The following is a 57,671-nucleotide window of genomic DNA, read 5'->3' on the forward strand; positions in this document are numbered from 1 at the left end:
CCCCGGCCTGGCCGCGGGCCTCCTGGCCCCCCCCCCGCGCCGGGTGGTGACGCGTACGGTCGGCCGAGCCGTCCGCCGCGTCACCTCGCTCGCCGGGGGTGAACAGCTCGGCGAACCGGGTTCCCGGCTGCGCGAGCTGTTCTCCGAACGACGGGACGTGGACCAGGTCCACGCCGACGCCGAGCACGCTCATCGCGTGCGCGGTCCGCCGTCCGCGACGTCACCCACCCCCCTGGCGACGTTCCCCGATCCCGGTGCGGGCGGTTCGACGACGGCGGGGGCGTTCCCAACCCCGACCGCGTACGTACCGTCCGCACCGAGACGTGCCCGCGGGTCGAGGAGGATCGAGGCCTCCCGCTCCCGCGCGTCGGAGTCACCGAGGCGGCGTCCGACCGGGCGCTGGTACGGGGCAGGGCCGCCATACATCGCCCGTACGAGCCGCAGGCGACCCGAGACCTCCCGCGCCCGCGACGCCCGCTCGTACTCCTCGCGCTCGTCGGCGTCGAGCGTCGCGAGGAACGCCTCCGGGTGCGCGATGGCGACCAGCGCCGCGACGTGGCCGAACCCGAGGCTCGTGACCAGCCCGGCCCGCATCGGCGCCGGCGCCGGCAGCGCGTCGCGGAGCCACACCAGGTGCGGGTTCTCGTCGAGCACGTCGTCGACGCAGTCGAGGCTCCGGTTCGGCGGCAGCACCTGGCTGCCGAGGACCTGGCAGAGCCCGATCGCCTGGAACGCCGCCGCGCCGCCCTTGGAGTGTCCGGTCAGCGCCTTCTGCGACAGGACGAAGAGCGGGTTGCCCTCGGAGCGCCCGAGCGACGCCGCGATCCGCTCGTGCAGCTCGGACTCGTTGGGATCGTTGGCTGCCGTGGAGGTGTCGTGCTTGGACACCACCGCCACGTCGTCCGCGGCGAGACCGAGCGTCGCGAGCCCGCGCGCCAGCGGCGACTGCGCGCCACCGCGGGCCGCGGCCAGCGCACCCAGGCCCGGTGCCGGGATCGACGTGTGGACGCCGTCAGCGAAGGAGCCCGCGTACGCGACCACACCGAGGACCGGCAGCCCCATCCGGAGCGCCACGTCGCCGCGGGCGAGCAGCACCGTGCCGCCCCCCTGCGACTCGACGAACCCGCCGCGTCGCCGGTCGTTGGCCCGGCTGACGTAGCGAGGGTCGATGCCCTTGGCGAGCATCACGCCGGAGTCGGCGGTCGCGGACATGTCGGCGAATCCGACGATGCCTTCCGTCGACAGGTCGTCGAAACCTCCCGCGACCACGAAGTCGGCCTTGCCGAGCCGGATCTTGTCAGCGCCCTCCTCCATCGAGACCGCCGCCGTGGCGCAGGCGGCGACGGGGTGGACCATCGACCCGTACCCACCGACGTACGACTGCATGACGTGCGCCGCGATGACGTTCGGCAGCGCCTCCTGGAGGATGTCGTTCTGCTTGGCCTCACCGAGCAGCGTGTCGACGTAGAGCGAGCGCATCGACGTCATGCCGCCCATGCCGGTGCCCTGGGTGCTCGCGACCGCCGCAGGGTGGACCCAGCCCATGAGCTCGGCAGGGCTGAACCCGCTGGAGAGGAACGCGTCCACGGTGCAGACGAGGTTCCAGACCGCGACCCGGTCCAACGACTCGAGCATCTCAGCCGGGACGCCCCACACGGTGGGGTCGAAGCCGGTCGGGATCTGGCCGCCGATCGTCCGGGTCAGCGCGAGACGCCGCGGGACGCGGATCTCGGTGCCCGCCCTGCGCGTCACCGTCCAGTCGCCGTCGGAGCCCGGTGCGATGACCGTACGGCCGGGGTCGGCGTCATACATCGCCCGCGCGGCGGCCTCGTTGCCGACCGAGAACGTGAGGTCCTCGTCGAGGTAGGCCCGAGCGAGCAGGGGCGTCGAGGCGTCGACGAGCGCGCCGTCGTCGGCGTAGCGACGGATGCCGCACCGCTCGACCACTTCGTCGTGGTAGCGCTCGTGGAGCTCGGGCTCGGTGACGGGCTCGCCCGACGCGACGTCGTACCAGCCGCCGTTGTCCCAGGCCACCAGGCCGGTGGACCAGGCGAGCTCGAGCACGCCCGCGGCCGACAGCTCCTCGGACACCTCGTACTCGAACCGCGTGCGCGCCGACCCGTACGGCCCCAGCTCGCCGGCGCCCACGATGACCACGAGGTCTTCGGGGCGGGCCGAGATGCTGGGCCAGGGCACGTCAGGACGCGCAGGCAGCTGCGCCGGTGACGGCGCGAGCGCCGCGATCCTCACGGAGTCGTCGGACTCCGTCGGCACACCGGTCGCACCGACCGCGTCGGCCGCGTCCCGGGCCAGCGCGCCGAGGTCGACGTCGGCCTCGCCCAGCCCGCCGGTCAGGTCGACGGTCACCGGCGCCGTACGCGCCTGAGCGCGGGCCTGCGGTGTCGCCCGCTCGAGCAGAGCCTCGGCCATCTCGTCGGTCGACCAGGTACGGACTCCCGCCTGCTCGACCGCCTCGACGAGCGGGTCGTTGGCCCCCATCAACCCGGTCCCGCGGACCCAGCCGATGATCGCGTGGACGAGCGAGACGCGGTCGCTCCAGGTGGCCTCGCTGGACCACTTCGCGGTGACGGCGTCGAGCGCGGCCTTCGCCTCGCCGTACGCCCCGTCGCCACCGAAGGTGCCCCTGTTCGGGGAGCCCGGCAGCACCACGTGCAGCGTGGACGCGAGGTCGTGGGCGCGGCCCGTGGTGGCGAGTGCGGCGATGAGCCGCTCGACCGACCAGAGCAGGATCCGCATGTCGACCTCGGAGCGGGAGCCGACCTCCGTGAGGTCACCGGCGACCCGCCCCGCGGCGAACGGGAAGAGCAGCGTCGGCGTCAGCGCAGCCTTGGCCACCGTGGTGGCGCCACCGGCGGACGTGGTCTGCTCCTCGCTCACCCACGACGCGAGCGCGTCGACGTCGGCGAAGGACGCGAGGTTGGCCGGGACGACCCAGAGGCGTGCCCCGGCGCGGGCGTGCGTGCGGTACAGCTCCTTGAACGCCCGCAGCTTGGACTGGTCGAGCCGGGACGTGGTCGCGACGACGGTGGCGCCGCCACCGAGCAGCCGACCGACGACCGATGCGGCGATCGACCCGGTGCTGGCGCCGGTGACGACGACGACGTCGTCGGCCCAGTCCCCGGGTGTGGTGTCGAGCGCTGCCTCCGCGACCATGGTCAGCCGCTCGGCGACGCCGGTGTCGTCGGTCTGTGAGGCCCACCACCGTGCCTGCGCTGCGACGTCCTCGCCGGCGCCGACGAAGGTCTCGACCGTGGCCGTGACGTCGTCACCCGCGGCGATCCGCGCGACGTCCTCGCGGGCGCTGGCCCACCGGTCGTCGAGCAGCACCGCGCGTCGCGCGTCGAAGGCGGGGGTCGTCAGACGGGCCCAGTCGCTGCCGAGCTCGGCCTCGACCTGCGCCAGCACCGCGGCGTCGGTCGCGTGGTCGCCGGCGTCAGCTACCGCGCCAGTGCTCGACAGTCCGAGCCTCCCGAGCAGGTGGCGAGCGGTGGAGGCGAGCACCCCGTCGGGCCCCGTGATCTCTGCCGTGATCTCACCGAGGGCAGCGGCGTCGACGGTGACGTCGGCGCCACCGGCGCTCGGCATCGCGACGGCGACACCATGCCGGGCGCCGACGGCCGCGACGGCGGCGTCCACCGCGCTGTCGAGCTCCGCGGCGCTGGTCGGCGCCCCGAGCTCGCCGAAGGCTCCGCCCCGTACGCTGCTGCCCTCGCGGGTCGCGAGGGCGAGCTCCGCGACCACGTGGCTGGCCCAGCCCGGTCCGAGCTGCCAGACGCCGGTGACGCGGTCGGTGATCGCCGACTGGCGCTTGCCCGTGGGGCCGAGGACCTTGGCGAGGTGGTCGCCGAGGGCGGTGGACAGCACCGGGCCGAACGGCTTGTACGCCCGGGCGAGGCCCTTGACCTGGCCCGACAGGGTCGGCAGGTCCGCGTCGGCGGCGCCGTCGATGGCGCCCAGCGAGAGCTCGCCGCCGAGGTCGACGAGCAGCTGGTTGCGCCGTGAGGACGCGCCGTCGCAGAGCGACTCGATCGAGTCGGCCGCACCGATCTGGTCGAGGCGCATCTTGGTCCACCAGGCCAGCAGCACCGTCGTCGCGTCGGCGGCGTCGAAGGACAGGTCGGCCGGTCGGTCGGCGCTCGGGGCCGGCGCTGCGACGGGGGAGGGCCCCGCGGCAGCACCGGCGGTCTGGGGGGCGCCGGCCGCGGCCGCCGACTCCTCGACGGTGTCCGACGGCTCCTCCGACACCGGTTCCGGGTCGGTGTCGGTCGCGAAGACGACGGCCTGCTCGCGCTCGATGTTGACGACCTCGACCGAGCGGTGCGGTGCGCTCGGGAGCTTGAGCGTCGCCGAGGCGAGATTCGCGACGGTCGGTGCGTTGGCGACCCCGACCTCCACGAAGCGCTCGACACCGAGGTCGCCGAACATGAGGTCCTGCGTCTCGATCCAGCGCACAGGGCTGGCGAACTGCCAGGCCAGGAGCTCGACGAGCAGGCGCCGTGCCAGGCGGCCCGGGTCGGCGGCCCATGCGTCGTAGTCGGCGAGGACCTCCTCCAGCGGCGCGGACGGCACGGTCGCGGCGACCTCGGCGACGAAGCGCTGGTCGAGCGTGAACGGCCGCGGGACCAGGTTCGGGACATAGCGACCGAGCAAGATCGACGGGTCGATCGTCTCGGGGAGCAGCTCCTCGAGACGGGCCCGGAAGTCCGGCACGCCACCGCGGAGCACGGTCGAGTGGAAGGGCACGTCGATGCCGGGCACGAGGATGAACGCCGCCTTGCCGCCGAACGCCGCGCGGCGTCGTGCGATCTCCTCTTCGAGGATCTCGAGGCCGCGGACGGTTCCGGCGATGGCGTACTGCGAGCCGCGGAGGTTGTAGTTCACGATCTCGAGGAACTCGCCGGACTCCTGCGACACACCCTCGACGAACGCCGCGACGTCGGAGTCCGCCAGCCCGATCTGGCTCGGGCGGATGGCGGCCAGGCGGTAGTCGCTCCGGCCCTCGGCGTCGCGGGGGACCAGCGCGTGCATCACCGATCCACGCTGGAACACGACCTCGATCACGGCCTCGAGGCTGATCACGCCCGAGACGGCCGACAGCGCGTTGTACTCACCGACCGAGTGGCCCGCCAGCACCGCGTCCTCGACGAACGCGCCGGCCTCACGGAGCTCGGCGATCTGCGCCGAGCCGAGGACGGCCATCGCGACCTGGGTGAACTGCGTGAGGAACAGGACGCCGTCGGGGTGCCGGTGCGTGACGCCGTCGGCGACGACCACGGTCGGGTTGTCCTGGACGACGGTCAGGATGGAGAAGCCCAGCGCCGTACGGGTGTGGGCGTCGGCGCGGTCCCAGATCTCCCGCGCGGCCTTGCTGCGCCGGTATCCCCCCATGCCCATGCCCGGGTGCTGGATGCCCTGGCCGGGGAACGCGTAGGCCGTGCGGGGCGCGGCGATGCGCGCGGTGGCTGCGAGCACGAGCTCGCCCTCGCTGCGGCCGGTGATCTCGAGGATCTCCGCGCCGGCGTCGAGACCGGTACGCACGGCCGTCAGGTCTACCGTCGCGCCCAGCCGGACGGGCGCCAGGAACCGTGTCGTCCAGCCGTCCACGCGGCGGTCACCGAGCATCTGCTGCGCGGTCGCCGACAGCCACATGCCGTGGACGATCGGATCGCCCAGGCCGGCCAGGCGGGCGGCGGCGACGCTGGTGTGGATCGGGTTGTGGTCACCGGTGACCGCGGCGAACGCCCGCATGTCGGTGGGGGCGACGACCAACCGCTTCGCCCGCGTACGACGCGGGGTGTCGGTCACGGCGCCGCGCGCCGCGCCACCGGCGACGACGGGGTCGCCCAGGTCGGCGGCGCCGGTGCGGCCGCGGATTGCGAAGCGCTCGCGCAGGGTCGCGAGCTCGTGGGAGTCCGTGCACACGTCCACGTCGATGGTCACGACGCGGCCGACGCCTGCGTCCTCGACCCCGACGAGGCGCGCCTCGACGCTCAGCGCGGCGCCGCCGTGCGGAAGGTCGTCAGCGAGCCGGATCGCGTGGTCGAGATGGACGAGGTCGAGCATGCCCTCCACGACGTCGACGTCGGAGCCCGGTGCGCGGGTGCCGGCGAGGACGGCGAAGACGGCAGGCCAGGCGAGGCCGACCAGCGCGTCGGGTGCGGGGCGACCGCTGCGAGCGACGGCTCCGCCGGTGACGGCGGCGTGGTCGGAGCCGAGGTCGCCCGACCAGCGCACGGTCGTACGGGCGACGCCGTCCCGCGCCTGCGGCAACGAGCCGCCCCCGGCGACCTCGACGAGGCAACGCATCGCCGCCACGGCGCTGTCGGCGGTGACGACCGGGGCACCGCCGTCGGCGGCGTCGGCGACCTGGATGCGGACCGACAGCGAGCGGGTGCCGCCGAGCGGCACCTCCAGCACGGCGTCGGGGCCGTCGGTGCGCAGGACCGCTCCGGTCTCGGCGTGCTCGGCACGCGAGGGGTCGACGATGACCCAGTCGACGCCGAGACGGTGGACAGGGTTGCGGACCGTACGGCCAGCCCAGCTCACGTCGGGCGCGGCCAGGACCAGCCCGAGCACGTCGTCGGCGGCGTCGACGCGGCGACGCCCGGCGACGCGCGACTCGAGCGCACCGGCGGTCAGGACGTCGTCGACCGTCTCGTCCTCGAAGCGGCGCAGCAGGTCGGCGACCGGCTCGTCGACACGGGTGATCCCGCCGACGGCGACGGGACCGGGGATGACGCAGACCGCGTCGGCGCCGTAGCGCGCGTCATGGGCCTGCCACAGGGAGTCCGACCGGTACCAGCGGCGTACGTCGGCGTCGAGGACGGGCACGAACGGCACCGGCTTCCCCGGACGGCGGCACACCTCGACGAAGAAGGGGACGTCGCCGGGGTGGAGCGTCACCTCGATGGCACGCGGGTAGGCGGTCAGCAGCGTGCCGATCGCGGCGTGCGGGTCACCGACCGACTCGGCGTCGGCGAACAGCGTCGGGATCTCGCCGTGGTCCTCGTCGGAGAGGCGTGCCTCCGCGCGCTGCACCATGGCGTGGAAGCGGTCGCGCAGCGTGACGTCGAGCCAGTTCTCGGCGCCGGCGCCGGTGATCTCGTTCTCGCCCGGCTCGGCACCGGCGAGCTCGGCGTAGCGTGCGAGCCACGCGGCGTACGTCATCGTCGTGACGTCACCGAAGTAGGGCTTGGCTGTCGCTGCGATCGCGGCGATGATCTCGTCGCGCCGGGCGGCCACGGCGTCGGCGTCTCCCGCGACCTCGTCGATGATGCGGCCTGCCCGCGAGGCGGCGTTGTCGATCTCGTGGATGTCGGCGCCGAGCTGGCTGCGCCCGGACGCCATGCCGGCAACGGCGCGGCCCGCACCGACCCAGTCCGGGGTGCCGGGTGTGTCGACGAGCAGCTGCTTGACCTGCGGGGAGGTGGTGGCCTCGCGGGCCGCCATCGCCGCGGTGCCGACGAGAATGCCGTCGAGCGGCATCGCCGGGTAGCCGTGGCGTCGCGCCCAGGCGCCGGTGAGGTAGGCCGACGCCGACTGCGGGGTGCCGATGCCGCCGCCGACACAGACGACGACGTTGTCCTGGGCCCTCAGCTGCGCATAGGTGGTGAGGAGCAGGTCGTCCAGGTCCTCCCACGAGTGGTGGCCGCCGGCCTTGCCGCCCTCGACGTGGACGACGACCGGGGTCGGCGCCGCCTCACGGGCGATCGCCAGCACCTCGCGGATCTGCTTGACGGTGCCGGGCTTGAAGACGACATAGGAGATGCCGGCCTCGCGGAGCTCGTCGACCAGCGCGACGGCCTCGGGGAGCTCGGGGATGCCGGCGCTGACGACGACCGCGTCGACGGCGGCACCGTTGGCCCGCGCGCGCTGGACGAGACGCTGCTGACCCAGCTGCATCTTCCAGAGGTAGGGGTCGAGATAGAGCGCGTTGAACGCGAAGGTACGGCCCGGGTCGAGGAGGCCCGTGAGCTCCTCGACGCGGTCGGTCAAGATGCCTTCGGTGACCTGCCCGCCGCCGGCGAGCTCGGCCCAGAATCCGGCGTTGGCGGCGGCCGCGACGATCGGAGCGTCCACGGTGGTCGGCGTCATACCTGCGAGCAGGATGGGAGAACGTCCGGTGAGACGCGTGAAGCGGGTCTCCAGCACGGTTCGGCCGTCGGGCAGCGTCACCGGCTTCGGGGCGTACGCCGACCAGGGGGTGGCTCGGCGCGGGGCAGCGCCGGGCGTGGTGAGGGTGCGCTGTCCGCGCCGGGTGGCGGGAGCGACGACGCCGACACCACGCGCCGTGGCCTCGTAGCCGGCGAGCATCGAGGCGAGGTCACCCGGACCGAGGTCGAGGATCCACTCCGCGCCGGTGTCGAGGGCAGACTCCAGGTCGCCGACCCAGTCGCCGGGGGCGATGACGGCGCGCGTGGCAACGTCACGGGACCAGTCGGGGTCGAGGCCGCAGGCGGTGGCCCACTCGGCGACGAGGTCGCCGGCCTCGGCCAGGCGGTGGTGGTGGAAGGCGGCGCGCGGCTCCAGCACCTCGAAGACGGGGGAGAACGGCGTGCCGCCGGTGAGCTTGCGGTCGCGGAGCGACGCCTGCGTCTGCGCCTCGCGCTCGAGGTGACGCTTGATCGTCACCAGGTCGTCGGCCGGGCCACTGAGGACGACCGTACGGCGGCCGTTGCGCAGGGCGACGTCGACGTCGACGTCGCTGACCTCCGCGAGCAGGCGCTCGACCTCGGCAGGGTCGACCCGCCGTACGGCGAGCATGGTGTCGCCGAGCAGGCCGCGGCGCTGGGCGGTGAGCTGGACGGCCGCGCCGACCAGACGGGCCAGGGCGAGGACCTCGGACGCGTCTCGTCCGGCCACAGCCTCGGCGGCGAGGACGCCCTGCGAGTGGCTCACGACCGCGGTGGGAGCGCTGGTCGCGGGGTCGAGACCCTGCAGGCGCAGCGCCTCGACGCCGGCGAGCTGGGCGAGGAGGATGCCGGGGACGGACACGGCGGGCTGGGCCAGCAGGTCGGTGTCCGGGGCGGGGGGTGCCTCGTCGCTGGCGGCCGACTCGGCGACCGCGAGCGCGTCGGCCCACTCCAGCGGGGTGAACGGCAGCGGGATGCGGGAGATCTCGGGGAGCACCGGCGTGAGCAGGCGCTCGGCGCCCGCGCAGGTCGCGTGCAGCTGCGGACCCAGCGCGTAGGTGCGCAGGAGGTCGCTCAGCGGCTCGAGCCACGGGCTTCCCTGACCTCCGAAAGCGAGGGCGTACGGGGTCGCGTCGTTGAGCGCGTCGACCAGCCGGGTGCGGTGGTCGTGCGTCGTCGTCCGGGTGGTCGGGGTGTCGATGATCGTCACGAGTCCCTCGAGCCTTCCTGGTGGTGCGCGGTCGGGGCAGCCCTCATCATGTCCCAAACATGAGGGAAGCCTCAACATTTACCTGAGGACCACCTCATGTTTTTCTCCGATCGGTCGGCCGCCGATCCCTGCTGCCCGTGGAGCAGGCGGAGGCTGCGACGGCCGGATATGAGGTGTGTCACACTTCGGCGCATGACGTCGTACGACTACGTGGTGGTGGGCGCGGGGAGCGCGGGTGCGGTCGTGGCCGCCCGGTTGACCGAGGACCCGTCGGTGACGGTGCTCCTCCTCGAGGCGGGCCCGCCGGCCGACGCCGACGAGATCCGGATCCCGGCGGCGTTCTCGACTCTCTTCAAGACCCGCTGGGACTGGAACTACACGACCACCGCCCAGAAGCAGCTGCACGGGCGGCGCGCCTACTGGCCGCGGATGAAGGCCCTCGGCGGCTGCTCCTCGATGAACGCGATGATCTACATCCGCGGCAATGCCCTGGACTACGACACGTGGCGCGACGCGTACGGCGCCGACGGCTGGGGCTACGAGGACGTCCTGCCCTACTTCGTGCGGGCCGAGGGCAACACCCGCCTCTCTGGGCCCTACCACGGGACCGACGGGCCGCTGCGGGTCGAGGACCGCGTCTTCACCCACGAGCTCACCGCGGCGTGGGTCGACTCGGCGGTCGACTCGGGCTTCGCGCGCAACGACGACTTCAACGGTGCCTCGCAAGAGGGCGCCGGGCTCTATCAGGTGACCTGCCGCAAGGGCCGTCGGTGGTCCGTCGTCGACGCCTATCTCCAGCCCGCGATGGACCGTCCCAACCTCACGGTCCTCACCGGAGCGCTGGCCACGCGCGTCGTCGTCGAGGACGGCAGGGCCACCGGGGTCGCGTACGCGGTCGCGGGGACGGAGCAGGTCGCACGGGCCGAGCGCGAGGTCGTCCTGTCGGGCGGCGCCGTCAACAGCCCACAGCTCCTCATGCTGTCGGGCATCGGCCCCGCGACACACCTGCGCGAGCACGGCATCGACGTGGTCGCCGACCTGCCGGGAGTCGGCGCGAACCTGCACGACCATCCGGCGGTCCCGCTGATCTGGACGACGCGCGGCAGCACCGATCTGGTGCAGTCCAGCACGCTCGCGAACCTCCTCCGGTGGAAGGCCACGGGCACCGGGCCGCTCGCCTCCAACCTCGGCGAGGCGGGCGCGTTCTTCTCCAGCCGCGACGGGCTCGCCGCACCCGACCTCCAGGTCCATGCCGCTCCGAGCGGGTTCTACGACAACGGGCTGCGCGAGCCGCAGGCGCAGATGTTCACGGCGGCGTCGACGCTGGTCAACGTGGCGAGCCGCGGCTCGCTGCGTCTGCGCTCGGCCGACCCCACGTGGCATCCCGAGATCGACGCGGCGTACTACGACGACCAGACCGACCTCGACGCCCAGCTCGCGGGTGTGCGGCGGGTGCTGGACACCGTCTCGTCAGGCCCGCTCGCCCGGTTCCTGGTCGACCTCTGGATGCCGAAGGCGCGAGGCGCGGTCCCGACCGACACCGAGCTCGTCGAGCACATCCGGACCATGAGCCAGACGCTCTTCCATCCCGTCGGCACCTGCGCGATGGGCAGCGGCGAGTCCTCCGTCGTCGATCCCGAGCTGCGGGTGCGTGGGGTCGACGGGCTCAGGGTCGCCGACGCCTCGGTGATGCCGATGGTCCCGCGCGGCAACACCAACGCGCCGGCGATCATGGTCGGCGAGAAGGCGGCCGACCTGATGCGTGGGCGGACGCTCCCGCCGGCGCGGGTGGCCGCCGCGACGGCGGCGGTCTAGCCGGCGAAGAACTCAGACAGGACCGGCGCCAGGACGGCGGGATCGACGTCGTGCGTCTGGTCCGGGAGCGACCGGTAGGCGACAGCGCCGACGACGCACGCGACGATCCGCGACGGACAGCGGAGCAGCTCCGGACTGGCGGCGCCGTCGAGGACGAGCGTCGGGGTACGCACGCCCTCGAGCCGCGATCGTGGCACGGTCCCGTCACCGAGGAGGGCCAAGTCGTACGCCAGGGTGGGCGCCAGCGCCTCGTACTCGGCCCAGACCGGGGTGTGACGTACCAGCGTGACCATGTCCTGCGGCATGCCGGTGGTCGTCATGAGGCTGGCGACCGCATCACCGAACCGCGCCGACCCGCGAGACGTGTCGGCCAGGATCGCCTCGAGCTCGCTGCGTGCCCGGCGCACGTTGGCGGCCCCGACGACCTCGCCGGTGTAGGGCGGCTCGTAGACGGCGAGGCGTCGAACCGGCACACCGGCAGCCACCGCCTCGAGCCCGAGCACGGCACCGGAAGACATCCCGAAGAGGCAGGCATCCTCGCCCGCGGCACGGAGGACTGCGGCCACGTCCTCGATCTCGCGCTGCGGGGCGTACGGCGCGGTGTCGGTGCTGCGCCCGCGCCCGCGCCGGTCGAAGTCGTGAACCGTGAAGGCCTCGGCCAGTGCCTGCGCAAGAGGTCGGCCGGGGTCGGTGCGCGAGCAGGCGAGGGCACCGTCGACGAGCACGACCGCGGGGCCGGACCCACGCCGTGTGACAGCGAGCCGCGTGCCGTCGGCGGACGTCACGGTCGCGGGATGCCCTCTCATAGCCGTACGACCGGGCGGGCTGGGTGAACTCATCGCTAATGTCGGTCTACCGAACGAAGTAACGGACTGGTCACGATCCAGTTCGTGGAATAACGTTTCGCAATATGGAACTGCTTGGTTTAGTGCACACAACCGCCGCGGAGGTGGTTGGCTGAAGTCAGGTGTGGTCCGGTTATGGCACAGGGTTCCCGCGTGCTCGCGAGCATTACTCTTAATCTTTCTACGCGGCCTACGATTCGCGGCGGAACCCGACCGTGATCAAGGAGTCCCGCGACCCGCAGGCCGGGACGTCGGCGGGCGAAATCGAACGCGTCGCCACCTACGCCTACGACGCCATGGGACGCCTCACCTCTGAGCATCTCGTGGTGGCCAACGGCTCTCCCGGTGACGACCCGGTTCCCGCGACGACGTGCTCCTACAATCCGACGACGGGTGCGCTGCGCTCGATCTCGAATGGCGACTCCGTCATCTCCCTCAGTTATGACAGCTGGGGACGCGAAGTCTCGCGCACGGACTCGTCGGGCAATACAAGCGAGAAGGAATATGATCGGGCTGGGCACCTCGCGACGCTTGACGACGGCAAGGGAACCTACTCGTACACCTACGACGGCCCGGGAGAGCGGCGCGGACTCGTCACGGGGCTAGATGTCGACCTGCCCGGCGGCCAACCCGATCAGTTCAGCGTCGAGTACGGTCCCAGCGGGGCGCCGACCTCGATGATCCACCCCAACGGAATCATCGCGGAGTGGCAGTACGACACCGCAGGCAATGCCAACTCGCTCTCCTACCGCATCGGCGACGAGAGCCTCACCTTCAGCCAGACCTATGACATGGAGGGCCGGGTCCAGACAGCGTCCAGCGTCGCTTCGACTCAGACGCATAAGTACGATCGGGTCGACCGCCTCACGCAGGTGGAGGACTCCTTTGGTTTGGGCCCCTCGTCATCGCGGACGTGCCAGCGACGTGAGTACGCCTTCAGCCGCGACTCCAACCGCGAGAGCCTGACCACCAGCGGCGCCAACAGCGAGGGCAAATGTGACGGAAGCAGGCCCTTGGCCACCAGATCCACCTTCGACTCGGCAGATCGAATCTCGGGTGGGCGCCTACAGGTGTCCTACTACGCGAACGACATGGTAGCTGGCTCGAAGCAGACGGTGCCCCGCGCGAACGGCGAGGGCTCGCTTCTTAGCGAGTACGATTACGACCTCGACCCTCTGTCGCGAATCGGGTCTACTGTGTTGAAGTCAGATTCAGTCGTCACGCGGACTACCCGAAATCATTACGTTGACGACAGCAACTCGCCAGCGTGGAGTGAATACGTCGACCGTTCCGGCAACTCATCGGTCGCCTCTGAGGCACGGTTCATACGCTCACCGCTCGGGTATCAGGCTGGGCTGCAGGTCGATCGTGGAAACGCGCAGTTCTACATCGTCAACCTCCACGGCGACACTGTTGCTTCGTTCGATAATCCTGCGAGCGGTGCGGTTGCGACAATTGGCACTTGCCGTGAGTCAACTGAGTACGGAATTTCCCGCGCCAGCCTCCAGTCGCCTCAGGGAGGATCGGCGTGGCTTGGGGCCGCCCGGCCGGAGGTTGACAGTGGTGGCGGTCTGTATGCCATGGGAATGCGCCTATACAACCCGCACACCGGGAGGTTCCTATCGCCGGATCCTGTGCGAGGCGGTAACGATAATTCCTATACTTATCCTCCGGATCCAGTAAACTCCTTCGATCTCAGCGGAGAATACAGGACAACCAAGTGGTTCAACCCGTACTGGACGCGGGGCGGTTTCGGGATCGAGGCGGGGTTTTTTGTTCAGTTGACCAGAAAGGAAGCCCTCGGGACCGCAGCGGGGGTCAGTATAACCTGGGGCATCTATCGAGCAATCCACGCAGTCCTCGAAGGTCCTAAGCATCGAGCATTCTCCAGGACCAATATGGAGAAGTTCAGGCGGACAACAATGAGAGCTTTCGGAGGATTTGCGGCGCTAGCTGCCAGCGAGTTCGTTGGCTGGTACATAGGAGTTATGGCCTGGAATAAGAAAGGCCCCTTCTTTGGGCTCACGGTTAGCGCGGATGTAAGATGGGGTAGGCTTACTGTATACATTTTGCCTCTTATGCTCTTCGTTTCATGCTGAAATTCGCCCGCTATGCAAAAGGGCTCGGCTACATCGTGTTCAGCACCGGCACGTTCTTCATGGTTTGTGGCCAATGGGTTGCTGCTGCGGCTGTATGGGGGTTGGGATGTGTGCTCGTAGTATGGGGCTTCATCGCGGAGGATTCGCCGCCGCGCGATTTGGGCGACTGAGGGGCGACGAGTGTGGTAAATCTCATTCGTTGCTGGCAGGCATAATGCGTAGCAAGAGGAGGTCTAGGGCTGCTCACGCGCAGGTAGTCACTCAATTCTCGCCGCGGAGTTCAATGAAGTTGATACGGTTTTTCGTCCAGTGCATCTTTCTCATCCCAGTCTCGATCGTTCTGTTTTTCAGTCCATATCCGGTAATCGGGCTGGTCCCGCTGATGGTGCTTATCTCCATCGCGTTGTTGATTATTCAGGAGCATCGACGCAGCGGAGACAGCACATCGCGACGCGGTGGATGGGAGTTCGGCCTGGCGTTAATGCCCATCATTGGCACGGCTCCCGCCCTTTAGGTTGCATTCGCGATAACCGGCGAATCGGCGTATAGGTCAATAGCGCTTATCTGCGCAATTGCACTCACGGCGCCGGGTTTACTCGCCATCCTCCTGGGGCATCGAGTGGCCGCGGACGACACCCGGTGAGGTCTTCTCACCGGGTTAGTCGTGCGCGGCGGCGTTGGATGGGCGCTTGCCACGATTGCGTCCTCTACCCCGGGATCTGGAGCGGAAGCGACCGACCCGGGTGGCGGTCGCGATCCGCGTCTCCGAGCGATACGCCGACACCTTGGCCGACGGCTTGCGGGACGCGGGCGCGGGCGTGTCATTGCGGCGGTCCGGCCGCGGTGTCCCGCAGTAGGCCACGGGTCGTGAACCTGTCCGAGCTGGACGCAATCGTTATGCGCGATCGACCCCGACCCCCTGCTGTGCAGAGGACAATGGCCTGAACGGAACGACGTCTCGTTGCCGCAGCACACTCAGACAAGGGTGGGATTGATGAGCATGGGGCCAGCGTCATGAGTGCAGAATCTGCACAGGCTCCCTTCTTCTTCGAGGCATACAGCCAGGCCTGGGCCCGGCGTATCGAATCAGGCGACCCGTCTCTTGACCTCCTCCGGTCGGAGGTCGACAGTGTGGTCGTTGGCGAGCTCGATTCGGACCTGTGGGAGGTCTACTCCTCCTTCTGGGAGCGGCGTGTGCCGCCGTCGAAACTGGGTAGAGAGTTCTCACGGATGGGGCTTCGGACCCTTGCCGAGGTTGTCCGGGCGACCTTCAGTCTGCTGCGATCGGCGCCACGTGAGCCTCGCTGGATGAAGGAACCCTCAAACGTCGAGATGCTCCGGGGTGCGCCGGAGTTTTGGAGGCTGCCGTTGAGCGAGGTGCCGATCTCGGTCGAGGAGACGGATCGTGAGTGGGTAGTGCGCGCTTGTGAAGCGACCGAGCTCGATGAGGGTGAGGTGGTGTACGACTTCGACGTCTGGCTCGACCCGTCAGACGTGGACTCGAATCTGTGGACCGTGATGTTGGGGAGGCGACGCGTGGGTTCCACGAGAGTTCCCCACGATCGAAAAGATCTGCTCCAGCGGCTCGCGGCGAAGCGGGTATTCGTCGACGGCGGCCTTCAGGTCGACGTCACCCAGGATCCGCCCTCCCTCCGCCTCGGTGTCGCTCTTCCGCCGACAGGGGCGGACCTTCACGAGGACTGACCTCCCAGGAGGCCCGGTCCGCCCTGTGATCCGTCGCTACCGGACAGTAGGCTTCGAGACACAGTCTGTGCCGCACGTCACACCCGGAGGACCCGGCGGCGACCACCAGCCCGACGCCGAAGCGCCCGTACACGCAAGAGCGCCGACAAGAGGGCGGGCGGGGAGACGGAGGCTCCGACGCCGCACACGTTCGACTCGCTGAACCCGGCGACAGGCGACGTGGTCGGGACCTACCCGATCACCACGCCTGACGAGGTGGCCGCGGCCGTCGAACGCGCCCGGGTCGCCACCCGGTGGTGGACCGAACGATCCGCGACGGACAGCGGAGCAGCTCCGGACTGGCAGCGCCGTCGAGCACCAGCGTCGGTGTACGTACGCCCTCGAGCCGCGCTCGTGGCACGGTCCCGTCACCGAGCAGGGCGAAGTCGTACGCCAGGGTGGGCGCCAGCGCCTCGTACTCGGCCCAGACCGGGGTGTGGCGTACCAGCGTGACCATGTCCTGCGGCATGCCGGTGGTCGTCATGAGGCTGGCGACCGCATCGCCGAACCGCGCCGACCCGCGTGACGTGTCGGCAGGCCCGGTGAACTCATCGACAGCGTCGACAGCGTCGGCGATGCTGGACGCGTGGAGTACGTGTCCAAGGTGCCCGGTCCGCCGTTGGACGGGCTGATCGAGGACCTCTACTACCTGGAGGGCGCCCCGCCGTACGCCCGGCTGACCCTGCCGGCGTCGCCGGCGGCGTTGCTCGTCGTCAACCTTGGGCCGCCGTTCCACATCCGTGCCAGCACCGACGTCGAGCCGTCCGAGCACGCCGACGGCTGCATAGTCACCCCGTCCACCCGCGCGTTGGGGTTCAGCTACCCGGCCTGGACTCGGTCCGTGGGCGTGCACGTCAAGCCGTGGGGGCTCGCGCCGTTCGTGCCGATGCCCGCAGTTGAGCTGTGTGACCGGCCGGTGACGGTGGAGCAGGTGTGGGGCCGGCCTGCCGTCGCTGAGCTGCGCGACCGGCTGGCCACGGCGGACGGGCCGCACGAGATGCTGGCGCTGCTCGAGGAGGAGCTCATCGGACGGCTGTGCGAGACCCCCGGCCTGGGGCTGGTCCGCCATACGAGCAGCATCATCATGGCGACCAGCGGCGCGGCGGCGATCGGCGACCTGCGGGTCGCGGCCGCTGTCAGCAGCACTCATCTGACACAGCGGTTCAAGGAGCTCGTCGGCGTCACGCCGAAGCGGCTGGCCCGCACCCAGCGCTTCGCCGCCACCCTGCTCGCGATCGACTTCGCCCAACCGATCAACTGGAGCGACGTCGCCAGTGGCGCAGGCTACTTCGACCAGGCCCACTTCGGCCACGATTTCCGGGCGTTCGCCGGGCTCACACCGACACGGTACGCCGAAGTCCGGCGACGGTTCCTGCGCGAACACCCCGACCACGTGCTGGACAGCTGGCCGCTGCCGGCCGATTGATTTCGTACAAGGACGACGGCTCACGACCCACTACTTTGGGGATCCCAAGGCGGAGGAGAGCCCCGTGAGCAAAGTGGTGATGTACGGCTCGGTGTCGGTGGACGGCTTCATCGCGGACGAGAAGGACGATCCCGGTCCGATCTTCGAGTGGTTGGTCAGCGGTGACGTCCCGTTGGACGAGAGCGGCGAGGTGAAGGTGTCGCCGGCGTCCTATGACTACACACGTCAGTACTGGGACCAGATCGGGGTGACGATCGCCGGCCGCCACGTCTTCGACCTGACGGACGGCTGGGACGGGCAGCCTCCGAGCGGGATCGACCACGTGGTCGTCGTGACGCACCGTCCACCGCCCGAGGGCTGGGACGCCGCGGCGCCGTTCCACTTCGTCGACGGGGTCGAGGCAGCGGTGGCCGCGGCGCAGGAGCTTGCGGGTGACCGCATCGTCGAGGTCGCCGCCGGTGACGTCGGTGGTCAGGCGCTGGCCGCGGGCCTGGTCGACGAGGTGCGCATGGACCTCGTGCCTGTCGTGCTCGGCTCCGGCAAGCGCTACTTCGGGTCGGTCCGTGCCCAGCACCTGCTGGAGGATCCTGACGTCGTGATCCAGGGCGACCGCGTGCTGCACCTACGCTTTCGGGTGCGCCGTTGACCGGTGGCCAGGTAATGGAAGAAGACGCGAGAGGCCGCGAACCCGCTGCCCTGATCTGCCTCGGGTACGGTTTGTGGTCATACGTGGCGCTGTGACCCTTATCTGGCTACTTTGACCAGGCTACGTTGCTCTTGTGATCGGGCTAGGTTACTCCATTCCTGCTCGAACGAGATGCGACACCCAGCGCGATATGTACGAGCACGCGGATGTGGAGTACTGGCGGGTGGAAGGCAGCCCGGGCGGGCCGCTCCCGCAGTCTATTGAGGAAGTCGAATTGGCCAGTGCACTCGCGACTCCAGGTCCTCAACGATTTCCTGTGAGTCAGAGCAGTTGATCGTCCCCACCGTTCTCGCAGGGCTGTCGCTCGTTCGTCGGCTCGACGGAAGGCGTCGGTGAAGCGGTGAGGGGCCCGCGCGCCTTTGGCTGAGTCAAGGCCGCGGAATGCGCTCTGAGTCCCGCATGACGGCGCTTGTTGGGCGAACTCATCTTCAATGGTCAGACTGACGGCAACTGTTCGGATTCGCACCCATTGTCGGGTTTTCGTTCAAAAAAGATCACGGAAGGATCACGATCCACGTCTTGGAATACGTTTCCTTGTGTGCACTGGACAGCCTTCGGCGACGTCGGCCAAGATTCAGTGGCGGGATGACAAGACTTGGGTGCGCAGCAGCGCTCGACCGACACTGTGGGTGGCTTCACCCTGATGGGTGCTCGTCTATACAGCCCGCTCACTGGCAGATTCTTGTCGCGCGACGGCGTCCAAGGCGGGAACGACAACGCTTACACATATCCCGTTGACCCGATCGGCAGCGTCGACCTTGATGGCTACATCGAACATCCAGGCGGTCGGCCCAGTCCCGGCGTCTACGTGCACAAGACAATCCGCGGGGGCAAATCTGCCGTGGCGGCTGTCCCGTCCAAGAGCTCCAAGCACAATGGCTATCCGGCTCCGTACAAGGCGCGGCCCAAGAAGGCCGCGCCGAAGCCTAAAAAGAGGTCCGCGAGGCAGCAGAGGGCCGGGATGGCGGTAGCGGGCTTCACCGGTGGGTGCACCCTGGGCGGGGCTGCAGGCTTTCTGATCGCTGGTCCGGCCGGTGCGGCGGTCGGTTGTGGAGCGGGGGCTGGCGCGCTCAACGGATGGATGGAAGGCGCCCGAAATTCGAAAAAGAAGACAAAGCGGGGGAAAGTGAAAGATGCGTCGAAGGAAGCAGCATGGGGGGCTGAAGGGACTCGGCGAGGGCTTGGGAGGATCCTGGTTGTGGGGAAAAACCCGCAGTTGATACCGATTGAAAGGTGCGGAGATGGCTACCTTGGTCCTCAGGAGAGGCTACGACTCAGGAGGGGCGCTTCGGAGGCTCAGTTTTCGGCTGGACAATGACGTCGTCGCTCGACTTCGCCCCAACCGCGAGGTTCGCATCGAAGTGCCCGCCGGCGAGCACACCCTCCAAGTTGCGATGGACTGGGCGACAAGTGAGCCTATGAGCGTTCTTATCGAGGAGGACGAAACCGTCTGCGTGCTCGGAGCCATTCAGTTCAGCATGATCCTGAAAGTGTTCTATCGTCCCCGCACCGCGCTGAAGTTGGTCGTCACTCGGCAAGCGCGACGATAGGCCCGCGGGGCCGCTGAGATCGGGATCGGGACGGACGGCTTGCGCTGCCGGCGCTCGGCGCGAACGCGCTGCTGTGGCGAACGCTCGGGGTCTTCGACTCGCTCAGTGTCGCTCTGTCGTGGGTGGGGCCATCGCCGGCGTCCTGGCAGAGCAGGTTCTCGGGACACTAATGCGGTCGGCCCCAGTGAACACGTGCTACCGCCCAGTAGGCTTCAAGACACAGCCTGTGCCGCACGTCACACCCGGAGGATCCGATGGCGACCATCAGCACCACGCCGAAGCGCACCCGCACCCGCAAGGACGCGGGTGCCGACGAGCAGGGAGCTCCGACGCCGCAGACGTTCGACTCGCTGAACCCTGCGACCGGCGACGTCGTCGGCACCTACCCGGTGATGACGCGCGAGGAGGTCGACGCGACCGTCGAGCGGGCGCGCATCGCCAGCCAGTGGTGGACCGAGATCGGCTTCGACGGCCGCAAGGAGGTGCTCGGCCGCTGGAACGGCGTCATCACGCGCCGCATCCACCAGCTCGCCGACGTCGTCCACGCCGAGACGGGCAAGCCGCATGGTGACGCCGTGCTCGAGATCGGTCTCGCCATCGACCACATCGCGTGGGCGGCGGGACACGCCAAGAAGGTGCTCGGGCGCCGCACCGTCTCGCCCGGCCTGCTCATGGTCAACCAGAAGGCGACGATCGAATACAAGCCTCGCGGTGTCGTCGGTGTCATCGGCCCGTGGAACTACCCGGTGTTCACGCCGATGGGCTCGCTGGCGTACGCGCTGGCCGCCGGCAACACGGTCGTGTTCAAGCCGTCGGAGTACACCCCCGGGGTCGGCACCTGGCTTGTCGACGCGTTCGCCGAGGTGGTGTCGGACTACCCGGTGCTCCAGCTCGTGACGGGCCTGGGAGAGACCGGCGCGGCGCTCGCGTCGGCGAAGGTCGACAAGGTGGCCTTCACCGGGTCGCCGGCGACCGGCCGCAAGGTCATGACGGCCGCCGCCGAGAACCTCACGCCGGTCGTCATCGAGGGCGGCGGCAAGGACGCGCTCATCGTGGACGAGGACGCCGACATCGCGGCGGCCGCCGACGCGGCGCTGTGGGGTGGGATGTCCAACGCAGGCCAGACGTGCATCGGCACCGAGCGGGTCTACGTCCACGAGAAGGTCTTCGACGCCTTCGTCTCCGAGATCACGGCCCAGGCCGCCAAGGTACGGGCCGGCTCGGACGCCGACGCCGAGTACGGGCCGATCACGATGCCGAGCCAGGTCCCGATCATCAAGCGGCACGTCGAGGATGCGGTCGCGCGTGGAGGCCGTGCCGTCGTCGGAGGGCCGGACGCCGTGGGCGAGCGGTTCGTCCAGCCCACGATCCTCGTCGACGTCCCCGAGGACGCCGACGCGGTGACCGAGGAGACGTTCGGCCCGACGCTCGTCGTCAACCCGGTGCCGTCGATGGACGAGGCCGTACGCCGCGCCAACGCGACGTCGTACGGCCTGGGTGGAGCCGTCTTCGGCAAGAAGCGTGCGGCCGAGATCGCCCACAAGATCCGTGCCGGGATGACCTCGGTCAACTCCGTCACCTCGTTCGCCGGCGTGCCGTCGCTGCCGTTCGGCGGTGTGGGGGAGTCGGGCTTCGGTCGGATCCACGGCGAGGACGGGCTCAAGGAGTTCGCCTACTCGCACGCGGTCACCGTGCCGCGGTTCAAGCCGGCGATGGTGCTCACCACCTTCGGCCGGACCCCGGGTCAGGAGAAGTCGTTCGTCTCGCTGCTCACCGCCCTGCACGGAGGCAAGGCGCTGCGGGTCACCAAGAAGTAGAGCGCGCCGGGCTCAGCCTGCGTCGAGCTGCTGAGCCTGGATCGCGGTGATGGCCACGGTGTTGACGATGTCGCGCACCGTGGCGCCGCGCGACAGGTCGTTGACCGGCTTGCGCAGGCCCTGCAGCACGGGGCCGATCGCGACCGCGCCCGCCGAGCGCTGCACCGCCTTGTAGGTGTTGTTGCCCGTGTTGAGGTCGGGGAACACGAAGACGGTCGCGCGTCCTGCGACGTCGGACTCGGGGAGCTTGGTCCGCGCCACCGCGAGGTCGATCGCGGCGTCGTACTGGATGGGCCCCTCGATGAGCAGCTCGGGGGCGCGCTCCTGCGCGAGCCCCGTGGCGTTGAGCACCTTCTCGACGTCGGCGCCGCTGCCGGAGGCGCCGGTCGAGTACGACAGCATCGCGACCCTCGGCTCGATGCCGAACGCCGCCGCCGTGCGCGCCGACGAGATCGCGATGTCCGCCAGCTGGACGGCGTCGGGGTCGACGACGACGGCGCAGTCGCCGTAGACGAGGACCTGGTTCTCGAGGCACATGAAGAACACCGAGGAGACCGTCGAGACGCCCGGGACCGTCTTGACGACCTCGAGGGCCGGCCGGATCGTGTGAGCGGTGGTGTGCGCCGCACCCGACACCATGCCGTCGGCGTGGCCGAGCTCCACCATCATCGTGCCGAAGTAGGACACGTCGGTGACCGTCGCCCGGGCGTCGTCGAGGTCGACACCGCGGTGCTTGCGGCGCCGGTAGTACTCCTGGGCGAAGTGCTCCAGGTCGTCGGAGGCGCTCGGGTCCACGATCGCGGCGGCCGAGAGGTCCACGCCGAGGCTCGCGGCTCGCGCGGTCAGCGCGATCGGGTCACCGAGCAGCGTGAGGTCGGCGACGCCGCGGCGCAGCAGGATGTCGGCAGCCCGCAGGATGCGCTCGTCGTCGCCCTCCGGCAGCACGATGTGCTTCCGGTCGGCGGTCGCGCGGTCCAGGATCTCGTGCTCGAACATCAGCGGCGTGACAGCGGTCGTCCGCGACACCTCGAGCCGGTCGAGGAGCGCGTCTCCGTCGACGTGCTCGGCGAAGAGCGCGAGTGCGGTCGTGATCTTGCGAGGTGACTCCCGGGTCAGCCGGCCGCGTCGCCCCGTCAGCGCCTGCGAGGTCGCGTGGGTGCCGAGGTCGGTGGCGATGATCGGCATCGTCGACCCGACTCCACGCAGCAACCTGTCGACCTGCTCGGGCAGCGCGATGCCGCCGTTGAGCACGATGCCCGCGATCTGGGGGAACTCGGTCGACGCGTGCGCCGTGAGCACGCCCAGCACGATCTCGGGACGGTCGCCGGGGGCGATGACGACGGCACTCTCGAAGAGCCGGTCGAGCACGTTCGGCAGCGTCATCGCGGCGACGACGAAGCCACTGGCCTCGCGTCCGAGCAGACGCTCGTCGCCGCGGACGAGGGTGCCGTCGCAGGCGGCCATGAGGTCGGCGACGGTCGGGGACGACAGGACGGGCTCGTCCGGCACGGCATAGACGAGGACGTCACGGTCGACCAGCGTCGCGCGGTCGGACAGGACCTCGGGGTCGGTCACCCGGTTGACGATCACGGCGAACAGCTCGGCGTGGTTCGCCTCCAGCTCGGCGACGGCGACGTCGGCGACGCTGCTGACGTCCGCACGGGTACGGTCGGCGCCGTTGAGCACGAGCAGGACCGGTGAGGCGAGGTTGGCGGCGACGCGTGCGTTGTAGACGAACTCCGTCGGGGCGGCGACGTCGGTGTAGTCGGTGCCCAGCACCACGACGGCGTCGCAGGACGCGGCGACCGCGGCGTGCCGGTCGATGATCCGCTCCATCGCGGCGACCGGATCGTTGTGCACCTCCTCGTACGTCACGCCGACGGCGTCCTCGTAGGAGGTGACGACCGCGCCGTGCGACTCGAGCAGGTCGAGCACGTAGTCGCGTCCGCCGGTCGCCGCGACGTCGCCGCGGACGATCGGACGAAACACGCCGACCCTCTGGACGCGTCGCGACAGCTGCTCGACGACCCCGAGCGCGACAGTCGACTTGCCGGTGAACCCCTCGACGGAGGCGATGTAGACGCTGTTTCCCACCTGCCCGAGCCTAGGCCGGGCGTGCCCCGGCTGCCCGCCCGGGATGGTCACAGGGTCAGCAGCATCGTGATGTCGTCGCGGTCGTCGTCGACCCCGACGCGGATCGCGTCAGGCACCCGGCCGACCTCCTTGTAGCCACAGCGTGCGTAGAAGTCCTCGAGGCCGAGCCCGCCTCGGCAGGCCAACCGGATCGCCTCGATCCCGGGCATGCTGCGCGCGACGCCGGCGAGCGAGAGCATCAGCGCGAAGCCGGCCCCGTGCCCCTGCGACTCCGGATGGACCATCACAGTCTTGGCCCACACCCAGTGCTGCATGAGGCGGTGGGTGTTGCGCTCGAGGAATCCGGCGGCTCGCACCTCGTCGCCGTCGAGCCCGACCACGAGGCGCGTCCGTCCTCGCCCGACCGACGCGAGGACGGTGTCGAGGCTCGGCTCGACGTCGTCCTCGGTCACCGGGGGGACGAATCCGACCGCTCCACCGGCGTTGGAGGAGTCGGTCCAGGTGCGCAGGAGTCCGGCGCGCAGGGACGGGGTGATGTCGGGGTCGGCGAGGAAGAAGAGAGCCACGGAGGAACGGTACGGAGCAGGGTGCCCGTCTCAGGCATCTGCCTCGGTGAGCGGGCCGACGTCGGTGACCTGCACCACGGCCTCGCCCGCCTCGTCCGACGCGTCGAGGTGCACGGTCGCGAAGATCGCCCAGTCGCGGTCGCCCTCGGGGTCCTCGAGGATCTGACGGACGTGCCAGACACGGGTCTCCGCGCCCTCGGGGTCGGTGTCGACCACGAGCATCGCGGGACCACGGGCGTCCGGCCCGGTGCCGAGCGTGTCGTACTCGGCGAAGTAGTCGTCGATCGCCTCGTGCCACAGGTCGGCGGTCCAGCCGGCCGCGGCGTCCAGCGCCCCGAGGTCGTTCCAGCGTCGCAGCGCCATGAGCTCGACGCGGCGGAACAGCGCGTTGCGGACGAGCACCCGGAACGCCCGGTCGTTGGACGTCACCGGCGGCGGCGGTGCGTCCGGGTCGTGGGCGATCGTCACGTCGACCGAGCCGCCCCCACCGGCGGCGAGAGCCGCCCACTCGTCGAGCAGGCTGGAGTCGGTCTGGCGGACGACCTCGCCGAGCCAGTCGGTGATGTCGCGGAGCACGTCGTCGCGGTACGTCTCCGGGACGGTGTGCACGAGCGTGCGGTACGCGTCGGCGAGATAGCGCAGGACCAGCCCTTCCGAGCGTGCGAGCTGGTAGCGGGAGACGTACTCGCTGAACGTCATCGAGGTCTCCCACATCTCGCGGACGACCGACTTCGGGCGCAGCTCGTGGTCGGCGACCCACGGATGACCCTTGCGATAGGTCTCGTAGGCGGCCTCGAGCTCCTCCCGCAGCGGCTGGGGGTGCTCGACCTCCTCGAGCAGCTCCATCCGCTCCTCGTACTCGATGCCCTCGGCCTTCATCCCCGCCACGGCCTCGCCGCGGGCGGCCTTGCGCTGGGCGTTGATGATCGGGCGCGGGTCGTCGAGGATCGCCTCCACGACGGACACCACGTCGAGCGCATAGGTGTCGGAGTCGGGGTCGAGGATCTCCAGCGCGGCCACCCCGAACGGAGCGAGCGGCTGGTTGAGCGCGAAGTTCTCCTGGAGGTCGACGGTCAGCCGGACCGTACGGCCGTCGGCGTCGGGCTCGGCGAGCCGCTCGACGACCCCGCCGGCGACGAGGGCGCGATAGATCCCGATCGCGTCGTTGATCATGCGACGCTGCTCGGCCCGGTCGGAGTGGTTGTCCTCGAGCAGGGCACGCATCGAGGCGAACGCGTCGCCGGGGCGTGCGACCACGTTGAGCACCATGGCGTGGCTGACCTTCATCCGCGAGGCGAGCGGCTCGGGCTCGCCCGTGGTCAGCTTGTCGAAGGTCCGCTCCGACCAGTTGACGAAGCCCTCCGGAGGCTTCTTGCGCTGGATCCGGCGCAGCTTCTTGGCGTCGTCACCGGCCTTGCGGACCATCTTGGCGTTCTCGACCTCGTGCTCGGGCGCCTGCACGACGACGCGGCCGAGCGTGTCGTAGCCGGCGCGGCCCGCACGCCCCGCGATCTGCTGGAACTCGCGCACCTGGAGGTGACGCTGGCGGACACCGTCGTACTTCGACAGGCCCGAGAACAAGACCGTCCTGATCGGGACGTTGATGCCGACGCCGAGGGTGTCGGTGCCGCACACGACCTTGAGCAGACCCTTCTGGGTGAGTCGCTCGACCAGCCGTCGATAGCGGGGCAGCATCCCGGCGTGGTGCACGCCGATGCCCATCCGCACCAGCCGCGAGAGCGTCTTGCCGAAGCCGGTCTGGAACCGGAACTCGCCGAGCTCCGCCGCGATGGCGTCCTTCTCGGCCCGCGTGGTCACGTTGATGCTCGACAGCGCCTGCGCACGCTCGATCGCCGACGCCTGCGTGAAGTGCACGACGTAGATCGGCGACTGGCCGGTCGCGAGGAGCTCCTCGACGGTCTCGTGGACGGGCGTGGTGACGTACTCGTAGACGAGCGGCACCGGGCGGTCGGTCCCTGCGACCAGAGCCGTCGGGCGCCCGGTGCGCCGGGTGAGGTCCTCCTCGAACCGGGTCGTGTCGCCGAGCGTCGCGGACATCAGGAGGAACTGCGCGTCGGCCAGCTCGAGCAGCGGCACCTGCCACGCCCAGCCCCGGTCGGGCTCGGCGTAGAAGTGGAACTCGTCCATCACGACCAGGCCGACGTCGGCGGCACGACCCTCCCGCAGGGCCTTGTTGGCGAGGATCTCCGCGGTCGCCGCGATGATCGGCGCCTGGCCGTTGACGGTGGCGTCGCCGGTCATCATCCCGACGTTGTCCGCGCCGAACATGTCGACGAGCGCGAAGAACTTCTCCGAGACCAGCGCCTTGATCGGCGCGGTGTAGAAGCTGCGCTCACCGCGGGCGAGGGCCGCGAACTGGGCGCCCGCCGCTACGAGGCTCTTGCCCGATCCGGTCGGTGTGGCGAGGATGACGTTCGCGCCGGAGGCGAGCTCGAGGAGGGCGTCCTCCTGAGCCGGATAGAGCGAGAGGCCCTCGCCCTCCGCCCACGTGACGAACGCGTCGAGGACGACGTCGGCGTCGTCGGACTCCTCGGGCGCAGGGAGATGGTCGAGGAGGCGCATGATGCCTCCATCCTCCCACGCGGCTCCACCCGCCCGGGGGTTCGCAGATGCACGTCTGGCGCGACGGGCGGTGCAAGAATCGGACTCATGGCCAGCGAACCCGTCTACCACCGCTACGTCGCTCTCGGCGACTCGTTCACCGAGGGCGTCGGCGACCCCGACAAGTCCCGGCCGAACGGTCTGCGCGGATGGGCCGACCGGGTCGCGGAGGTGCTCGCGACGAAGTCCGACTCCTTCGGCTACGCCAACCTCGCCGTGCGCGGCCGGCTCCTCAAGCCGATCATCGCCGAGCAGCTCGAGCCCGCCGTCCGGCTGTCGCCGGACCTCGTGACGATCTATGCCGGCGGCAACGACCTCCTGCGCCCCAAGGTCGACATCGACCTCCTCGGAGACCTGTACGACGCCGCCATCGGCCGGCTCGCGGTCACCGGCACCCGGGTGGTGGTGTTCACCGCGTACGACCTCGGCTATGCGCCAGTGCTCGGCAAGCTTCGGGGACGGGTCGCGATCTACAACGAGATCGTGCGGGAGATCGCCGACAAGCACCGCGCGACCCTCGTCGACTTCTGGCGGTTCAGGGAGTACCGCGACGACCGCTACTGGGACACCGACCGCCTCCACCTGTCGGCCCAGGGCCACCAGCAGATGGCGATCCACGTGCTGGACACCCTCGGCGTCTCCCACACGATCAAGAAGCCGCGGCTGACCACCGTGACCCCGCTGACCAAGAAGGCCAAGCGGGACGCCGACCTGCTGTGGGCCCGCGAGTTCGCCGTCCCGTGGGTGCAGCGCCGCATCAACGGCACCTCATCGGGCGACACCGTGAAGCCGAAGCGTCCGACGCTCGAGCGGATCTGAGGCAGCCGCGGGGCCGACCTCGGCGACCCGCCGCGCCGGTGATCTGCACGAGGTGCCGACTCGTCGTAGTTTCGCACCATGGATGTGAGGCGCGTCACTGCAACCTTGTCCGTCGCTGCGCTGGGCGTGAGCCTGCTCGTCGGCACCAGCCCGGCCCAGGCCCACCGCCGACCGGCACCGCCGGTGACACCGACGCCCACCTCGTACGGGACCGGTGGCGCGGTCTCGTCGGTGGACGCGACGGCCAGCAGAGTGGGACGCGACGTGCTCGCCCGCGGAGGCAACGCGGCTGACGCCGCTGTCGCCATGGCTGCGACGCTGGGGGTCACCGAGCCCTACAGCGCGGGCGTCGGGGGCGGTGGCTACTTCGTCTTCTACGACGCCAAGCGCCGCAAGGTGAGCACGATCGACGGGCGCGAGACCGCTCCGGCGGGCATCACGCCCGACGCGTTCATCAATCCCGCGACCGGGCAGCCGTACCGCTTCTCGCCCGAGCTGGTCTCGTCCGGTGTCGCCGTCGGCGTGCCGGGCACGGTGGCCACCTGGGACGCGGCCCTCGAGCGGTTCGGGACGCGATCCCTCGCCCGCGCGCTCGCCCCGGCGATCGACGTCGCCGCCAAGGGCTTCCCCGTCGACCAGACCTTCCGTAGCCAGACCCTCGACAACAAGGCGCGGTTCGCGGCGTTCCCGGACACCGCGAGGCTCTTCCTGCCCGGTGGTGACGCGCCGCAGGTCGGCACGACGTTCCGCAACCCCGACCTCGCGCGCACGTACGCCGAGATCGCCCGGCGCGGCCCTCGGGCGTTCTACCGCGGCGCGCTGGCCAGCGAGATCGCAGAGACGGTCCAGGCGCCGCCGAAGGACCCTGCCTCGACCCTGCCGGCCCCCGCCGGCTCGATGACCACGGCCGATCTCGCGACGTACCGGGTGCGGCACCAGGCCCCGAGCAAGGTCGGCTACCGGGGCCACCAGGTCTTCTCGATGGCACCGTCGAGCTCGGGCGGCACCACCGTCGGGGAGGCGCTCAACATCCTCGAGAACTACCGGCTCCGCGCCGGCTCGGGGACGGCGCAGAGCCTGCACCTCTATCTGGAGGCCAGCGCCCACGCGTTCGCCGACCGCAACGCCTACGTCGGTGACCCCGCGTTCGTCGACGTCCCCACCTCGACGCTCCTGAGCCAGCGGTTCGCCGACTCGAGGGCCTGCCGCATCGACCCGCAGCAGGCCGCGGTGCGACCTGTCGCGCCGGGAGCGCTCGACGGCCGCGGGTGCGGCGAGGCGGCACGTGCGGAGAAGCCCGACACCGAGAACGTGTCGACCACCCACCTGTCGGTCGTGGACCGCTGGGGCAACGCGGTGGCGTACACCCTCACGATCGAGCAGACCGGCGGATCGGGCATCACCGTGCCCGGCCGGGGGTTCCTGCTGAACAACGAGCTGACCGACTTCTCGACCGTCTACGACCCTGCCGACCCGAACAGGATCGAGCCCGGCAAGCGTCCGCGGTCCTCGATGGCGCCGACGATCGTGCTCGGCAAGGACGACAAGGTCAGGTACGTCCTCGGCTCACCGGGCGGCGCCACGATCATCACGACCGTGCTCCAGATCCTGATGAACCGCATCGACCTCGGCATGACGCTGCCCGAGGCGGTCGCCGCCCCGCGCGCCTCCAGCCGCAACGCGGCGACGACGCCGGCGGAGCCTGCGTTCATCGAGGCGTACGGCGCCGCGCTCGCGCCGTACGGCCAGCGGCTCGTGCCGTCGGGTGACGCCTTCACCTCCGCGGCCGAGATCGGGGCCGCGGCGACGATCGAGGTCGGGCGGCGCGGCAGCATGATCGCGGCGGCCGAGCCGGTGCGACGCGGTGGCGGCACCGGGCTGGTCGTTCGTCCTCAGCGTCGGTGGTGACGCGGGAGGCCGTGCCCGGTCAACGCCGGGCACGGCCCGCCCGCCGCTGTGGGCGGCACATGGGGTCGCACGCCGCTGTGGAGGAGTAGGGGAGCGTCCGTCGCGCCGCCTACCCTGGACAGGTGCTGACTCTCGACGACCTCGCTGACGAGGGACTCCTGCGTCTGCACATGGACGAGAGCACCATCGAGCGCGGCCGCGCCTACGCGCGAGGCGGCTATGTCATCGACCTCGACGTGGCCCGCAACCGTGACGGCTACCTGCTCCAGAGCAGCGTCTCCGGCAGCGGAGCGGCGAGCTACCAGACGGTCGTCTCGGCACGCCTCGCCCCTGGACAGCCGGTCGAGCTCTACACGGCGTGCTCGTGCCCCGTCGCCCACCGCTGCAAGCACGCCGTCGCGACCGTGCTCGTCGCCCGCGACCGCGAGGCGGGCTCGCGAGAGCTCACGGCTCCCGAGACGGGCGCGGTGGCCGGCCCGAGCTGGGAGCGGGTCCTCGACGACCTCGTCGCCGACCTCGACGACGACACCTCGCCTGCCGAGCGGCGGCCCGTTCGCCCCGGTCAGGAGCTCGCGCTCCGTCTCGAGGTGGGACCGCGACGGCAGACCGAGTGGCGCTTCGGACACTCCACGACCGACGCCGTACGCCCGCCGCTGCGGCTGCGCCCGGTGACGCGGGGGCGCCGCGGCAGCTGGGTCAAGACCGGCGTGGGGTGGCGCGATCTCGTGGTCGCCGACCCTCGGGACGGACGGTTCGTCCCCGAGCACCTCGACGTGCTGCGCGCGATCCACGGCACCCACCGCGCCCGGTTCTCCTACGGATTCGGCTCCGAGGACACGCTGGCGCTCGCCGGACTCGGGGCGTCGCTGTGGCGCCTGCTGCGCGAGGCCACCGAGGTCGGTCTCCCGCTGGTCGCCTCCGGGTTCGCCGACGTACGCCTCGCGTCCCAGCCTGCACGACTGACGATGGACGCCCACGCCGACGGGGCCGGCGGGGCCGTCCTCGCCGTCGGTGCCGAGGTGGGTGGTCTGTGGGTGCCCGCCGAGGACGTGACGCTGCTCGGGTCCCCGGAGCACGGCGCTGCGCTGTGGGAGGGGACCGGTGAGGACGCCACGGTGGTCCTCGCACCGCTCGACCGCGCACCGACGCCCGCGGTCAAGGAGCTCTTCGCGACCGGCCGGCAGGTCGTGGTGCCGCGCGACGGCATGGACGACCTCCTCCACACCTACCTCCCTCGCGTCCGGCGGCTGGTCGACGTGACCTCCCGCGACGACTCGGTCGCGGTCCCCGAGCCCCCCGCGCCGCACCTCGTCCTCGCGCTCACCTGGACAGGCGGTCACGAGGCGCACCTGTCGTGGTCGTGGCACTACCGCAACCCGACGACCGGGCAGACCGTCCGGGTCTTCGCGCTCGACGAGGAGCCCGCCCCGTACGGCATGCGCGACCCCGACCTCGAGCGCGTCGCCCTCGACCGGCTCGTCCTCGACGAGGACGCGGCGACGTTGCTGCTGCGCGCCGGCGCCGCCGGCCCCACGCCCTACCCTCAGCTCGTCCTCCGCGAGATGGACGCCGTCCGGTTCGCGCAGGACGTGCTGCCCGGCCTGCGCACCAACCCCGCGTTCGAGATCCAGGCCGACGGCCACCAGCCCGAGTTCCGGGAGGTCCTGGGCAAGCCCGAGATCCAGTTCACCACCGCCCCGGCACCCTCGGGCCGCACCGACTGGCTCGATCTCGAGGTCGCCGTCACGATCGGTGGCCGACAGGTGGGCCTCGCGACGGTGATCGAGGCGATCGCCACCGGCCAGGACAAGATCCTGCTGCACCAGACCGAGCGCAAGGGCACCTACCTGTACGTCAGCGTCGACCATCCCGAGCTCGACGCGCTTGCCCGGATGATCGAGGACGCGCGCGCGATGAGCGACCGACGGCGTGACGCCGCGACGATGAGCGTCGCCACGCAGGCCTTCGACCTGTGGGACGAGCTGGACGAGATCGGGGTCGTCGACGTGCAGGCCGCGCGCTGGGTCGCGATGGCGCGCCGCCTCGTGGGTTCCGAGGGTGTCCCCGACGTCGCGGCGCCGACGGGCCTCAAGGCGACGCTCCGCCCCTACCAGCAGCACGGGTTCTCCTGGCTCGCGTTCCTCGCCGAGCACGAGCTCGGCGGGATCCTGGCCGACGACATGGGCCTCGGCAAGACCCTGCAGACGCTCGCCCTGATCACGCACCGCCGCGAGGTCGACCCCCAGGCGCCTCCGTTCCTCGTCGTCGCGCCGACCAGCGTCGTCGGCACCTGGGCCAACGAGGCCGCGGCGTTCGCGCCCGACCTCGTCGTCCGTACCGTCGGCGAGTCCACCGCTCGCCGCAAGGAGTCGCTGCGCGAAGTCGTCGAAGGGGCCGACGTCGTCGTCACGTCCTACACGCTGCTGCGCCTCGAGGCCGACGACTACGCCGCCCTCGACTGGGCGGGGCGCATCCTCGACGAGGCGCAGGCGGTCAAGAACCACCGGGGCAAGACCTACCAGGCCGTCCGCCGCGTCGACGCCCCGTTCTCGCTCGCCATCACCGGCACCCCTGTCGAGAACGACCTCATGGAGCTGTGGTCGCTGCTGTCGCTGACCGCGCCCGGGCTGTTCCCGCACCCCGCTCAGTTCGCGAAGGACATCGCCAACCCCATCGAGAAGGGTGACGACGGTGAGCTGCTGGCGCTGCTGCGTCGTCGCATCCGCCCGATCCTGTTGAGACGCACCAAGGACCTGGTGGCGGCCGACCTGCCGCCCAAGCAGGAGCAGGTCTTGGAGGTGACGTTGTCGGCCCGGCACCGCAAGGTCTACGACACCCACCTGCAGCGTGAGCGCCAGCGCATCCTGGGGCTCCTCGAGGAGGCGGGCGACGACGAGGTGGCGCTGCGACGGCACCGGATGACGATCTTCGCCGCGCTCACCAAGCTTCGTCAACTGAGCCTCGACCCGGGGCTGGTCGACCCGAGCTATGACGTGATCGGCTCCGCCAAGGTGGAGCTCCTCGTCGAGCACGTGCTCGAGCTGGCGGCAGAGGGCCACCGCGCACTGGTGTTCAGCCAGTTCACGACCTTCCTCCGGCGGGTCCAGGCCAGGCTCGAACGCGAGGGGATCGCGACGTCCTACCTCGACGGAAGCACGCGCGACCGGGCCGGGGCGATCGACGGGTTCAAGGCAGGCGACCAGCCGGTCTTCCTGATCAGTCTCAAGGCCGGGGGAGTCGGCCTGACGCTGACCGAGGCCGACTACGTGTTCGTCCTCGACCCCTGGTGGAACCCTGCCGTCGAGGCCCAGGCCGTCGACCGTGTGCACCGGATCGGTCAGGAGTCGCCGGTGATGGTCTACCGGCTCGTGTCCGCGGGCACGATCGAGGAGAAGGTCGTCGAGCTGAAGTCCCGCAAGGCCGAGCTCGTCGCCAGCGTGCTCGACGAGGCGTCCTCGTCCTCCGGCGAGCTGAGCGCCGACGACCTCGCCGGACTGTTCTCCTAGGCGCTGGTGAGCGCGTCGCGCACCGGGACGAGCTTGGCCTGCGCCTCGGCGAGCTCAGCCTCCGGGTCGGAGTCGGCGACGATCCCGCACCCCGCAAAGAGGCGCACCCGCGCGCCGTCGTACTCCGCCGAGCGCAGCGCGATGCCCCACTCGCCGTCGCCGTCGGCGTCGATCCACCCGACCGGCGCCGCGTAGCGGCCACGGTCGAGATGCTCGATCTCCGCGATCAGCTCGAGCGCGACCGAGCGCGGTGTCCCGCCCACCGCCGCCGAGGGGTGCAGCGCCTCGGCGAGGTCGAGGGCGCTCGCCGACTCGTGGTCGGCGACGACACCGGCGACGTCGGTCGCCAGGTGCATCACGTTGGGCAGGTGGAGCACGAACGGGGTCTCGGGGACGTTGGTCGACGAGCAGTACGGCTCGAGGGCGTCGGCGACCGATCGCACGGCGTACTCGTGCTCCTCCAGGTCCTTGCTGGAACGCGCGAGCGAGCCCGCCAGCGCGAGGTCGCGGGCGTCGTCACCGGTCCGGCGGATGGTGCCGGCGAGGACACGGGAGGTGACGAGACCTCGCTCACGGCGGACGAGCATCTCGGGCGTGGCACCGAAGAGATGGTCGACGTGGAAGGTCCAGCAGTTGGGGTAGGCCTCGGCCAGGCGACGCAGCGGCGCTCTGACGTCGAGCGGCGCGGCGAGGTCGGCGACCAGGTCGCGGGCGAGCACGACCTTGTCGAGTCGACCGGCCTCGATACGGCGGACCGCCTCGGCCACGATCGACTCCCACTGGGTGCCGGAGGTCGACCCGTCGGTGAAGACAGCGTCCTCGGGGGCGGAGGGGGTGTCGGTAGGGGCGACGTCGGCCGACGGAGCGAGCGCCTCCTCGCGGATGGTGGTCACCCAGGTGGTCCCGCCGCGTCGACCGACCACCACACGGGGGACGATCAGGACCGAGCTGCCGGGCTCACGGCCGCGGGTGCGTCCGGAGTCGTCGGCGAAAGCGAACGACCCGAAGGCCAACAGCCCGCTGCCGGGCACACCCACACGGTCTCGGACCACGGCGTGCGCGGAGACCTCGCGCCACCACTGACTGGCCTCGGCGAAGCGCTTGTCGCCGGCGGTCTCGATGCGGGCAGCCTCACCCCATCCCACGATGCCGTCGCCGTCGCGGACCCAGGCCAGCGCGCCGTCGGCGGGGAGCAGGTGAGTGAGGGGGACGTCCTCCAGCGCGGCGGGGTCGAGAGAGACCGTCTGCGCCACGAGCCGGAGGGGTCCACGCAGGGGGACGACGGTGTCGGTCACGTCAGCCAGGGTACGACCCGTTCCCCGGCGACCGCTGCGGCGCGTGACACAGTAGGCGCGTGAGCCGAGCCAGCCTGGACAAGCAGCCGCACGAGGTCGCCTCGATGTTCGACGCCGTCGCGCGACGCTACGACCTCACGAACGACGTGCTGTCGTTGGGGCAGGACCGCCACTGGCGCCGTCGGGTGCGAGACCTCGTCGCGGCGGGTCCCGGAGACCGGGTCCTCGACCTCGCGGCCGGCACGGGGACGTCGTCGGTGCCGTTCGCGAAGGACGGCGCGTACGTCGTGCCGTGCGACTTCAGCATCGGCATGCTCCGCGAGGGCAAGCGTCACCACGGCGAGCTTCCGTTCACCGCCGGTGACGGGATGCGGCTGCCGTTCGCCGACGACTCGTTCGACGCGGTCACGATCTCGTTCGGCCTGCGCAACGTCCACGAGCCGGCGGTCGCTCTCGAGGAGATGCTCCGGGTCACCCGGCCGGGTGGGCGCCTCGTGGTCTGCGAGTTCAGCCACCCGACGTTCGGCCCGTTCCGCAAGGTCTACCTCGAGTACCTCATGCGGGCGCTCCCGCCGGCCGCACGCGCTGTCTCGTCCAACCCCGACTCGTACGTCTACCTGGCGGAGTCGATCATGGCCTGGCCGGACCAGCTGGGCCTCGCCAAGGTCATCGCCGACAGCGGGTGGGGTCCCGTCCGCTGGGAGAACCTCTCCGCCGGCATCGTGGCGCTCCACACCGCCACCAAGGGCTGAGCCGCCCGTTACGCCCGCCCTGTGGCATTGAATTACGCAACGCCGGCGGGACGTAATCGCAGGTGGGGCAGCATGTCGCGCTGCGGCCCGTGACCCCGCCCACCCCCTGTCGAACCAGCCTCGAAGCCGTGGCATAGTGACGTGAAACACAAGATCTCACTCGACCGTGAGAGCGTGTGAACAGGCTCGTGAAGATTTTCACGAAGGGAGGATGCGGTGACCGAGTACACGCCGATCTTGGTGCTCGCCGTCATCTCGGGAGCGTTCGCGGTGTTCTCCGTGCTGATCGCGCCGATGACCGGGCCCAAGCGCTACAACCGCGCCAAGCTCGACTCGTACGAGTGCGGGATCGAGCCCACCCCCCAGGCGGTCGGCGGGGGCCGCATCCCGGTGAAGTACTTCATCACGGCGATGCTCTTCATCGTCTTCGACGTCGAGATCATCTTCCTCTACCCCTTCGCGGTGGAGTTCGACCTTCTCGGCTGGTTCGGCATCGTCGAGATGCTGCTGTTCATCGCGACGGTCTTCGTCGCGTACGTGTACGTCTGGCGCCGCGGCGGACTGGAGTGGGACTGACATGGGCCTGGAGGAGAAGCTCCCGAGCGGAGTGCTGCTGACGACCGTGGAGGGGCTTGCGGGCTACTTCCGCAAGGCGTCCTTCTGGCCGGCCACCTTCGGCCTGGCCTGCTGCGCGATCGAGATGATGGAGTTCGGTGCTCCCAAGTACGACTCGTCCCGCTTCGGCATGGAGGTCTTCCGGGCCTCGCCGCGCCAGGCCGACCTGATGATCGTCGCCGGCCGCGTGAGCCAGAAGATGGCGCCGGTCCTGCGGCAGATCTACGACCAGATGGCCAACCCGAAGTACGTGCTCGCGATGGGTGTGTGCGCGAGCTCGGGCGGGATGTTCAACAACTACGCGATCGTGCAGGGCGTCGATCACATCGTGCCCGTCGACATGTACCTTCCCGGCTGCCCGCCGCGGCCGGAGATGCTCATCGACTCGGTGATGAAGCTGCACACCAAGATCCAGGAGACCAAGCTCGGCCAGCACCGCCTCGACCAGATCGACTCGGACGAGAAGGTCGCTCTCGAGGCCGTGCCGGCCTCGGCGATGAAGGGCCTGCTGCGATGACCGGCGGGAGCACCCAGGACCCGAGCAGCACGACCGTCGGCGGTGAGGAGGTCGTCCCGTCGGAGGCCCGCACGCTCGAGGTCGTCGAGGTCCGCGAGGGCATGTTCGGCGTCCGCGGCTCCGGCGACACCTCTGGCTACGGCAGGCTGCAGCGCCCGGTCGCCATGCCGGGCACCGCGCGACGGCCGTACGGCGGCTGGTTCGACGAGGTCGCCGACCGGCTCGAGCAGCTCGCCGGCGAGGGTGCGGTCGAGTCCGTCGTGGTGGACCGCGACGAGCTGACCCTGCACGTGCGGCGCGAGAGCATCCTCGAGGTCGCCCGGCACCTGCGCGACGACGCGGCCCTGCGCTACGAGCTCTGCAGCGGGATCTCAGGCGTCCACTACCCGCACGAGATCGGCCGCGAGCTGCACGCGGTCTACCACCTGCTGTCGATGACCCACAACCGGCGCATCCGCCTCGAGGTCGCCGTGCCCGACGCCGACCCGCACGTCCCGTCGGTCGTGTCGGTCTACCCGACCGCCGACTGGCACGAGCGCGAGACGTACGACTTCTTCGGCATCATCTTCGACGGCCACCCCGCGCTCACCCGGATCCTCATGCCCGACGACTGGCCGGGTCACCCGCAGCGCAAGGAATACCCGCTCGGCGGCATCCCCGTCGAGTACAAGGGCGCCACCATCCCACCGCCAGACGAGCGGAGGTCTTACTCATGAGCACCACACAGACCGGTCCCGACCCGTACGCCCAGAGCCAGGACACGACGTCCGGGCGCGTCTTCACCGTCACCGGTCAGGACTGGGACACCGTGGTCGCGGGCGTCGATCCCGACGCCTCCGAGCGCATCGTCGTCAACATGGGCCCGCAGCACCCGTCGACCCACGGCGTGCTGCGCCTGATCCTCGAGATCGACGGCGAGGCGGTGACCGAGGCCCGGTGCGGCATCGGCTACCTGCACACCGGCATCGAGAAGAACATGGAGTACCGGACCTGGACGCAGGGCGTGACGTTCTGCACCCGGATGGACTACCTGTCCCCGATGTACAACGAGGCCGCCTACGTGATGGCCGTCGAGAAGCTCCTCGGCATCACCGACCAGGTCCCTGAGAAGTCCCAGGTCCTGCGCGTGATGATGATGGAGATCAACCGGATCTCCTCGCACCTCGTCGCGATCGCGACCGGGGGCATGGAGATCGGCGCCCTGACCGTGATGACGGTCGGGTTCCGTGAGCGCGAGCTCTGCCTCGACATCTTCGAGCTGTTCACCGGCCTGCGGATGAACCACGCCTACATCCGACCCGGCGGCGTCGCCGTCGACGTCCCCGAAGGCGGGCTCGACGCGGTCGACCGGTTCGTCGCGCTGATGCGCAAGCGGCTCCCGGAGCTCGCCGCACTCTGCAACCAGAACCCGATCTTCAAGGGCCGCCTCAAGGACGTGGGCTACCTCGACCTGGCCGGCTGCCTGGCGCTCGGCGTCACCGGACCGCCGCTGCGGTCGACCGGGTACGACTGGGACCTTCGCAAGAAGCAGCCCTACTCCGGCTACGAGACGTACGACTTCGACGTCATCACGCGCGACGAGCCTGACGCGTACGGACGCTTCCGCATCCGCATGGACGAGATGGACGAGTCCCTGCGGATCGTCGAGCAGTGCGTGACCCGCCTGCGCGGGCTGGAGGGTGCTCCGGTGATGGTCGGCGACCGCAAGATCGCCTGGCCGTCGCAGCTGTCTGTGGGTCCCGACGGCCAGGGCAACTCGGCCGACCACATCCGCCACATCATGGGTGAGTCGATGGAGGCGCTGATCCACCACTTCAAGCTGGTGACCGAGGGCTTCCGCGTCCCGGCCGGCCAGGTCTACACCAGCGTGGAGTCCCCCCGCGGCGAGCTCGCGTGCCACCTCGTCTCCGACGGCGGCACCCGTCCGTACCGTGCGCACTTCCGCGACCCGTCCTTCAGCAACCTGCAGGCGACCGCGGCGATGTCGGAGGGCGGCATGCTCTCCGACGTCATCGTCGCCGTCGCCAGCATCGACCCCGTGATGGGAGGAGTGGACCGGTGAGTGGTCTGGACTCCGCACGCGTGCGCGACGACCTTCAGGCGATCATGGCCCGCTACCCGCAGAAGCGTTCGGCCCTGCTGCCGATGCTCCACCTGGTGCAGTCCGTCGAGGGCCGGGTGACCGCCGAGGGGATCGAGCTGTGCGCCGAGCTCCTCGACGTCTCGACGGCGGAGGTCAACGGCGTCGCGACGTTCTACACGATGTACAAGCGGCGTGACGTCGGCGAGCACCACGTCGGGGTCTGCACCAACACGCTGTGCGCGGTGATGGGCGGCGACGCGATCTTCGCCCGGCTGCGCGAGCACCTCGGTGTCGGCAACGACGAGCGGACCGCCGACGGCAAGGTGACGCTCGAGCACATCGAGTGCAACGCGGCCTGCGACTACGCGCCGGTGATGACGGTCAACTGGGAGTTCTTCGACAACCAGACCCCCGACTCCGCGGTCGAGCTCGTCGACGACCTGCGCGCGGGCAGGACCCGCACGGCGACCCGGGGCGCGCAGATCACCAGCTGGCGCGAGGCCGAGCGTGTGCTCGCCGGGTTCCCCGACGGTCGCGCCCACGAGGGCCCTGCCGCGGGGGAGCCGTCCCTCGCGGGTCTGCGGCTGGCGAACGAGCACGGCTGGACAGCCCCCGACGGTGCGCGCCCGAGCGGCGACCAGCTGAGCGGCGAGCGACCGAGCGAGACCGGCACCACCGGCGACGACGCCGGTGCCGCCGTCAAGCAGACAGACACCCAGCGGGCTGAGTCCGAGACCAAGGTCGACGACAGCACCACCCCACCCGCACAGCGCGACGAGGCGGAGGAGACCGAATGAGCGTCGCACCCCTCACCCCGGTCCTCACCCGAGGGTGGGACCACGAGCGCGCGTGGACGCTGGACGCGTACGGCGAGTACGCCGCCCTGCGTACGGCCCTGCAGACCGAGCCGGACGCGCTCATCGAGACCGTGAAGGCCTCCGGCCTGCGCGGGCGCGGCGGCGCCGGCTTCCCGACGGGCATGAAGTGGAGCTTCATCCCGCAGGACCCGAGCAAGCCGGGCGGCGACAAGCCGCACTACCTCGTCGTCAACGCCGACGAGTCCGAGCCGGGCACCTGCAAGGACATCCCGCTCATGATGGCCAGCCCGCACACCCTGGTCGAGGGCGTTGCGATCACCTGCCACGCGATCCGGGCCAAGAAGGCGTTCATCTACGTCCGCGGCGAGGTGCTGCACGTGATCCGTCGCCTCCAGGCCGCGGTCGAGGAGGCATACGAGGCAGGGTTCCTGGGGGCGGACGTGTTCGGGTCGGGCATCGACCTCGACGTCGTCGTGCACGCCGGCGCCGGCGCGTACATCTGCGGTGAAGAGACCGCGCTCCTCGACTCCCTCGAGGGGCGCCGGGGCCAACCGCGGCTGCGACCGCCCTTCCCCGCGGTGGCCGGCCTCTACGCCGCGCCGACGGTGATCAACAACGTCGAGTCCATCGCCTCGGTGCCCTGCATCGTGGAGAACGGACCCGACTGGTTCGGCTCGATGGGCACCGAGAAGTCCAAGGGCATGACGCTCTACTCCCTCTCGGGCCACGTGAAGCGCCCCGGTCAGTACGAGGCGCCGCTCGGCATCACGCTGCGCGAGCTCCTCGACCTCTCCGGTGGCATGCGCGAGGGCTCGGAGCTGAAGTTCTGGACGCCCGGCGGCTCGTCCACACCGCTGTTGACCGCCGAGCACCTCGACGTCCCTCTCGACTACGAGGGCGTCGCCGGTGCCGGCTCCATGCTGGGCACCAAGGCGCTGCAGGTGTTCGACCAGACCACCTCGGTGGTCCGCTGCGTCCTGCGGTGGACCGAGTTCTACAAGCACGAGTCCTGCGGCAAGTGCACGCCGTGCCGTGAGGGCACCTGGTGGCTGGTCCAGACGCTCGAGCGCCTCGAGGCCGGCAAGGGCCAGGACGGCGACATCGAGCTCCTCCTCGACCAGTGCGACAACATCCTCGGACGTGCGTTCTGCGCGCTCGGCGACGGGGCGACGAGCCCGATCACGTCGGCGATCGAGCACTTCCGCGACGAGTTCGAGGCCGGGATGCACACCCCGGCATGGGACCTGTTCCCATACGAGGCCTCCACGGCCTGGCGGAAGGGAGCGTCGGCATGACCGTCACCCACAACAACGAGTCCGGCACCGAGGCTGCTCGTGCCGACGAGAACCTCGTGACGCTGACCATCGACGACGTCGAGGTCAGCGTCCCGGAGGGCACGCTGCTGATCCGCGCCGCCGAACTCATCGGTGTCGAGATCCCGCGCTTCTGCGACCACCCGCTGCTGGCGCCTGTGGGCGCGTGCCGCCAGTGCCTCGTCGACGTTCCTGACGCGGGCAACGGGCGCGGCTTCCCCAAGCCGCAGGCGTCGTGCACGCTCCCGGTGTCGCCGGGGATGGTCGTCAAGACGCAGGTCACGTCACCGGTTGCCGACAAGGCCCAGACGGGGATCTTGGAGTTCCTCCTGATCAACCACCCGCTCGACTGTCCGATGTGCGACAAGGGCGGCGAGTGCCCGCTGCAGAACCAGGCGATGAGCCACGGTCGCGGCGAGACACGCTTCAACGAGGTCAAGCGGACCTTCCCCAAGCCGCTCGCCATCTCGCCGCAGATCCTGCTCGACCGGGAGCGCTGCGTCCTGTGCGCCCGCTGCACGCGCTTCTCGGAGCAGATCGCGGGTGACCCGTTCATCGCGATGGCCGAGCGCGGGGCGCTCCAGCAGGTGGCGATCTACGAGAACGAGCCCTACTCGTCCTACTTCTCCGGCAACACGATCCAGATCTGTCCCGTCGGCGCCCTGACCAGCAGCGCCTACCGGTTCCGCTCGCGCCCGTTCGACCTCGTCTCGACGCCGTCGGTGGCCGAGCACGACGCGTGCGGCGCGGCGATCCGCGTCGACCACCGCCGCGGCAAGGTGATGCGTCGCCTGGCCGGCGACGACCCCGAGGTCAACGAGGAGTGGATCAGCGACAAGGACCGGTTCGCGTTCGCCTACGACCGCCAGCCGGACCGCCTCACCCGCCCGCTGGTCCGCGACCCCGAGACCGGGGCTCTGGAGCCGGCGTCCTGGCCGGCAGCGTTCCTCGCCGCTGCGCGAGGGCTCACCGACGCGGCCCGGACGGCCGGCGTCGGCGTCCTCACCGGCGGTCGCCTGACCGTCGAGGACGCGTACGCTTACTCCAAGCTGGCGCGGACGGTGCTCGGCACCAACGACATCGACTTCCGTGCCCGTCCGCACTCCGACGAGGAGGCGGCCTTCCTGGCGCACGCGGTGGCGGGCTCTGGCCTCGGCGTCACCTACCGGGACCTCGAGCACGCCGCCAAGGTGGTGCTCGTGGGTCTCGAGCCCGAGGACGAGGCGGCCACCATCTTCCTGAGGCTGCGCAAGGCGTGGCGGCAGAACGGCACCCAGGTCGTCGCGCTCGCGAGCCACGCCACGCGCGCGCTGGAGAAGGTCGGCGGTCAGCTGATCCGTACCGTCCCCGGTGACGAGGCGAAGGCGCTCGGCGAGGCCGGGCTCGACGCCGGCACGATCGTCCTCCTCGGTGAGCGGGTGGCGCGGGTCGAAGGCGCCTTCACCTCCGCCCTGACAGCGGCCACCGCACGCGGTGCCCGCCTCGCCTGGGTGCCGCGACGCGCGGGCGACCGCGGCGCCGTCGAGGCAGGATGCCTGCCCAACCTTCTCCCGGGTGGACGCCCGGTCGGTGACGCCGAGGCGCGCGCCGACCTCGCCGCGGCCTGGGGCGTCGGCTCCGTTCCCGGCGGAGTCGGCCGCAGCGGCGACGCGATCCTGGCGGCGGCACTGACCGGTGAGATCGGCGGCCTGCTGGTCGCCGGTGTCGAGGTCGACGACCTCGCCGACCCGCAGGCCGCCATCGACGCCATCGAGGCAGCCGGCTTCGTCGTCAGCCTCGAGGTGCGTGCCAGTGCGGTGACCGAGCGCGCCGACGTGGTGCTACCCGTGGCCGCCCCCGCCGAGAAGGCTGGGTCGTTCCTCACCTGGGAAGGACGCCCGCGCCGGTTCGGCGCCGTGTTCTCCCCTCCGCACGCGCTCTCCGACACGCGGGTGCTCGCCGGGATCGCCGAGGCCGCGGGACATGACCTCGGCTTCCGTACGGCCGAGGCCGCCGCCGCGGAGCTCGCGGAGCTGGGCGCCTGGGACGGAGCGCGCGCACCGAGGCCGGAGGTGCTGCCGGGCCGCGCACCGCGGACCGGCCCGAGCGAGGTCGTCCTCGACACCTGGCGCCGGTTGATCGACGACGGTCGTGGCCAGGACGGAGACCAGCACTACCAGGCGACGGCACGTCCCTCGGTGGTGTTGCTGTCGGCGGCCACCGCCCGTGCGACCGGCGTGCGTGCCGGTGACGAGGTCATCCTCCGTACCGATCGCGGCGCGGTCGCGGTCCCGGTCGACCTCGCCGACATCGCCGACGGGGTCGTCTGGACGCCGGCCAACTCCAACGGACTGTCGCTCCTGGGGATCCTCGGTGCGACGTACGGAGACGTCGTCACGATCGAGCGGTCCACGACCGACTCGCGTGCCGACGCCCTGTCCGGCCCGCCGCACCCGCACCAGACTCCGGCACCGGACGAGGGTGTGGAGCTGGACGCGACGACGGCGCCGGGTGACAGCGCCGCGCCGACCGATACCGACCTCGCCCGACCGGCGGAGGAGCAGCTGTGAGCGATCTCTTCGGCAACGAGCCGTGGTGGGTGGTCATCCTGAAGGCGCTCTGCGTCTTCGTCGTGCTGGTGGTCTTCACCCTCTTCAACATCTGGTTCGAGCGTCGCGTGGTGGCGCGCATGCAGCACCGTGTGGGGCCCAACGTCTGGGGTCCGTTCGGGCTGCTGCAGAGCCTCGCCGACGGCGTCAAGCTCGCGCTCAAGGAAGAGATCTTCCCCAAGCACGCCCACAAGGTCGTCTACTTCGTCGCGCCGGTGATCGCGACGATCCCGGCCTTCCTGGCGTGGGCCGTGATCCCGTTCGGGCCCGAGGTGACGATCCCGTTCACCGACACCCGGACGCCGCTGCAGCTGACCGACATGCCGGTGGCGGTGCTCTACATCCTCGCCGTCACGTCGATCGGCGTGTACGGCATCGTGCTGGGCGGCTGGGCGTCCGGCTCGACGTACGCACTCCTCGGTGGGGTCCGCTCCTCGGCGCAGATGATCTCGTACGAGGTCGCGATGGGTCTCTCGCTCGTCGCCGTGTTCATCTACGCCGGCTCGATGTCCACGTCGGAGATCGTCGCCGCGCAGGCGGCGGACGGGTGGTTCGCACTCCCGCTCCTGCCGTCGTTCATCATCTACATGATCGCGATGGTCGGTGAGACCAACCGCGCTCCGTTCGACCTCCCCGAGGCCGAGGGCGAGCTGGTCGGAGGTTTCCACACCGAGTACTCGTCGCTGAAGTTCGCGCTCTTTTTCCTCGCCGAGTACATCAACATGGTCACCGTCTCCGCGCTCGCGACGACGCTGTTCCTCGGTGGCTGGCGAGCACCGTGGGGCATCTCGCAGATCGACGGCGCCAACGAGGGCTACTGGCCGGTGCTGTGGTTCCTCGGCAAGACGCTGCTCTTCGTCTTCCTGTTCATCTGGCTGCGCGGGTCGCTGCCGCGGATGCGATACGACCAGTTCATGAAGTTCGGGTGGAAGGTCCTCATCCCGGTCTCGCTGGCCTGGATCGTCGTGGTCTGCGTCATGCGTCGCCTGATCACCGACGGCGACCTCGACCCGACGATGATCCTGATCATCGCCGGCGTGGTCGTGGCTGCGCTGCTGGTCGTGCAGTTCATCCCCGAGCGGCGCGCGCCCGAGGTCGCCGAGACCGAGCACGACGCGTTCGCCGGTGGATTCCCCGTACCCCCGATGCCGGGCCGGGAGCCGTCCCCCAGCGGGGCGTCGTCCAGCCGTACGGCTGAGAAGGAGGCCTGATCGCGATGGCGACGCTGAAGGAGCAGCTCTGGGACCCGATCGCCGGCTTCGGCGTGACGTTCCGGACGATGTTCAAGAAGCCGGTCACCGTGCAGTACCCGTTCGAGAAGCGGCCGACCGCGCCGCGCTTCCACGGCCGGCACCAGCTCAACCGGTGGCCGGACGGGCTCGAGAAGTGCATCGGGTGCGAGCTGTGCGCGTGGGCGTGTCCCGCCGACGCGATCCTCGTCGAGGGTGCCTCCAACACCGAGGACGAGCGCTTCTCGCCCGGTGAGCGCTACGGCCGCGTCTACCAGATCAACTATCTGCGCTGCATCCTCTGCGGGCTGTGCATCGAGGCGTGCCCGACGCGCGCCCTGACGATGACCAACGAGTACGAGCTGGCCGACACGAGCCGCGAGGCGCTGATCTACGAGAAGTCCGACCTCCTCGCCCCGCTGCTCCCGGGGATGGAGGCGCCGCCGCACGCGATGCGTCTGGGCGACACCGAGCGCGACTACTACCGCGGCGACGCGGCAGCGCGGGCGGCCGCCGACGGCACGGTGGCCGGCGGATCCTCATCGGGAGGCGAGAAGTGACCGCCTTCTGGTTGCTGGCACCGATTATGGTCGTGGCCGCACTCGGCGTCGTGCTGTCGCGCAAGGCGGTGCACTCGGCGCTGTGCCTCGCGGTCGTGATGATCTCGCTCGCGATGATGTACGCGATGCAGGACGCACCGTTCCTGTTCGTCGTGCAGATCATCGTCTACACCGGCGCGATCATGATGCTGTTCCTCTTCGTGCTGATGCTGGTCGGCGTCGACAAGACCGACTCCCTGGTCGAGACGATCCCCGGGCAGCGGCTGGCCGCGGCCGTGGTGGGCATCCTCTTCGGGTTCCTGGTCGTCACCGTCGTCGCCCAGACGACCGTCGGGCCCGTGATCGGGCTCGGTGACGCCAACGCCGACGGCAACGTGCACGGGCTGGCCCGGCTGCTCTTCAACCGGTACGTGTTCGTGTTCGAGGCGACGAGCGCGCTGCTCATCACCGCGGCGCTCGGCGCGATGGTGCTCGCGCACCGTGAGCGGCTCGAGCCCAAGCCGACGCAGCGCGAGCTGGCGCTCCAGCGGATGCAGCGCTACGCCGAGCACGGCGAGCACCCCGGCAACCTGCCCACTCCCGGCGTCTACGCCCGCCACAACGCCGTCGACGTGCCGGCCCTCCTGCCCGACGGCTCGCCGGCCGAGTCGTCGACGTCGAAGACGCTGCGCGACCGTGGTGTCGTGCGCGACGGGGCCTTCTCCGGTGACGTCGCGGTCACGCTCCGCAAGCTGGAGTCCGACGGTCCCGAGCGCGGAGTCATCGAGTCGGCACCGATCTCGGTGACCGGCCCGCGGGCACCGAAGGACGGCGCCGCGCACCCTGCGGACAACCGACCTGCCGAAGACCGACCTGCTGACGACCGACCTGCTGATGACGAGGTGACCGACCGGTGAACGTCGAACCCTTCATCGGTCTCTCGGCCCTGCTGTTCACCATCGGTGCCGTCGGGGTCCTGGTCCGCCGCAACGCGATCATCGTCTTCATGTGCGTGGAGCTGATGCTCAACGCGTGCAACCTCGCGTTCGTCACGTTCGCGCGGGCGAACGGCAATCTCGACGGTCAGATCGCGGCCTTCTTCGTGATGGTGGTCGCCGCGGCCGAGGTCGTCGTCGGCCTCGCGATCATCGTGTCGATCTACCGGACCCGTCGCTCGGCCTCGGTCGACGACGCCAGTCTGCTGAAGCTCTGAGGGGACGGGAATGACGAGTTTGTCCACCGTCGTGCTGGCTGCGAGCGAGCACGCGGACGTCGTGCCGGTCGCTGCCGACGGCGTTTTCTCCTGGTTGTGGCTGGTGGTCGCCATCCCGGCGGTCAGCGCCGCGATCCTGCTCATCGGCGACGGTGCGGGCGACCACGGTCCGCTCGACCGCTTCGGCCACCTGCTGGGCACCCTGGCCGCGATCGCCTCGTTCGTCGTCGGTCTCGTCGCCTTCATCGCGCTGCTCGGGCAGGACGTCGCCGAGCGGGCGATCACGCACGACCTGTGGACCTGGATGCAGGTCGGCGGGTTCGACGTGACGATGAGCGTCTACTACGACCAGCTGGCCGCGCTCTTCGTCCTGCTGATCACCGGCGTCGGGTCCTTGATCCACGTCTACTCGATCGGCTACATGGCCGACGACCCGCGTAAGCGCCGGTTCTTCGGCTTCCTCAACCTCTTCATCGCGGCGATGCTCGTGCTCGTCCTCGCGGGCGACTACCTCGTGCTCTTCCTGGGCTGGGAGGGCGTCGGCCTCGCCTCGTACCTGCTGATCGGCTTCTGGCAGGAGAAGCGCTCGGCCGCCGTCGCCGCCAAGAAGGCGTTCGTCGTCAACCGTGTCGGCGACCTCGGGCTCGCGCTCGGCATCATGCTGATGTTCGCGCAGTTCGGCACGACCAACATCCACGACGTCGGCCTCAACGTCGCGAACGCCTCCCAGGGTGTGGCGACCGCGCTCGGCCTCCTGCTGCTGCTGGGTGCCTGCGGCAAGTCGGCCCAGGTGCCGCTGCAGAGCTGGCTGCTCGACGCGATGGAGGGCCCGACCCCGGTCTCGGCCCTCATCCACGCCGCGACCATGGTCACGGCGGGCGTCTACCTCGTCGTGCGGTCGGCGGCGATCTACGACCTGTCGGAGGTCGCCCGTACGGCGGTGGTCGTCGTCGGCGCGGTGACGCTCCTGTACGGCGCGTGGATCGGCTGCGCGAAGGACGACATCAAGAAGGCGCTGGCCGGCTCCACGATGAGCCAGATCGGCTACATGATGCTGGCAGCGGGCCTCGGCCCGGCCGGATACGCGTTCGCGATCTTCCACCTGATCACGCACGGCTTCTTCAAGGCCAACATGTTCCTGGGAGCCGGGTCGGTCATGCACGGCATGAACGACGACGTCGACATGAGGCACTACGGCGCGCTGCGCACGATGATGCCCGTGACCTTCGTGACCTTCGCGATGGGCTACCTGGCGATCATCGGCTTCCCAGGGTTCTCCGGGTTCTTCTCCAAGGACAAGGTCATCGAGGCGGCGTTCGCCACCAACTTCTGGGCAGGCCTAGCGGCCCTGGTCGGCGCCGGCGTGACCGCGTTCTACATGACGCGCGTCATGATCATGACGTTCTTCGGTGAGAAGCGCTGGCGCGAGGGGGTGCACCCGCACGAGTCGCCGAAGATCATGACCGTCCCGCTGATCGTCCTCGCCGCCCTCTCGGTCGGCGGCGGCGCGCTGCTCTTCTCGAGCTGGATCGTCGACTGGCTGGCTCCGGTGACGGGGGAGGAGCACCACGAGCTCCCGGTCCCGCCGATCGTGATCACCGCGATCATCGTGCTGGTCGTCGCGGCCGGCATCGCGCTGGCATACGTGCTCTTCGGCCGGCGCGCGATCCCCGACACGGCGCCGCAGAAGGTCTCGGTCTTCACCCGCGCCGGCCGTGCCGACCTCTACGGGGACGCCGTCAACGAGGCGCTCTTCATGCGGCCCGGCCAGTACCTCACCCGGTCCCTCGTCTACGTGGACGGGAGCGGGATCGACGGTGCCGTCAACGGCACCGCCGAGCTCGTCGGTGACGGCGCGCGTGGTCTGCGCCGGCTCCAGACCGGCTTCGTCCGGACCTACGCCGCGGAGATCTTCGGCGGCGCCCTCGTCCTCGTCCTGGCCCTCCTGGCGGTGAACCTCGCGTGAGTGACATGTCCTTCCCCTGGCTGACGATCCTGATGGTCGTCCCTCTCGTCGGCGCGGCGGTGGTGGCGGCGCTCCCGCGCAGCCGTCCCGAGCTGGCGAAGTGGGCGGCGCTCGTCGTCTCCCTGGTCTCCCTGGCCGTCTCCCTCGGCGTCCTGTCGCAGTACGACCTCGACGGCGCCGGCTACCAGCTGGCCGAGCAGCACGAGTGGATCGCCGCGCTGGGCGTCCACTACGCGGTCGGCGTGGACGGGATCGGTCTGACGCTGATCCTGATGACCACGATCCTCGTGCCGATCGTCATCATCGCGGGCTGGAACGACGCCGACGGGGCTCGGTGGAGCGTCGGGACGTTCTTCGCCCTCATGCTCGCGCTCGAAGGGCTGGTCATCGGTGTCTTCGCCGCGACCGACGTGTTCCTCTTCTACGTCTTGTTCGAGGCCGCGCTCGTCCCTGCCTACTTCCTGATCGGTGGCTACGGCGGCGCCCGGCGGTCGTACGCCGCCCTGAAGTTCCTGATGTTCTCCCTCGCCGGCGGGCTGCTCATGCTCGCCTCGGTGATCGGGATGTGGGCCCTCTCCAACAGCCAGGGCGACCCGTCGTTCCTGCTGGCGGACATGAAGGACCTGTCGATCGGCACCGTCGAGGGCAGGTGGCTCTTCATGGGCTTCTTCATCGCCTTCGCGGTGAAGGCGCCCATGGTGCCGCTGCACACGTGGCTGCCCGACGCCGCCTCGGCGGCCACCCCGGGCACCTCGGTGCTGCTGGTGAGCGTGCTCGACAAGCTCGGCACGTTCGGCATGATCCGCTTCTGCCTCGGCCTCTTCCCCGAGGCCTCGGAGTGGGCGAGTCCTGTCGTGATCACGCTGGCGGTCGTCAGCATCCTGTACGGAGCCTTGCTCGCGATCGGGCAGGACCACCTGATGAGGCTGATCGCGTTCACGTCGGTGTCGCACTTCGGGTTCATCGTGCTCGGCATCTTCGCGCTGACGACCCAGTCGGCGTCGGGCGCGACGTTCTACATGTTCAACCACGGGCTCTCCACGGCGGCGCTGTTCCTGATCGCCGGGTTCCTCATCCAACGGCGAGGCTCGGCACGGATCTCCGACTTCGGCGGGGTGCAGAAGATCGCCCCGATCACCGCCGGGCTGTTCCTCATCGCCGGTCTCGCCTCGCTCTCGCTGCCGGGCCTGGCGACGTTCGTCGGGGAGTTCCTCGTGCTGGCGGGCACGTTCACCCGCTCGCCGACGGCCGCGGTGTTCGCGACGCTGGGCATCGTGCTCGCGGCGCTCTACATCCTGCTGATGTACCAGCGGACGATGACCGGGCCGCTGCGCGACGACAACCGCGGGGTGACCGACATGGTGCCGCGCGAGATCGTCGCGATCGCGCCGGTCGTCGTGCTGCTCATCGGCTTCGGCCTGTTCCCGCAGCCGATCCTCGACGTGATCAACCCGGCTGTCTCCGACACGCTGGACCACGTGCAGATCGGTGACCCCGAGCCGCAGACCCCGTCCTTCCCGACCGCCGAGGGGAGCTCCAAGTGAGTGCCGTGAGCATGCTGGCCGCCCTCCCGGGTGCCCGGTCGCCGATCGACGCACCCGACATCGATTACGGCACGATCTCGCCGTTGCTCATCGTGCTGGGCGTGGCCGTGGCGGGTGTCCTCGTGGAGGCGTTCGTCCCGCGTGCCTACCGCTTCGTCAGCCAGGTGGGCCTCGCCGCCGTCGGCGTCGTCGCCGCGTTCGGCGCGACCGTCTGGGTCGGGACCGACCTTGCTCCGGTCGAGGGTGACGTGACGGCACGGGGCGGTCCGACGGCGATGGGGGCGCTGAGCGTCGACGGGCCTGCCGTCGTCACCTGGGCGATGCTCCTGTTCTTCGGTCTGCTCGGCGTGCTGCTGTTCGCCGAGCGCCGCCTGGAGGGCGGCCTGAGCGTCTTCACGAGCCAGGCTGCGACCCCGCCGGGCAGTGTCGACGAACGCCGCGCGACGCGGTTGCGCATCGAGCACAGCGAGGTCTTCCCGCTCGCCATGTTCGCGCTCGCCGGGATGATGTTCTTCGCCTCGGCCAACGACCTCCTCGGCATGTTCGTCGCTCTGGAGGTCCTGAGCCTCCCGCTCTACCTGATGTGCGGGCTGGCGCGTCGTCGCCGGCTGCTCAGCCAGGAGGCGGCGATGAAGTACTTCCTCCTGGGGGCGTTCTCCTCGGCGTTCTTCCTGTACGGCATCGCGCTCGTCTACGGCTACGCCGGCTCGTTCGACCTGGCCGAGATCTCGACCGCCGTCTCCAACCGGATCGAGGGCCAGACGATCCTCCTCGCCGGGATGGCGCTGATCCTGGTCGGCCTGCTGTTCAAGGTCGCGGCCGTGCCGTTCCACGCGTGGACGCCCGACGTCTATCAGGGCGCGCCGACGCCGGTCACCGCCTTCATGGCGGCGGGCACGAAGGCGGCGGCGTTCATCGCGATGCTGCGGATCTTCTTCGTGGCGTTCGGCGGGGCCCGGTGGGACTGGGCTCCGACCGTGTGGGCGATCGCGATCGTCACGATGCTGTTCGGTGCCGTCGTCTCCATCGCCCAGACCGACGTCAAGCGGATGCTGGCCTACTCCTCGATCGCCCACGCGGGTTTCCTGCTCGTCGCGATGGCGGGCATGGTGAGCGGTGACGGTGTGACGAGCGTGTCGGCGGTGCTCTTCTACCTGATCGCGTACGGAGCGGCCGTGATCGGGGCGTTCGCCGTCGTGACGCTGGTCCGCGACGCTGGTGGCGAGACCACCCACCTCAGCCGCTGGGCTGGGCTCGGCAAGGAGTCTCCGGTGGTGGCCGTGGCCTTCACGATCTTCTTGCTGTCGTTCGCCGGGATCCCTTTGACGGGAGGCTTCATCGGCAAGTGGACCGTCTTCGCGGCGGCGTGGGAGGGTGGCGCCTGGCCGCTCGTGGTCGTCGGTGTCGTCGCCTCCGCCATCGCGCTGTTCTTCTACGTCCGGGTGGTCGTCCTGCTCTTCTTCGCGGCCCCGCAGGGGGACGGCCCGTCGGTCGCCGTGCCTAGCCCGCTGACCTGGTCGGTCGTAGGGATCGCGGTGGCTGTCACAATCGTGCTGGGGGTACTTCCCGATTCGCTGCTCGATCTCGTGCAGCAGGCCGGGGCGTTCGTCCGTTGACCTATCGCACGATCGAGGGAGCAGCAGCCGTGGCGGCACACGCCTGGGGCATCGCCGAGTCCGACTCCGAGCTCGAAGAACGCGTCCGCGTCCGGATGGACGAGGTCGAGAAGCAGCTGAGCGCTGCCGTCCACGACGACGACGGCTTCATCGGGGAGACGGCGAGCCACCTGCTCGCTGCGGGCGGCAAGCGGTTCCGGCCGCTCGTCGTCCTGCTCGCCGCCGAGTTCGGCGACGATCCCGAGTCGGACGAGGTCGTGCCGTCGGCTGTCGTCATCGAGCTGACCCACCTGGCGACGCTCTACCACGACGACGTGATGGACGAGGCGTCGCTGCGTCGCGGAGCGGTCTCGGCCAACGCCCGATGGGACAACTCGATTGCGATCCTCACCGGCGACTACCTCTTCGCCGTCGCCTCCCGTGTGGTCGCCGGGCTCGGGACCGACGCCGTGCGCATCCAGGCCGAGACGTTCCAGCGCCTGGTTCACGGCCAGATCCACGAGACGATCGGGCCGCGCAACGACGAGGACCCGCTCCAGCACTACCTCGACGTGGTCGCCGACAAGACCGGCTCGCTGATCGCCACCGCCGCGCGCTTCGGCGCGATGATGAGCGGTGCGGACCCGGGCGTCGTGTCGACGCTGACGGAGTTCGGCGAGCGGATCGGCTCGGCCTTCCAGCTCGCCGACGACGTGATCGACATCGCGAGCGAGACCGACGAGTCGGGCAAGACGCCGGGCACCGACCTTCGCGAGGGTGTTCCGACGCTGACGACCCTGCTCGTGCAGCAGGCGGCACGCCCCGAGGACGCGCGGCTGCTCGACCTCCTGAGTCGTCCGCTCGCCGACGACGCCGAGGTCGAGGAGGCGCTGGGGCTGCTCCGGACCAACCCCGCTCTCGACGACGCACGGCTCCTGGTCCGCCGCGAGGCCGACACCGCACGCGGCCTCCTCCTGCAGCTCGACGACAGCGAGGCGCGCACCGCACTGCTCGGTGTCTGCGACCGCGTCGTCACCCGGCTGGGCTGACCCCCGGACTGAGGCACCCTGACGGCGCATACTGGCACCAGGCGGTCGCCCGGAGGTCGGATGTGAGCAAGCAGAGGTCGTACGCACGCCTGTGGGCGTTCGTGGTGCTCTCGTGGCTGTGCGTCGGCGGGCTGGCCTACGCCTGGTGGACACTGGAGCACGACTCCGTCCGGAACCTCCCGTGGGCCTGTCTGCCCGTCCTGGTGGTCGCCGTCGCGGCCGCGGCGCAGTTCCAGCTCGAGATCAGGGGTCCGGCGAACCCGGCGCGGCTCTCGCTGATGACCTCGACGATCACCCCCCTGATCTACGGGTACGACGTCACCGTGGTCGCGGCCGCGGTGGCCCTCGCCCACGTCCCAGGGCTGCTCAACGGCGCATACCCCCGCCTGCGCACCTTCGCGCTGATGGCTCGATGGACCCTCGGTGCTGCCGTGGGCACCGTGGTCGCGGACGTCGTCGGCCTCCAGGCCGACCTCACCCCGCGGGTCGTCGGCGTGATCGTCCTCGCCGTCGCCGTGGTCACCGTGGTGAACACCCTGTGGGTCCTGGTCGAGGCGGCGATCACCGACCCGGTCAGCTGGCCCTACGTCGTCCGCAAGCCGGGCTTCCTCGCCGTCGCGGTGGTCGTGCACCTCGTCGTCAACACGTTGTTCGGTCTGCTGTTCGTGTTCGCCCTCGCGGGAAGCCCCATCGGGGTCCTGCTCATCCCGGTTCCGCTGGTTCTCATCTTCGCGGCGGCGAGGCTCTACTCCGGGGCGTACGCCGACCGGGCCCGCGTCGAGACCCTGAGCGAGACGATCCGCATCCTCTCCGAGCCCGTCGATCCCATGACGGCGCTGCGGCCCTTCCTCGCCGAGGTCCGTGAGCGCATGGGCGCACGCGCCGTGTCGCTCGTGGTGGTCGATGACGACGGCAGACCCGCCGCGTTCCGGTCACGGGCCGACGGGTCGTACGAGAGCGACGTGCCGGTCGGCCCTCTGGAGCGGCGCCTGCCCAGACGGGGGGAGCTGACGCAGGTGTCGGCCGGGGACAACTCGACGCTGGCGCGGCTGCTCAGGGAGGCCGGTCGGCGGTCATGCCTGTCCACGCCCATGCAGATCGGCCCGCGTGACATCGGGGTGATCGCGCTGTTCGACGTGCTCCGCCCGACAAGGGCGGTCGAGCGCGACCAGGTCTCGATGATGGTGACGCTGGCCCGGCAGACCGCACACACGCTCACGCGAGGCTGGGCGATCGCCAAGGTCGTCCAGAGCGAACGCTCGGTCGCGCAGATCCTCCAGAGCACCTCCGACGGCATCTTCACCCTCGACGCCGCCGGCGTCATCGCCACGTGGAACCCAGCGTGCGAGCGGATCACCGGTCTCTCGGCCGCGGAGGCGGTCGGACGGCGTGACGCACTCCAGCGCCTCCAGGCCCGGACGTCCGCCGGCCGGCCGGTCGACCTCGTGAACTGGCGCAGTCTGAGCGAGTTCCCGAGAGAGATGGTGGTCACGGCGACCGACGGCCGCGTGCAGCAGCTCGCGTGCTCCTTCACCCCGGCGGAGGACAGCCCCGGCGCGCCGCGTCTCGTCGTGGTCGCCCGCGACATCACGCCGGCGACGGAGTTCCACGAGCTCCGCGAGCAGTTCAGCCATCTCGTCGAGATGCAGGCGGCGCAGCGTCTGGTGGTCGACCACCTGCAGCAGGCCGTGGCCCCGGAGCCTCCCGGGATGGACGGGGTCGACATCGCCGTCGCCTATGTCGCCTCCGACCCCACGGCGCCGACCGGGGGTGACCTCTTCGACTGGCGCCGGCTGCCGACCGGCGAGCTCCACGTCGCCGTCGTCGACGTCCTCGGCCACGGTGTGACCGCCACCCGTGACGCACTCACGGTGATCCACACGCTCCGCTACGTCGCCGTGGAGGGCACTCCTCTGGAGGACCTGGTGCTCCGTGCGGACGAGCTGCTGGACGCGCAGGACTCGGAGCTGGTCGCCACGGTCGTCGTCGCCCGCCTCGACCCGAGCACCGGCGAGCTCCGCGTCGCCTCCGGTGGACACCCGCCCGCGTTCATCGTCGCCCCGGACGGAACGGTCCGACAGGTCGCCGGCAGCGGGGGAGCGATCGGCTGGCCAGGGGTCGGCAGCACCAGCGTCGCGGTCACCACGCTGGAGGAGGGGGAGTCGCTCATCCTCTACACCGACGGGCTGGTCGAGGCGCGGCGCGACATCATCGCCGGGATGGCGCAGCTCGAGCGCATCGCCTCCGAGGTGGCCGGGCTTCCGGCGCAGGAGCTCTCCGACGCGCTCGTCGACCGGTCGCTCGAGGGGGCAGAGAGGCACGACGATGCCCTCGCCCTCGTCGTCCGCCGGGCGACCAGGCCGGCGCTCCCGCGTCGCGCCCGCTGGGAGCTCGGCCCGCAGGGCGTGTCGATGATCGGCCGCGTCCGCCGTGAGATGCGCGAGTGGATGGGAGGACACGGCGTGATCAGCGAGGACGCGCTCCTCGTCGCCGACGAGCTCCTCGCCAACGCGATCACGGCGGCGCGCACCCGCGCCGTGCTGTCGGTGGAGATGGTCGACGGTGATCTCGTGATCGAGGCGACCGATGACGGGCAGGGCGACCCTCGTCTGAACGAGCACGGCAGAACGCCTCCGCCCGCCGGCCGCGAGCGCGGCCGCGGCCTCTACATCGTGCGGACGCTGAGCCGCGGCGTGGAGGCGACGAGCACCGCCGAGGGCTCCGTCGTCCGTGCCCGGGTGGCGACGCCGCGAGCGAGCGACCTGGTCCGCTGAGCGGCGGCACGTCGGCGCCGGGCTAGACCAGGTTCGACGCGGACTCGCGCAGCGTACGGCGGTGGTGGCGCGTGGCCTCGACGGTGATCAGGACCAGCGCGGCCCACACCAGGGCGAAGCCGACCCATCGGCCCGTCGTCATGGCCTCGTGGAACACGAACACTCCGACGGCGAACTGGAGGATCGGCGCGAGGTACTGCAGCAGGCCGAGCGCGGTCAGGGTGAGGCGCGTGGCGGCGCCGCCGAACAGCAGCAGCGGGACGGCGGTCACCAGGCCGGTCGAGGCGAGCAGGAGGGCGTGCCCGAGACCGTGGCTGCCGAAGGCAAGAGCGCCCGTCACAGCGAGATAGCCGAGGTACGCCGCCGCGACCGGTGCCAGCGCGAAGGTCTCCAGGGCGAGCCCCTCGACCGCGCCGATCGCGGCCTGCTTCTTCATCAGTCCGTACACCCCGAAGCTCAGAGCGAGGGTCAGGGCGATCACGGGGAGCCGGCCGTACTCCCAGGTGAGCTCGACGACGGCGGCGAGGGCGAGGGCGAGCGCGCACCACTGCACCGGACGCAGCCGCTCCCGGAGGAAGACCACACCGAGGGCGATGGTCACCAGCGGGTTGATGAAGTAGCCGAGGGACGCCTCCACCACGTGGTCGGAGTTCACCGCGTAGATGAACGTCCCCCAGTTGATCGCGACGACGACGGCGCCGGCGACGACGTACGCCATGCGGCGCGGGTCGCGCGTCACCGCCAGCGCTTGCGACCAGCGCCGCGTGACGAGGAGGAGGACGCCGACGGTGACCAGCGACCACACGACGCGGTGCGCCAGCACCTCCAGCGCCGATGCCGGCTCCAGCAGCGGCCAGTAGAGCGGGACGACCCCCCACAAGAGGTACGCACCGACTCCGTACGCGAGGCCTTCCGCGGTCTCGGAGCGCTGCGTCGTCGTCACTCCGGCAGGTTACGTTCCGATCGTCCAGGTGTCGTTGCCGGTCAGCAGCTGCTGCAGGTCACCCGGTCCCGACGACTCGACCGCGGTCTGCAGCTGCTGACGGGCGCGGTCGTCGTAGGTTGCGCGCTCGACCTGCCGGAAGATCCCGACCGGTGCTCGGTCGAGGTGGCCGCCGTCGGTGAGCCGGCTGATCGCGAACGCGAGGGTCGGGTCGTCGGCGTGGGCGTCGTGGACGAGCAGCTGGTCACGGTTGGCGTCGGTGACCTCGACCGCCGAGATGACGCCGGTGGCGGGATCGCGGACGAGCCCGTGCTCACCGTTCGGACCGTAGACGACCGGCTGGCCGTGGACCAGGGGGATGACCGCGTGGTCACGCGTCTCGGGGTCCTTGATCGTGTCGAACGCCCCGTCGTTGAAGATCGGGCAGTTCTGGTAGATCTCGACCAGCGACGTCCCGCGGTGCGCAGCGGCCTCGCGGAGCACGCCCGTCAGGTGGTTGCGGTCGGTGTCGATCGTCCGCGCCACGAACGTCGCCTCCGCGCCGAGCGCCAGGGAGATCGGGTTGAACGGGTTGTCGAGGGAGCCCATCGGCGTGGACTTGGTGACCTTGCCGATCTCCGACGTCGGGGAGTACTGGCCCTTCGTGAGGCCGTAGATCCGGTTGTTGAACAGCAGGATCGTCATGTTGACGTTGCGGCGCAGCGCGTGGATGAGGTGGTTGCCGCCGATCGACAGCGCGTCGCCGTCGCCGGTGACGACCCACACCGAGAGGTCGGAGCGGGCGGTCGCCAGCCCGGTGGCGATCGCGGGCGCCCGGCCGTGGATCGAGTGGAGGCCGTAGGTGTCGAGGTAGTACGGGAAGCGCGACGAGCAGCCGATGCCGGAGACGAAGACGATGTTCTCGCGCTTCAGTCCGAGGTCGGGGAGGAAGCCCTGGACGGCCTTGAGCACGGCGTAGTCGCCGCAGCCGGGGCACCAGCGCACCTCCTGGTCGGAGGTGAACTCCTTGCCGGTCTGCCGCGCCTCGGCAGCCGGCATCCCGGCGAGTCCGTCGCGGGCGAGGATCGGGGCGGGAAGGTCGATGCTCATCGGTGGTTCTCCAGGCGGTGGGTGTCGATGCTCTTGACGGCCTGCGCGATGACCTCCGCCAGCTCGTCGGAGCCGAACGGCATGCCGGTCACCTTGTCGTAGCCCCTGACGTCGACCAGGAACTCGGCGCGCAGGAGCAGCGCGAGCTGGCCGAGGTTCATCTCGGGCACGATCACGTGGTCGTAGGAGCGCAGGATCTCGCCGAGGTTGCGCGGGAACGGGTTGACGTGGCGGAGGTGGGTGTGGGCGACGTCGATGCCCTGAGCGCGCGCCGAGCGGACGCCGGCGCCGATGGGCCCGTACGTCGAGCCCCAGCCGAGGACGAGGACCCGCGCCTCGCCCGACGGGTCGTCGACGACGAGGTCCGGGATCGAGTCGGCGACGCGCGCCACCTTGGCCGCACGGTTGCGCACCATGCGGTCGTGGTTGGCGGGGTCGTAGGAGATGTTGCCGGTGCCGTCGGCCTTCTCGATGCCGCCGACACGGTGCTCGAGACCCGCGACACCCGGAGGCGCCCACGACGGGGCGTGGGTCTCGGGATCGCGGGCGTAGGGCAGGAACTCCTCGCCCTCGGGCGGCACGGTGGCGAAGGCCGGCTCGATCCGGGGGAGGGTGTCGACGTCGGGGATCATCCACGGCTCGGAGCCGTTGGCCAGGTAGCCGTCGGACAGCAGCATCACCGGCGTGCGGTAGGTCACGGCGATCCGTGCGGCCTCGAGCGCGGCGTCGAAGCAGTCGGCTGCCGACTGCGGCGCGATGACCGGGAGCGGCGCCTCGCCGTTGCGGCCGAACATCGCCTGCAGCAGGTCGGACTGCTCGGTCTTGGTCGGCAGACCGGTCGACGGTCCGCCCCGCTGGACGTCGACGATG

39 protein-coding genes and 1 pseudogene (1 of these 40 running past the window's edge) are annotated in these 57,671 nt (G+C 70.3%); 29 read left to right on the top strand and 11 right to left on the bottom strand.

The window, feature by feature from the left end; translation table 11 throughout:
* Both KV097_RS01365 and KV097_RS01370 read right to left on the bottom strand, forming a co-directional pair.
* Positions 1 to 193, bottom strand: a pseudogene (locus KV097_RS01365) (holo-ACP synthase); the annotation flags it as partial.
* Positions 190 to 9,363: a polyketide synthase gene (locus tag KV097_RS01370; RefSeq protein WP_308289300.1), complete on the bottom strand. Its 9,174-nt coding sequence runs from the start codon at positions 9,361 to 9,363 to the stop codon at positions 190 to 192. The gene KV097_RS01370 and the pseudogene KV097_RS01365, both read right to left, overlap by 4 nt.
* 192 nt (positions 9,364 to 9,555) lie before the next feature.
* Between KV097_RS01370 and KV097_RS01375 the strand changes: the two genes are divergently transcribed.
* Entirely contained in the window at positions 9,556 to 11,178 is a 1,623-nt protein-coding gene (locus tag KV097_RS01375; protein ID WP_220364909.1) for a GMC family oxidoreductase, read from the top strand.
* Here the strand turns inward: KV097_RS01375 and KV097_RS01380 are convergent.
* The gene (locus KV097_RS01380; RefSeq protein ID WP_220364910.1) at positions 11,175 to 11,963 is read right to left on the bottom strand and encodes an alpha/beta fold hydrolase; all 789 of its coding nucleotides are present in this window, start codon (positions 11,961 to 11,963) and stop codon (positions 11,175 to 11,177) included. The genes KV097_RS01375 and KV097_RS01380 overlap by 4 nt on opposite strands.
* Before the next feature lie 275 nt (positions 11,964 to 12,238).
* On the opposite strand from KV097_RS01380, the gene KV097_RS19600 reads away from it, so the two are divergent.
* The 3 genes from KV097_RS19600 to KV097_RS01395 all read left to right on the top strand — a co-directional run bounded on the left by KV097_RS19600 (position 12,239) and on the right by KV097_RS01395 (position 15,826).
* Entirely contained in the window at positions 12,239 to 14,122 is a 1,884-nt protein-coding gene (locus KV097_RS19600; RefSeq protein ID WP_220364911.1) for an RHS repeat-associated core domain-containing protein, read from the top strand.
* Positions 14,116 to 14,292, top strand: a complete 177-nt coding sequence (locus KV097_RS01390) for a hypothetical protein (protein ID WP_220342143.1) — start codon at positions 14,116 to 14,118, stop codon at positions 14,290 to 14,292. Before KV097_RS19600 ends, KV097_RS01390 begins: the two co-directional genes overlap by 7 nt.
* Positions 14,293 to 15,136: 844 nt before the next feature.
* Entirely contained in the window at positions 15,137 to 15,826 is a 690-nt protein-coding gene (locus KV097_RS01395) for a hypothetical protein (RefSeq protein ID WP_220364912.1), read from the top strand.
* A gap of 238 nt (positions 15,827 to 16,064) precedes the next feature.
* Here KV097_RS01395 and KV097_RS01400 read toward each other — a convergent pair whose 3' ends face one another.
* Entirely contained in the window at positions 16,065 to 16,349 is a 285-nt protein-coding gene (locus KV097_RS01400) for a hypothetical protein (RefSeq protein WP_220364913.1), read from the bottom strand.
* 102 nt (positions 16,350 to 16,451) lie between these two features.
* Between KV097_RS01400 and KV097_RS01405 the strand changes: the two genes are divergently transcribed.
* The 5 genes from KV097_RS01405 to KV097_RS01425 all read left to right on the top strand — a co-directional run bounded on the left by KV097_RS01405 (position 16,452) and on the right by KV097_RS01425 (position 21,364).
* Positions 16,452 to 17,291 carry a helix-turn-helix domain-containing protein gene (locus KV097_RS01405; protein ID WP_308289301.1) on the top strand — a complete coding sequence of 280 codons (840 nt, stop codon included), beginning with the start codon at positions 16,452 to 16,454 and terminating at the stop codon, positions 17,289 to 17,291.
* Positions 17,292 to 17,355: 64 nt separating this feature from the next.
* Positions 17,356 to 17,937 carry a dihydrofolate reductase family protein gene (locus tag KV097_RS01410; protein ID WP_220364914.1) on the top strand — a complete coding sequence of 194 codons (582 nt, stop codon included), beginning with the start codon at positions 17,356 to 17,358 and terminating at the stop codon, positions 17,935 to 17,937.
* Between the two features lie 685 nt (positions 17,938 to 18,622).
* Positions 18,623 to 19,315, top strand: coding sequence for a hypothetical protein (locus tag KV097_RS19865; RefSeq protein WP_374106973.1), 693 nt, complete (start codon positions 18,623 to 18,625; stop codon positions 19,313 to 19,315).
* Positions 19,239 to 19,547, top strand: coding sequence for a DUF4399 domain-containing protein (locus KV097_RS01420; protein ID WP_220342138.1), 309 nt, complete (start codon positions 19,239 to 19,241; stop codon positions 19,545 to 19,547). The genes KV097_RS19865 and KV097_RS01420 overlap by 77 nt, the downstream gene beginning before the upstream one ends.
* Before the next feature lie 254 nt (positions 19,548 to 19,801).
* Positions 19,802 to 21,364 (top strand): aldehyde dehydrogenase family protein, encoded by a 1,563-nt coding sequence (locus KV097_RS01425; protein WP_220342137.1) that lies wholly within the window; start codon positions 19,802 to 19,804, stop codon positions 21,362 to 21,364.
* Between the two features lie 12 nt (positions 21,365 to 21,376).
* Here KV097_RS01425 and pta read toward each other — a convergent pair whose 3' ends face one another.
* The 3 genes from pta to KV097_RS01440 are packed head-to-tail and all read right to left on the bottom strand — an operon-like array spanning position 21,377 to position 26,607.
* Positions 21,377 to 23,458 carry a phosphate acetyltransferase gene (gene pta, locus KV097_RS01430; RefSeq protein WP_220342136.1) on the bottom strand — a complete coding sequence of 694 codons (2,082 nt, stop codon included), beginning with the start codon at positions 23,456 to 23,458 and terminating at the stop codon, positions 21,377 to 21,379.
* A gap of 47 nt (positions 23,459 to 23,505) precedes the next feature.
* The gene (locus KV097_RS01435; RefSeq protein ID WP_220345359.1) at positions 23,506 to 24,024 is read right to left on the bottom strand and encodes a GNAT family N-acetyltransferase; all 519 of its coding nucleotides are present in this window, start codon (positions 24,022 to 24,024) and stop codon (positions 23,506 to 23,508) included.
* Positions 24,025 to 24,054: 30 nt separating this feature from the next.
* Positions 24,055 to 26,607 (bottom strand): RNA helicase, encoded by a 2,553-nt coding sequence (locus KV097_RS01440; protein ID WP_220364916.1) that lies wholly within the window; start codon positions 26,605 to 26,607, stop codon positions 24,055 to 24,057.
* A gap of 87 nt (positions 26,608 to 26,694) precedes the next feature.
* Between KV097_RS01440 and KV097_RS01445 the strand changes: the two genes are divergently transcribed.
* From KV097_RS01445 to KV097_RS01455, 3 genes are all read left to right on the top strand, one after another.
* Complete coding sequence (locus KV097_RS01445) at positions 26,695 to 27,465, top strand: SGNH/GDSL hydrolase family protein (protein WP_220364917.1); 771 nt, start codon at positions 26,695 to 26,697, stop codon at positions 27,463 to 27,465.
* A gap of 78 nt (positions 27,466 to 27,543) precedes the next feature.
* Entirely contained in the window at positions 27,544 to 29,373 is a 1,830-nt protein-coding gene (gene ggt, locus KV097_RS01450; protein WP_220364918.1) for a gamma-glutamyltransferase, read from the top strand.
* Between the two features lie 122 nt (positions 29,374 to 29,495).
* Complete coding sequence (locus KV097_RS01455; RefSeq protein ID WP_220364919.1) at positions 29,496 to 32,879, top strand: DEAD/DEAH box helicase; 3,384 nt, start codon at positions 29,496 to 29,498, stop codon at positions 32,877 to 32,879.
* Here the strand turns inward: KV097_RS01455 and KV097_RS01460 are convergent.
* A complete protein-coding gene (locus tag KV097_RS01460) occupies positions 32,876 to 34,174 on the bottom strand; it encodes an isochorismate synthase MenF (protein WP_374106971.1) in 1,299 nt (432 codons plus the stop codon). The two genes, KV097_RS01455 and KV097_RS01460, sit on opposite strands and share 4 nt — an antisense overlap.
* A gap of 59 nt (positions 34,175 to 34,233) precedes the next feature.
* Between KV097_RS01460 and KV097_RS01465 the strand changes: the two genes are divergently transcribed.
* The 17 genes from KV097_RS01465 to KV097_RS19605 all read left to right on the top strand — a co-directional run bounded on the left by KV097_RS01465 (position 34,234) and on the right by KV097_RS19605 (position 54,769).
* Entirely contained in the window at positions 34,234 to 34,926 is a 693-nt protein-coding gene (locus KV097_RS01465) for a demethylmenaquinone methyltransferase (RefSeq protein WP_220342130.1), read from the top strand.
* Between the two features lie 216 nt (positions 34,927 to 35,142).
* Positions 35,143 to 35,502 carry an NADH-quinone oxidoreductase subunit A gene (locus tag KV097_RS01470; protein WP_220342129.1) on the top strand — a complete coding sequence of 120 codons (360 nt, stop codon included), beginning with the start codon at positions 35,143 to 35,145 and terminating at the stop codon, positions 35,500 to 35,502.
* A gap of 1 nt (position 35,503) precedes the next feature.
* Positions 35,504 to 36,058, top strand: a complete 555-nt coding sequence (locus KV097_RS01475) for an NADH-quinone oxidoreductase subunit B family protein (protein WP_220342128.1) — start codon at positions 35,504 to 35,506, stop codon at positions 36,056 to 36,058.
* Positions 36,055 to 36,774, top strand: coding sequence for an NADH-quinone oxidoreductase subunit C (locus tag KV097_RS01480; RefSeq protein WP_220345355.1), 720 nt, complete (start codon positions 36,055 to 36,057; stop codon positions 36,772 to 36,774). Before KV097_RS01475 ends, KV097_RS01480 begins: the two co-directional genes overlap by 4 nt.
* Complete coding sequence (locus tag KV097_RS01485) at positions 36,771 to 38,120, top strand: NADH-quinone oxidoreductase subunit D (protein ID WP_220364920.1); 1,350 nt, start codon at positions 36,771 to 36,773, stop codon at positions 38,118 to 38,120. The genes KV097_RS01480 and KV097_RS01485 overlap by 4 nt, the downstream gene beginning before the upstream one ends.
* Before the next feature lie 44 nt (positions 38,121 to 38,164).
* On the top strand, positions 38,165 to 38,938 hold the full coding sequence (gene nuoE / locus KV097_RS01490) for an NADH-quinone oxidoreductase subunit NuoE (RefSeq protein WP_374106974.1): 774 nt from the start codon (positions 38,165 to 38,167) through the stop codon (positions 38,936 to 38,938).
* Positions 38,935 to 40,254, top strand: a complete 1,320-nt coding sequence (nuoF, locus tag KV097_RS01495; protein ID WP_220364921.1) for an NADH-quinone oxidoreductase subunit NuoF — start codon at positions 38,935 to 38,937, stop codon at positions 40,252 to 40,254. Before nuoE ends, nuoF begins: the two co-directional genes overlap by 4 nt.
* On the top strand, positions 40,251 to 42,821 hold the full coding sequence (locus tag KV097_RS01500) for an NADH-quinone oxidoreductase subunit G (RefSeq protein ID WP_220364922.1): 2,571 nt from the start codon (positions 40,251 to 40,253) through the stop codon (positions 42,819 to 42,821). The genes nuoF and KV097_RS01500 overlap by 4 nt, the downstream gene beginning before the upstream one ends.
* Entirely contained in the window at positions 42,818 to 44,071 is a 1,254-nt protein-coding gene (nuoH, locus tag KV097_RS01505; protein WP_220364923.1) for an NADH-quinone oxidoreductase subunit NuoH, read from the top strand. The genes KV097_RS01500 and nuoH overlap by 4 nt, the downstream gene beginning before the upstream one ends.
* A 5-nt stretch (positions 44,072 to 44,076) precedes the next feature.
* Complete coding sequence (gene nuoI / locus KV097_RS01510; RefSeq protein ID WP_220342122.1) at positions 44,077 to 44,649, top strand: NADH-quinone oxidoreductase subunit NuoI; 573 nt, start codon at positions 44,077 to 44,079, stop codon at positions 44,647 to 44,649.
* A gap of 26 nt (positions 44,650 to 44,675) precedes the next feature.
* Complete coding sequence (locus tag KV097_RS01515; protein WP_255559084.1) at positions 44,676 to 45,545, top strand: NADH-quinone oxidoreductase subunit J; 870 nt, start codon at positions 44,676 to 44,678, stop codon at positions 45,543 to 45,545.
* On the top strand, positions 45,542 to 45,841 hold the full coding sequence (gene nuoK / locus KV097_RS01520; RefSeq protein ID WP_220342120.1) for an NADH-quinone oxidoreductase subunit NuoK: 300 nt from the start codon (positions 45,542 to 45,544) through the stop codon (positions 45,839 to 45,841). Before KV097_RS01515 ends, nuoK begins: the two co-directional genes overlap by 4 nt.
* Positions 45,842 to 45,851: 10 nt before the next feature.
* On the top strand, positions 45,852 to 47,807 hold the full coding sequence (gene nuoL / locus KV097_RS01525; RefSeq protein ID WP_220364924.1) for an NADH-quinone oxidoreductase subunit L: 1,956 nt from the start codon (positions 45,852 to 45,854) through the stop codon (positions 47,805 to 47,807).
* 5 nt (positions 47,808 to 47,812) lie between these two features.
* A complete protein-coding gene (locus KV097_RS01530) occupies positions 47,813 to 49,351 on the top strand; it encodes an NADH-quinone oxidoreductase subunit M (RefSeq protein ID WP_220342118.1) in 1,539 nt (512 codons plus the stop codon).
* A gap of 11 nt (positions 49,352 to 49,362) precedes the next feature.
* Entirely contained in the window at positions 49,363 to 50,967 is a 1,605-nt protein-coding gene (gene nuoN, locus KV097_RS01535; protein WP_220342540.1) for an NADH-quinone oxidoreductase subunit NuoN, read from the top strand.
* Between the two features lie 29 nt (positions 50,968 to 50,996).
* Positions 50,997 to 51,995 carry a polyprenyl synthetase family protein gene (locus KV097_RS01540; protein WP_301021451.1) on the top strand — a complete coding sequence of 333 codons (999 nt, stop codon included), beginning with the start codon at positions 50,997 to 50,999 and terminating at the stop codon, positions 51,993 to 51,995.
* A 62-nt stretch (positions 51,996 to 52,057) separates the two neighbouring features.
* On the top strand, positions 52,058 to 54,769 hold the full coding sequence (locus tag KV097_RS19605; protein WP_220364925.1) for a SpoIIE family protein phosphatase: 2,712 nt from the start codon (positions 52,058 to 52,060) through the stop codon (positions 54,767 to 54,769).
* 22 nt (positions 54,770 to 54,791) lie between these two features.
* Here the strand turns inward: KV097_RS19605 and rarD are convergent, their stop codons facing one another.
* The 3 genes in view from rarD to KV097_RS01560 are tightly spaced (at most 9 nt apart) and all read right to left on the bottom strand, a layout consistent with a single transcriptional unit that may run on beyond the window.
* On the bottom strand, positions 54,792 to 55,712 hold the full coding sequence (rarD, locus tag KV097_RS01550) for an EamA family transporter RarD (protein ID WP_220345350.1): 921 nt from the start codon (positions 55,710 to 55,712) through the stop codon (positions 54,792 to 54,794).
* 9 nt (positions 55,713 to 55,721) lie between these two features.
* The gene (locus KV097_RS01555; RefSeq protein WP_220342115.1) at positions 55,722 to 56,801 is read right to left on the bottom strand and encodes a 2-oxoacid:ferredoxin oxidoreductase subunit beta; all 1,080 of its coding nucleotides are present in this window, start codon (positions 56,799 to 56,801) and stop codon (positions 55,722 to 55,724) included.
* Positions 56,798 to 57,671, bottom strand: the final stretch of a protein-coding gene (locus tag KV097_RS01560; RefSeq protein WP_255559057.1) for a 2-oxoacid:acceptor oxidoreductase subunit alpha. The gene runs 1,010 nt beyond the window's last position; 874 of the gene's 1,884 nt are visible here — the last part of the coding sequence; the start codon falls outside the window, past its right edge; its stop codon occupies positions 56,798 to 56,800. Before KV097_RS01560 ends, KV097_RS01555 begins: the two co-directional genes overlap by 4 nt.

It is taken from the genome of Mumia sp. zg.B17 (assembly GCF_019550915.1).
Lineage (GTDB): Bacteria > Actinomycetota > Actinomycetes > Propionibacteriales > Nocardioidaceae > Mumia.

Bases quoted from the DNA above. Each gene is read 5' to 3' on its own strand.
- KV097_RS01390 (WP_220342143.1), top strand. From the start codon at position 14,116: ATGCTGAAATTCGCCCGCTATGCAAAAGGGCTCGGCTACATCGTGTTC.
- nuoL (WP_220364924.1), top strand. From the start codon at position 45,852: ATGACGAGTTTGTCCACCGTCGTGCTGGCTGCGAGCGAGCACGCGGAC.
- KV097_RS01440 (WP_220364916.1), bottom strand. From the start codon at position 26,607: ATGCGCCTCCTCGACCATCTCCCTGCGCCCGAGGAGTCCGACGACGCC.
- KV097_RS01555 (WP_220342115.1), bottom strand. From the start codon at position 56,801: ATGAGCATCGACCTTCCCGCCCCGATCCTCGCCCGCGACGGACTCGCC.
- KV097_RS01515 (WP_255559084.1), top strand. From the start codon at position 44,676: ATGGTCGTGGCCGCACTCGGCGTCGTGCTGTCGCGCAAGGCGGTGCAC.
- KV097_RS01480 (WP_220345355.1), top strand. From the start codon at position 36,055: ATGACCGGCGGGAGCACCCAGGACCCGAGCAGCACGACCGTCGGCGGT.
- nuoN (WP_220342540.1), top strand. From the start codon at position 49,363: ATGCTGGCCGCCCTCCCGGGTGCCCGGTCGCCGATCGACGCACCCGAC.
- KV097_RS01530 (WP_220342118.1), top strand. From the start codon at position 47,813: ATGTCCTTCCCCTGGCTGACGATCCTGATGGTCGTCCCTCTCGTCGGC.
- KV097_RS01375 (WP_220364909.1), top strand. From the start codon at position 9,556: ATGACGTCGTACGACTACGTGGTGGTGGGCGCGGGGAGCGCGGGTGCG.
- KV097_RS01395 (WP_220364912.1), top strand. From the start codon at position 15,137: ATGAGTGCAGAATCTGCACAGGCTCCCTTCTTCTTCGAGGCATACAGC.
- nuoF (WP_220364921.1), top strand. From the start codon at position 38,935: ATGAGCGTCGCACCCCTCACCCCGGTCCTCACCCGAGGGTGGGACCAC.
- KV097_RS01475 (WP_220342128.1), top strand. From the start codon at position 35,504: ATGGGCCTGGAGGAGAAGCTCCCGAGCGGAGTGCTGCTGACGACCGTG.
- nuoE (WP_374106974.1), top strand. From the start codon at position 38,165: ATGGCCCGCTACCCGCAGAAGCGTTCGGCCCTGCTGCCGATGCTCCAC.
- ggt (WP_220364918.1), top strand. From the start codon at position 27,544: ATGGATGTGAGGCGCGTCACTGCAACCTTGTCCGTCGCTGCGCTGGGC.
- KV097_RS01485 (WP_220364920.1), top strand. From the start codon at position 36,771: ATGAGCACCACACAGACCGGTCCCGACCCGTACGCCCAGAGCCAGGAC.
- KV097_RS01445 (WP_220364917.1), top strand. From the start codon at position 26,695: ATGGCCAGCGAACCCGTCTACCACCGCTACGTCGCTCTCGGCGACTCG.
- KV097_RS01425 (WP_220342137.1), top strand. From the start codon at position 19,802: ATGGCGACCATCAGCACCACGCCGAAGCGCACCCGCACCCGCAAGGAC.
- nuoI (WP_220342122.1), top strand. From the start codon at position 44,077: ATGGCGACGCTGAAGGAGCAGCTCTGGGACCCGATCGCCGGCTTCGGC.
- KV097_RS01500 (WP_220364922.1), top strand. From the start codon at position 40,251: ATGACCGTCACCCACAACAACGAGTCCGGCACCGAGGCTGCTCGTGCC.
- KV097_RS01400 (WP_220364913.1), bottom strand. From the start codon at position 16,349: ATGACGACCACCGGCATGCCGCAGGACATGGTCACGCTGGTACGCCAC.
- KV097_RS01420 (WP_220342138.1), top strand. From the start codon at position 19,239: ATGGCTACCTTGGTCCTCAGGAGAGGCTACGACTCAGGAGGGGCGCTT.